Source organism: Helicobacter cynogastricus (genome assembly GCF_900197855.1).
Classification (GTDB): domain Bacteria; phylum Campylobacterota; class Campylobacteria; order Campylobacterales; family Helicobacteraceae; genus Helicobacter; species Helicobacter cynogastricus.
Window position 1 is genome coordinate 427,243 of sequence record NZ_FZMQ01000005.1, and the last position, 57,671, is coordinate 484,913.

Sequence of the window (57,671 nt, forward strand, 5' to 3'; positions counted from 1 at the left end):
CGATCGCCCACATGCACACTCCCCTTGAGTACGATAGAAAGCCAGCCTAACGCGCTCATAAATACATCGCGCATAGCAATGGCAAAACCTGCGCTCGCAAAGCCTAAAAAAGTGATGAGATAGGAGACATTTTCCAAATAGGCAAAAAGAAAAATGAGGATGATTAGGTTAATATTGACAAAGTTAATCGCCTTATTGATCGTGTAGGCGCGCTCATCTCCAGCTAAGTATTTGTGGCTTAAGCGTTTAAGCAACCACGCCAATAAGACGCTCCCTAGCGCAGTGAGCACCACCCAGCCCAACTTAAAGAGCTGGTCTTTGATCTGGGCTTGAACATTGGCACGCGTAGCTTGGATATCTTTGGCATAACTTTCAATGCTAGCACTCAAAAGATTTTGCGCACTCTGAAACTCAAGGATTTTAACCTGTTCTTGGGAAATTTGCGCGTTCAGTTTGAGCTCAGGGTTTAGAGCATTGAGTTGGTCTAAGATTGCGCGTTTTTCTTGAATCAAAGTTACAGCGCGTTTTAAGCTCTCTTGATTGGTTTGCATGCTCTTATAGCGTGCCTGTAGGGTTTTTAGAAAAGAAAGTCCTCCAATGATAGCAAAAGGGTTAGTAATGGTAGGGATATTGAGAATTGGGGGTTTTTCTACCAGCTCTTTAAAGGGGGGGTTTTTATAAGATTCTAAGAGCTTTTTTTGGTGCTGGAGGCTCTGCAGGCTGTGTTCAAGAGCACTCATGTCCAAACCATGTTCTCCTCTAGCCTTTTGAGTTCTAATCTGCTGTTGGAGACGCTGAATTTGTAAAGAGAGTTTTTGATAATACTCAAAATTCTTAAACTTTTGCACCCAAGTGTTGGGTTCAAGCTGTTTGTCCAAATTCTCTAGCTGGGCTTTGAGCGCACGAGGCTCTGGTTGCGTATACAGCCCCGTACACAACAAACATAAAAAAAGTAGGAGTCTTAAGCCCATATTCTAAGCACCTCATACACCACATTTTTAGGCACATCGTCCACCATCTCAAAACTCCCAATGCCTGTAGGCAGAATAAAGCGCACACCAGCACTATTTTTCTTATCTTGTTGCATGGTGGCATAGAACATATCCATGTTTTTAATTTTATAGGACAAATCCAAACCATAGGCACGCAAAAGAGTCTCTACGCGTGTGTGTGCTGTAGGATCTAAAAGTCCCAATTCTAGCGCAAGGGCGTTTGCCATGCGCATGCCTATGCCCACCGCCTCCCCATGTAAAAGTTGGCTATAGTCCCCCTCTTTTTCAATGGCATGAGCAAAAGTGTGTCCATAGTTGAGTCCCATGCGCAAGCCTTTCTCATGCTCATCTGCTTCCACTACCCGTGCCTTGATTTGCACGCTTTTAAAAATGGCTTCTAGCAGATGCGTTTTAATAGGGTGGGTGTGCAACCATTCAAAATAAGACGCGTCCAAACAAATCGCCTTTTTGATCATCTCGGCTACTCCTGCTTTAAAGGCGCGTGCCTCTAAACTCTTTAAAAAGACAGGATCAATGTAAACCCCTTTGGGCGCGTGGAACGCTCCAATGAGGTTTTTGCCATGCGCGTTGTTGATGCCTGTTTTACCCCCTACACTCGCATCTACTTGGGCTAATAGGGTGGTGGGGACATTGTAAAAGTCAATCCCGCGCTTATAAATCGCACTAGCAAAGCCTACCATATCGCTCACTACACCCCCGCCCAAAGCTATCATGCAGTCTTGCCGCCCCAAGCGCGCCCTAAAACCCGCCTCTAAAATGCTCTCCACGCTCTCCCAGTTTTTAAACGCCTCCCCTACGGGCACAAGGTGGGTGCTAATATGGGTTGCTTCTAAGTGGTCTAAAAAAGAGTTTAAATAAAGTTGTCCCACTTGGGTATCACTCACCACCAAAACCCTACAATCTAGCGTAATCTGGGGCAAATCCCCCAAATGCACAAAATAGCTCCCTTGCCGTGTGGTAATCTCTAGGCACATCATTCCACCACAGGAATAAAGAGCTGGGGGTGGGCATCGCTTAAAAAGGCGATCTTTTCTACCCGTGTAGAGAACATCCAAAAGAGTTTACTTTGGGTGATACAGGATTCAAAGGGCAAGAACTGCATGATCGAGGTTTCTAGCTTTCTTAGAAATAAAATAGGGTTTTTCATAGAGGTGCGAATGATCTTAATCTTACGGCTGTAAATGTGGGAGAGGTGTTTGTAATTGTCAATAACTTCCACCTTGTAACGCTTGTCTGGATCAAAGTCGTATAATAGCATGTCTAAGCTCATTTGTGCGCACACATCAAACATCACAGAGGAGATATCCTCACTTTGTTGCATGCTTTCATTGAGCACCACCATGCCTTTTTTGATATGGGTTAACCCCTTAACATTGGTCTTGAAAACAGGCGTAGCGATGTCAAAAAGGGCTTGGCGGTTCTCTTTATGGGCAAAAATTTCGCGCCCCACCACCACCAAGCCGATCTTTTTTTGACTATCCAAATCCAATTTTTTATGAAAAGTGTTTCCGCTAAAATCTAAGTGAACATGGATATCTCCTTTTTCAATAGTGCGCATTTTGGAGGCATCGATTTTTGGATTGAGGATGTGGATATGCAAAGCTAGACTCTTGAGATTTTCATGCAAAAAAAGAGCCTGCTTAAGATCGCGCTCTATGGCTTGAGGACTTTGTAGGTGCATGTCCACATACAAATAAATATCGCGTCCAAAAGGAACTGGAAACTGCCCCACATTGCTTTTTACCTGCAAATAGACATTGTTGAGTACTTCTGGATTACCCGCCACCAAGAGCTGATCGCGCGGTTGGATGATGGTTGAATGGTTGCTTAAAAAAAACTTGTTCTTGCGATAAATCCCCACAATTTTGTAATCTTTTTGGCGCAATGCCCCGATATGGCGGTAGGCAAAAACGCTTCCAAAGGGTACACCAATTTCCATCACTTCTCCCTGTTCTAAGCCAAACCCTTGCGGCACGCTAGGTACATTGGGGATTTTGGCGATGCATTTATTAGCGATGATCTGGGCATTATCCATTAATAAAAGCTTATCATCTTTGCCCCCTTCCCATTTTGCCCCACTCTTCAAAGTTACTACTAAACGCACTTCTTTATTTTTTTGACGGATGATCTCATAGACGGCCTGTTGCTCTTTGGTATCTCCCATGATGAGAAAAACATCGCTCACCTGCGCGTCTAAGAGGGGATGTAAATGATAGGCTGAAGTGGGATCAAAATGATGCACAGAAAAGGTGCTAGGTAAGCTAGCGGGCAAACAACTAGAATCTTTGGTGATGATAAGATAGAAATTATTGCTAAAATATTTGGTCGCAACCACTTCCATAAATTTTTTGGCAACAATCCCTTCCAAAATGAGTACAACCCTTTTCAAGCACTTCCTATCGTTTTTAGCTATTATATAGCAAAAAAGTTAAGGTCATTGATGGATGTCAGATTAGACGCGCAGGACGCACAAGCGCGTGCCTTAAGCCTTGAGCTAGCGCACGGACGCGTGCAAACCCCGATTTTTATGCCTGTAGGCACACAAGCTAGCGTAAAAAGCTTGGATGCCCAAGATTTACACGCCCTGCGTGCCCCCATAATCCTAGCCAACACTTACCACCTTTATTTGCGCCCCACGCATGAGCTCATCGCCAAATTGGGTGGTTTGCATGGTTTTAGCACTTATAAAGGGAATTTCTTGACCGATAGCGGAGGGTTTCAAGCCTATTCTTTGCGCGCTAACACCAAAGAGCATACAGAGGGGATCGTCTTTAAATCCCATATTGATGGGAGTAGCCACCTCTTTACTCCTGCGAAGGTATTAGACATTCAATACGCCCTCAATAGCGACGTTTGCATGGTTTTAGACGATCTAGTAGGGTTGCCCGCCTCTTATGATCGCCTCTTAAAGGCAGTGCAAAAAACCACTGCTTGGGCGCAACAAAGTTTAGAACACCACACTCGCCATGCGCGCCCCAATCACCATATTTTTGCTATTGTGCAGGGGGGCACACATCTGGCCCTGCGAACCCAGAGCGCGAAAGAACTTAGCGCGCTTAATTTTGATGGCTTTGCCATTGGGGGACTAGCAGTAGGGGAGAGCTCTCAAGAAATGTATGAAACGATTGCACACACTGCCCCCCTTTTGCCCGCACACAAACCCCGCTATTTAATGGGGGTGGGCACGCCTCAAGATTTACTAGAAGCCATTGGCTTAGGGGTGGATATGTTTGATTGTGTCATGCCCACACGCAACGCACGCAATGGCACACTCTTCACCATGCAGGGCAAGATCAGCATAAAAAGCGCGCCCTATAAACAGAGCGATACCCCCCTAGACCCTACCTGCACCTGCCCTACTTGTGCGCATTATTCTAAGGCTTACTTGCACCACCTCTTTAAGGCACGGGAGTTAAGCTATTTTCGCTTGGCAAGCATCCACAATCTGCACTTTTACTTAGAGCTTGCACGCAACGCGCGGGAGGCGATTTTGCAAGGACAATACGCCCGCTATAAAGCGGTCATGCTTGAAAAACTAGGTTAATCTTTTTGGTGGCGTAAAAAGGCGGGCTTGTCTAGATCAATTCCTTGATAAGTTTCTCCATTGCCTGCCAACTTAATATCTTCTAGCGCATTTCTAGACAAACTAAAAGAAGGCTCAGATTTGATCTCTTCTTTAGGGGTGGTGGGTTTTTCAAAACCGGTCGCTACGATAGTAACCCTTACATGATCGGTGGGGGTGTTGGTGGAGGTACATGTTCCAAAGATGATATCTGCGTTTTCGTCAACCATGGACTCTATAATACTCACTGCAGCCGTGATTTCTAGGAGAGGATAATCCGGATGGCACTCAAAGTTAATGAGCATTCCCATCGCGCCATTGATGGACACATTGTCAAAAAGGGGCGAAGCGATAGCATTTTCCACTGCTACCGTAGCAGCGTTCACTCCAGTAGCCTCCCCAATACCCATAAGAGCCAACCCGCGGTGATTCATCACGGTTTTAAGATCGGCAAAGTCTACATTGATATCGTTTTCTCCATAGTTGATAATCATCCCTGAAATTCCATTCACCGCCTTAGCCAACACGCTATCAACATGTATAAAGCTAGCTTTAAGACCGGCATCTTTAGGAACAAAACCTGTCAATTTATCATTGGGGATTACCACAATCGAATCGCTTACGGCTTTGAGTTCTTGTAAACCCACTTCAGCAATCTTAGCCCGCTTGCGTCCTTCAAAATTAAAGGGTTTGGTTACCACAGAAATGGTCAGAGCACCAGCATCTTTAGCAATTTGAGCGATCACAGGGGCAGCCCCTGTACCCGTGCCTCCACCAAGTCCAGCGGCAATAAAGACAATATCTGCCCCGGTTACCATTTCCTTAATGATTTCTACGCATTCTTGGGCAGCTTGTTTGCCTACTTCAGGGCGCATGCCAGCTCCCCTGCCTCCAGTTACCTTCTCTCCCAAACGGATCTTATTCTTGGCATTAGAAGACTTGAGATGTTGTCCATCTGTATTGGCGGCAATAAGAGTGATGTCTTTGTAAGTGCCTGTAGCAATGAGGTGGGCAATTGTATTGCACCCTCCCCCCCCTACACCAATGACCGTAATCTTGGCCCCATTGGTTTCAAAGATTTCTTCTACACCTATGCCCGCTTCATTCACCATTGTCACCCATTATCCTTTAAAACAACTTCGATCCCCACACTTTTAGCCGCTCAAAAAAACCTATTTCCTTAGGCGTGTTGCCATAAGGATACATTATATCTTTTTTCCTCTCTTTTGTGCCTTCTTGGGGCTCAGTATGTTTAAGGTTGGTCAAATCTGTTTCAATATAGTTACGCTCTGGAGTGTAAGTAAAAGTGGGTTGCGCGTTATGACGACTCTCTTTATAGCGGATTGTTTTTTCAGAATCTTTTTCATAATTAGTATGTCCACCCGCGCCATAGAGGATCAACCCAATGGCTACCGCATAGGTAGGGTTTTTAAGTTCCTCAAATAGGCCACTAATTTCTATAGGTTTTGCAATGCGCACGGGTATATTTCCAAAGATAGCCCCGGCGACATTTTGGATTCCTTGCATGTGGGTCATTCCTCCAGTGAGTACTACACCTCGCCCCAAGCTATCCTTAAGCTTGCTACTAATGAGTGCATTATTGAGCAGATTAAAGACCTCTAAAACGCGGGTGTTGATGATCTCGTGTACAAATCTTAGCGGAAAGCGGTTTTTTTTGTTCTCTACCCCAACAGCCGGAACCTCGATCTCTTGATCACTCTCTTCGGCGAGCAAATTCCCATACTCGCGTTTGACAAATTCAGCCGCGCCTAGCGGGGTGTGTAAGCCAATGGCTAGATCGTCTCGAATATGCTCAGAGCCCACAGGCACATAGCCATTAAAGCGCATGGAATTGCCCTCATAAACCATGATGTTACAAGTGCTTCCTCCAATATCAATACATGCCACACCTAAAGTCTTTTCATCCTCGCTCAAGACGGCGATAGAAGCTGCATAGGCACTTAGAACAATGTTTTCAATTTTTACTCCAGCAATTTGGATCACACGGCGCAGATTTTCCAAACTGCTATGTTGCACGGTAACAATATGGGTAAAGACCTCCAAGCGCGATCCGCTCATTCCCATCGGGTCTTCAATGCTGTCTTGGTTATCTAGCTTGAACTGGTAGGGCAAGATATGAATCACCTCATGCCCAGCCGGGATTGAGGCGTTGTGCAAGGCCGTGTCTAGCCCGCGATTGATCTCTTTGAGTGTGATTTCATTATTGGGCACATTGATGATTCCTGAGCTATTCACACTCTGGGTATAAGCCCCTGAAATGGAAACGATCGCCTTTTCTACGAAATCAAGTCCTGCCATGCGTTTGGCATCCTCAATGGCTTTTTTAACAATCTCGCCTGCTTGAGAGATATTGCTCACACTCCCTTTGCGCACCCCCTCGGATTTTTGAGTGCTTGCCCCAATAATTTGAGGTATCCCCTCCTTGAGCTCGGCGATGATGGCGCAAATCTTGCTAGATCCAATATCCACGCCAAGTATGATCGGATTCACAACCTACTCCTGCAAGCTCTTCGCATAGATAGTGATGGGATATTTGTCTTTAAGCATGGCCACAAGCACATGATCGAAGTCTTGGGCCTTGAGATTGACTGCCATCTCTGTCAAATAGGATTCATTCCCTAGTTTGTGTTGAAAATCTTGTTGAGAAACTCTATAAAGGATCGCCTTATTTTTGAAGATTACAAAGCCTTCTTTAGTTGGGTGTTTAAAAATATGATCTACCAAAGATCGCGAATCATTCACATCAAGCCCTTGAATAGTCCCATAAAATTCTGGAGATAAAGTACCAATATCGCTACCTTGAAAACTTTTTACTTGCTTTTGGGCTTCTTGTTTGAGCCATTTTTGCTGGGCTTCTGCTCGCAGAGTTGCCATAACCTCATCTTTAGCTTCTTGAAAAGTTTTAAGAATGCCACTAGATTTTCCCACAAGTTTGGCCACCAAATAACCATCTTTATACTCTAAGGGCTTAAGCACTTCGCCCGGTTTCATCGCCGTAATTTTGGTATTAATGTCAACTCCGTAAGGCAAATCTGTAAAACTCTCTTTTTTGGGATTGAGATTGCCTTTTTTAAGGGCTAGGTACTGCTTTAGGGCCTCTTCTTTAGCTTGCGCTTGGCTGTAGTCATGGATAATGCGATCTTTTGCCTGATCAAAGGTCTCTAGCTTTCCTTGAGCGTCTGTATAGTTACTTTTGCGATCTTGGTAATACTTGCGCAACGCGCTCTGATCTAGGGCCGCTGTGCTAGGTTTGATCCATAGGGTCTGTAGAGTGTAACGCGTGGGCTTTTTATAAGTGTTCTTGTGTTTATCATAATAAACCTTCAGAGCGTTCTCTTCAAGTTGAATGGGAGCATCGCTAGCCTCTAAAACCTTAATACTGATACGATCCTGAATTTTGAATGGGTATGTAAATGCCTCTTTTTCCAAAGGAGTGGTTGCATTAGGAAAAAGTCTAGAAACCTTTTGCAAAATCAAGGCGTTTTTGACATTTTCTTCAAAGAGGGCGGGGCGGTAATGATTGTCTTGGAGCACCTTTTTATAGAGATTCACATCAAAATGTCCATCTTTTCGAAAAAGCGGACTTTTCTGTATCTCATTGGCAATTTCAGTATCGCTCACACCCAAACCCAAATCTAGGGCCAAATTTTTAAGATAAGCCTGATCGATGAGCATGCGCAACGCGCTCTTTTCAAACCCCATAGCCGCAAGTTGTTTCTCATCCAAGTCTTTAAAATTAGGAATAGACTGGCTATAAGCATCTACAAGCCTCTTGCGCTCCATCTCCAACTCTTCACTGGTAATCAAGATTCTGCCAACCTTAGCCACACTTCCAGAATTCATCGAGAAGCTATACTGCCCCCAGCCGATCATCCCTGCTGCAATAAAGGCAATAGTACTGATCCAAATGGTGAAAACTAGGTATTTTTTATGCTTTTGCATCCAAGCAATCACGAGAGCCCCACATTTTCAAGACTGATTAATTTTAGAACCGCATTTTAATCAAAGCTGACTAAAATTTGCTTTAAAAATGACGATTTAGGAGGTTTTTATGCAAAAAAACACGGCTTGGCATGCACGCAGTTTGCGCCATATTTGGCATCCCTGTAGCCAAATGCACGATTATCAAGAGCTCCCTTTGCTTCCTATTGCACGCGCAGATGGGATCTATCTTTACGATTTTGAAGGTCATGCTTACCTTGATGCTATTAGTAGTTGGTGGGTAAATCTCTTTGGACATAACCATCCCTACATCAATCAAAAACTTAAGGATCAGATAGACGCGCTAGAACATGTGCTTTTAGCAGGTTGCACTCACCCTCAAGTTGTGCGTCTTTCAGAAAGACTTTGCGCCTTGAGTGGCTTTGAAAAGTGCTTTTATGCAGATAATGGCTCTTCATGCATTGAAGTTGCCATGAAGATGAGCTACCACGCCCATCTTATACAAGGCCAACACAGACCAAAAATTCTCTCTTTGACGAATGCCTATCATGGCGAGACCTTAGGTGCTCTCTCTATTAGCGATCTAGGTCTGTACAAGGAAACTTATCAAGCTTTATTTTTAGAACATCTGCACACACCCGTTCCCAAAGACAATAGCGATATCCCAAATGCCATCGCCAAACTAAAGGCAATCTTAAAACAGCATGCCCCAAAGATCAGTGCCTTTGTGTTAGAGCCGTTGATTCAATGTGCCGGAGGAATGCATTTTTATAGCCCCGAATATATAAAACAGGCCGTGCATTTATGCCAAGAACACGGAATTCATATTATTTTAGATGAAATTGCAGTTGGGTTTGGACGCACCGGGAGCATGTTTGCTTTTGAACAATGCGGTATTAGGGGCGATTTTCTTTGCCTTTCTAAGGGGATTAGTGGGGGGTATTTGCCCTTAGCTGTGGTGCTCACTAACAACGCTATCTATGATCAATTCTACGCTCCCTACGATCAAAATAAAAACTTTTTACACTCCCATAGTTACACAGGTAACGCTTTAGCCTGCGCTTGTGCTAACGCCACCTTAGACCTCTTTGAGCAAGAAGACACTATTAAACGCAACCACGCTCTTAGTCTAAAAATTTATCAGGCTTTGCAGGACAATTTAGAAGATTTACCATATATTATTAATTTGCGGGCTAGGGGGATGATTTTTGCTTTTGAGCTGAATGGATATTCTGGAAATAAGCGCGTTAGTTTGGCTATCTTTGAAAAAGCCTTACAAAAAGGCTTGCTTTTAAGACCTCTGAATAATACTATTTATTTTATGCCTGCTTACATCATCAACGATTCGCAAATTACCTACAGCGTGCGCATGCTTAAGGAAATCATTTTAGAATTGACGCAAACTTAAGTCTTTCTACTATAGAATGATAGCCCTTGATGATGAAGGGAGCGTATGCAAAAAGAATCTAAAAATAAACGGGTTTTGGTCAAATTTTCTGGTGAGGCTTTAGCAGGAGAGAGTCATTTTGGGATTGATATTCAAATTTTAAGTTATATTGCCAAAGAGATTAAGACTCTAGTTACAAATGGCATTGAAGTTGGAATTGTTATTGGTGGAGGGAATATTATTAGAGGTGTGAGTGCGGCTAAAGGAGGGGTTATTCGGCGCACCAGCGGGGATTACATGGGCATGTTGGCCACCGTGATCAACGCTGTCGCGATGCAAGAGGCACTAGAGCATTTGGGCTTGGAAGTGCGGGTACAAAGTGCCATTGAAATCAAAGAAATCTGTGAAACCTATATTTATCGTAAAGCCATCCGCCACTTAGAAAAAGGGCGCATTGTGATTTTTGGGGCGGGCACTGGCAACCCCTTTTTCACCACTGACACGGCCGCCACTTTGCGCGCTATTGAAATTGGGGCAGATGTGATTGTCAAAGCTACTAAAGTAGATGGGATTTATGACAAAGACCCCAATAAGTTTGAAGACGCGCGAAAAATTGATACGATAAGTTATAACGATGCCCTCATTGGGAATATTGAAGTGATGGATGACACCGCTATTTCGCTTGCCAAAGACAACAAGCTCCCTATCGTGGTATGTAATATGTTTAAAAAAGACAATCTTTTACAAGTGGTCAAGCATAACCAAGGCGTGTTTTCTGTGGTAAAATAGAGGATTAAACTTAAAAAGGATGTAATTGAGAACCGAAGAAATTGTCGCCAAAGCGTTGGCCAAAGTAGATAATGATCGCTATGTACTTTCCAATCTGATTTTTACACGGGTTAAGCAACTTGGTGCTGGGGCTAAACCTTTGTTGTCTAAAATAGACATCAAACAATATAAGCCTACAGACATTGCGCTCTTAGAGATCGCTGAAGGAAAAATCAATCTTGAATGCATTGAGACAAGATACTAAGCGTGGCTATGGGGATTTGCTTGAAATCTTAAACGCAATTAGGGAGGTTTGTAGTCCACAAGAAGCCACGCGAATCCTAGAAAATGTTGCCACTCTCACGCCTAAAATTACTCAAGCCTTAGGTGTTGCGCATCACTTTCACCAAGGACAAAAGCGTAAGGGGGGAGGCCCCTATGTAACCCATCCTATTTGTGTGGCTGCTATTGTGGGCTTTTGCGAAGGGGATGAGGCCATGATTTGTGCCGCCCTCTTGCATGATGTTGTGGAGGATACGGAATGTAGCATTGAAGAGGTAGCGCGCGAATTTGGCAACGATGTGGCTAATTTGGTGGACGCGCTCACCAAGATTACAGAAATCCGCAAGGAAGAACTTCCTGTTGATGTCCAAGATACACGCCTGCTCGCCTCAGCACTGACTTTTAGAAAAATTTTAGTGGGTGCAATCGATGACCCTCGTGCCCTGATTGTCAAAATTAGCGATCGCCTGCACAATATTCTAACCCTCGATGCTCTGCCTAGAGACAAACAAATCCGCATTTCTAAAGAAACCCTTGCCGTCTATGCTCCTATTGCTAGCCGTTTGGGCATGGCTTCTATCAAAAACGAATTAGAGGACAAAAGTTTTTATTACATCTATCCCCAAGAGTATCAAAGGATTCAAACCTACTTAGATCAAAGCCGTCAGACTCTCACACTTAAACTTAACCGCTTTGCAGGCAAGCTAGAAAAGCTTTTTATAGAAAATGGTTTTTCAGGAGGAAATTTTAAACTCACTACACGCATCAAACGCCCTTATTCTATTTATCTCAAAATGCAACGCAAAGGGGCGGTGAGCATGGATGAGATCTTAGATCTAATGGCTGTACGGGTTTTAGTGAAAAACCCCCTAGATTGTTACCGCATTTTAGGTATTGTGCATTGGAATTTTAAGCCAATCATCTCGCGTTTTAAAGACTATATCGCCCTACCTAAAGAAAATGGGTATAAAACCATCCATACGACAATTTTTGATCGCTCCTCTATTTATGAAGTCCAAGTGCGCACCTTTGAAATGCACGAAGCAGCCGAATATGGCAATTCGGCACATTGGAAGTATAAGGCTGGAGGCATAGAATCTGATAGTCTTAAGTGGCTGCATAATTTCAAATACCATGGACATGATTCTAAATCTAATCCCAAAGAATTTTACGATCTCGTCAAAAACGATCTCTACCGAGAAGATATTACGATCTTTTCCCCTGAGGGTGATATTTACACTCTCCCGGCTGGTGCCATTGCCCTAGATTTTGCTTACATGATTCATAGTGAATTGGGTGACAAGGCCAAAGAAGCTTTAATCAATAACCAAAAAGCACAGCTTAACCAAGAACTCAAAAGCGGGGATGTGGTCAAGATTATCAAAGGTGAACAACCCATGTTGCGTTATGCTTGGCTAGACCAACTCAAAACCTCGCGTGCTAAAAATCATCTCAAACTCCAGCGTAAAAACCAACTCAAAGAGATTGATGTTAAGAGCACGATCAATATCCTTACTTGCTTTTTTGAAGCCTCGATTTTTGCCCAAGACATCGCTCCCAAAGATCATGTTCTATTTGATCAGAAGCTTGCTGAATGGGGGGTAGAAATCTCTTTGAGTGAAGCGAGCAAGAATTTAGAAAGTCTAAAAAAACTTATTGAGGAAATCCGTGAGAAGGTTAAGGAGATGCCTAGAGCTTTGAAAAAGAAGCCCGCCTATAGAGAATTTGGTTTCCTAATGAAGAATCTAATGCAGTTTCGCCTCACAACTAGAATGATGAATCTTTCAGATTCTCATATTGGGTTGAGCAAATCCTATTTAGATAATTTCATTATCCACACTAACCCCTATTTACAAATCAAGCAAGTCTTGTTTAGTGATTGTTGTCGCCCCAAATATGGAGATGAAATTGTGGCCATCTTGCCAAACTACAAGGATCAAAAAATTGTCGTGCATACCAAACTTTGTAAAGAAGCAGGGGTAGAAATTGATCTAGGTTTGCCTATGGTTCCCATCAGGTGGAGTAAGAGACGCAAAGAAGTTTATAAAGGTCTTTTCTACTTGGGAGACAAACATGGTGCACTCTTACGCATTTTAGAGGTGTTGCATAAGAATCATTGTAGTGTGGTGGGTGTGAATTATTCAGGCTATGGAGATACTTTTTCCTCGCATTGTGAAATCATTTTGGAATGCAATGCTAGAGATGCCAGCGCACTTAAGGAACTACTCACCCGAGTATTTAAGGAAAAACTTGTGAATTTTTCCAACCTCAAAGATGCCTATCAAGCCTAAAGGACACGCATGCAAGTAGAGCAAGCCATGAGCGCAATTTGTAAGGGAATGGGGGAATGTATCGGCTTGGAGTTTCTCCAAAGTCGCGTAGCGCATTTTTACCAAACAGGGCAACGCTTCATTGTGAAAGCGGGTTTTGACCCCACTGCCCCCGATCTGCACTTAGGCCATGCCGTGCTCTTAGAAAAGCTGGCTACTTTGCAAAAACATGGTGCTTTAGTGAAATTCCTCATTGGAGATTTCACCGCGCGTATTGGCGATCCTAGTGGCAAGAGTCAGACACGCAAGCCTCTAAGTGAGGCAGAGGTGCAAGAGAACGCGCGAACCTACGCCAAACAGGTTTTTAAAGCCCTTAATCCCACTCTTACAGAAGTGTGCTTTAACTCTACATGGTTGGATACTTTAGGGACTTCGGGCATGTTGGCCCTTGCGTCTAAATTTTCCGTAGCGCGCATGCTTGAACGCGATGACTTTGAAAAACGCTACTGCAACCACCAACCCATCAGTATTGTAGAGTTTCTCTACCCTCTTTTACAGGGCTATGACTCCGTAGTGTTGGAATGTGATTTGGAACTAGGGGGTAATGATCAAAAATTTAATCTCATGATGGGGCGTTTTTTACAGCGCGCCTACGGACTCAAAAAAGAACAGAGCGTACTTACCATGCCCTTGCTAGAGGGTTTGGATGGGGTACATAAAATGAGCAAGAGTTTAGGTAATTATATTGGAATCACAGAAGAGCCAGCCAGTATGTATGCTAAAATCTTGAGCATAAGCGATACTTTAATGTGGCGCTATTACGAGCTATTGAGCGCTAAGAGTTCTGATCAAATCGCCCAGCTACAGCAAAGTGTGCAGGAGGGCAGAGCACACCCTAAAGCACTCAAAGAGGAGCTAGCTCTAGAGATCACCACCCGTTGGCATTCTACAAAGCAAGCTCAAGAAGCTAAAGCGGAGTTTGATCAAATCTTTAGCCAAAAACAAGCCCCCACAGAGATGCCCGAATGGCATTTTGAGAGCGGAATATGGATTGGTAGCGTGCTCAAAGATTGCCAGCTTTGCCCCTCCAGCTCACAGGCGCGCCGCGACATTCTAGGCGGGGGAGTACGCCTCAATCACGAGGTGATCAAGGATGAAAAATACCAATTTAGCAAAGGGTCTTATATCGTGCAAGTGGGAAAAAGAAAATTTGCTTTGGTGCATATCCACTAAAAGGATACTACATGATTTCCACACTCAAACCCCTTAAAATCGGCAAGCACACCCTCAAATACCCCATTTTTCAAGGGGGTATGGGCGTGGGCATTAGTTGGGATGAATTAGCTGGTAGCGCGGCTAAAGAGGGCATTTTAGGCGTGATCTCGGCTGTGGGCACGGGATATTATAAGAACATGCGTTTTGTAGAAAAAATGGTCGCTAAAAAGCCCTTTGAAGCGCTGAATTTTTATTCCAAGCAGGCCCTCCAAGAGATTTTTAAAAATGCGCGCAAGATTTGTGGCAATAACCCCTTAGGCGCGAATATTCTGCACGCTATCAATGAATACGGACGGGTGGTGCGCGATGCCTGTGAAGCGGGTGCAAATGTGATTATCACGGGCGCAGGCCTGCCCACCAACATGCCCGAGTTTACCAAAGATTTTCCTAATGTCGCCCTTGTACCCATTATCTCCTCAGTCAAAGCCTTGCATATCATCTGCAAACGCTGGAGCGCGCGTTATAAACGCGTCCCCGATGCAATCATTGTAGAGGGACCCTTAAGCGGAGGGCATCAAGGCTTTAAATACGAGGATTGTTTCAAAGAAGAGTTTCAGCTAGAAAACTTGGTCCCGGGTATTGTAGAAGCCTCCAAAGAGTGGGGCAATATCCCCATTATTGCTGCTGGGGGTATTTGGGATCGCAAAGACATTGATACCATGTTAGCTTTAGGGGCTAGCGGGGTGCAAATGGCGACTCGCTTTTTAGGCACAAAAGAATGCGATGCGAAAGTTTATGCGGAAATTTTACCTTCTTTACAAAAAGAGGATATTTTGCTCATTAAATCTCCCGTGGGTTATCCTGCGCGCGCGATCAACACGGGAGTACTCCAGCGCATTAAAGAGGGCAACGCGCCCAAGATCGCCTGCGTGAGCAACTGCGTTGCGCCCTGCCATCGGGGCGAAGAGGCTAAAAAGGTGGGTTATTGTATCGCCGATGGCTTGGGGCGCAGTTATTTGGGCAATAGAGAGGAAGGGCTTTATTTTACGGGTGCAAATGGGTATCGCATTGAACGCATTTTGAGCGTACATGAACTGGTGCAAGAACTCATCAGGGGTTGAATGAGTGCGTTTTATACTTTGTTTGCTCATCGGGATTTATGCCCATGCCCTGAGTATCACGCAGGTTGTGCCCTTTGGCAGTAGTAGCGTGCGCATCAGTTTTGATCACAATCTTGGTAAACACCATGTTAAGCAGACTCGTTTAGGAAAATTTGAAAGTGTCTTAGACATTAAGGCGCATTTTAAATTCCCTACAAAGTACTACCACTTTGATAACCAAACTTCTATTAGCGTGGCTCAGGGAAAAGTGGGAAGCACTAAGGTGATTTTGCTTTACCCAGAGGGTGCTTATCAAATCAGACGCGCAGACAATCACCTCTACATTATCATCACCACGCCTCATGCAACATCACCTGCTCCTACCCCTTCGTCCCCTCTACAACCCAGCCTATCCAAACACTTCAAGGTAGTTTTGGATGCCGGACATGGAGGACATGATTGCGGGGCTAGAGGGGTGAATGGCGTATGTGAGAAATGGATTGTGCTGGCTGTGGCTAAGTTTCTAAAACAGGAGCTTCTTAAAAGGGGGTATATTGTTTTTATGACTCGCAGTAATGACACTTACATCAGCCTCAAGGATCGCACTGACTTTGCTAATAACAAGAGTGCCGACCTTTTTATTTCCATCCATGCCAACTCAATCCCTCATCATTCTCCCACCAACCCCCAAGGGGTAGAAACCTATTTCCTCTCCACTGCCCGATCTGAGCGCGCGCGCAAAGTGGCAGAACAGGAAAACCAAGACGATGTTAAAGTGATGGACTACTTTTCCAAACTCTCTTTTTTAAATTCGCTCAATTCCCAAAGACTTATCACTTCTAATAAACTGGCGATCGATATTCAATTTGGTATTTTAAGCCAATTACGCCACACCTATAAGCATGTGATAGATGGGGGGGTTAGAGAGGGGCCTTTTTGGGTGCTAGCTGGAGCACTCATGCCCTCTGTACTCATTGAAATTGGCTATAATTCCAACCCTTTTGAAGCAAAGCGGATTCAAAATAAGCGTTACCAACAAGGCCTAGCTAAGGGAATTGCAAATGGCGTTGATAGTTTCGTGAGTAAAAACTTTTAATGCATTCTAAAAAAGCCACTCCTTACAAAGTTTTTGCCGCTTCTATCTTTTTTATACTGGTCGTGTGCAACTCCTTAGCACTTCTTTTCTCTAGTTTCAGCCACAATTTTTCTCAGCTTTCCAACATTCTCAATGCGCATTTCTACCCCTCTTGGCTTCATTTCATTTATCTTTGTGGACTTCTAGGGTCGCTCTTTTATTTTCTGCGCGCAACTCGTTACAATGTCTTTCTCCCTAAAGTGGGTGCGCTTGGCGTGAGCGTGTTTTGTACCTATTGCCTTTTCTTCCCCCCTTCTCTTCGGTTTGAAGTTTTCTATGTCTTCCCCCTAGCCTCTTTAGCAGGCCTGCATATAGGTTACAAAAAAATCCCTATTTTGTTCACTTTTGCCCCTTCAATTAGTACTTGCATTCTTTGGGTTTATGCCTGTGGGTTACAAAGTGCTCTTCCACATTGGCAATTTTCAACACTATTTGATTTTTCTTTATTTCTTGTTGTATTGGCTGGATTGGTAAGCTTGGTTTCAAGACATAAGGAATATTTAGGGGTTTATGAATACGCAAATTTGTTGGTACTCTGTGCAGGGTTAGTGGTTTGTCTTCTTTGCCCTAAAGCATTAGAAGGGCAAGAAAATGCTAGGGCGTTTTTTTTCTGGTTAGGAATGCTTTCTTGGGTGGGGGAGTGGATGCATGAGAGTTTGCGTTTGAAGACTTAGAGGAGAGTAAGCTAGCTTGAAAATTTTTATTTGCAATCAAAAAGTCGTAAAATGGGTAAGTACATTTCATTTGATAAAGGTATTCAAACTTTGAAAAAAGCGCACAAAGAGCGACTATTTTTGCTAGAGGATGATGTGCCTTTACATGCCGTGATCGTTGATTTTTTAACACGGGTAGGCTTTGAGGTACAGGGGGCTTATGAGAGCACTCAAGCCCTCTCAATTCTCTCTTGTGAATCTTTTAATCTGCTTCTTTTAGATGTGCAAGTTCCTGGCATAAATAGCTTTGAAACGCTTCAAGCACTCCGCCAGTCTCATATTACCACTCCTACTATCTTCATCAGTGTTTTAAGCGATATGGCTTCTTTAAAGAAAGCTTTTGACTTAGGAGCGAGCGATTATCTTAAAAAACCTTTCGACTTAGAAGAGTTGCAAATTAGGATTGAACGGCTTTTAATCGCGCAAAAAATTCAAATTGGCGCGCATGGTTTTTATGAAAGTGGGGTATTAAATGTGTGCGGTCAAAGCTTTTTTTTAACCTCTAAGGAAAAACAACTTTTAGAATTTTTTTTGCGCAATCAAAATAGAATTCTTTCTAGCGATCAGATCATTGCTAATGTGTGGAATTATGAAAGTGGCGTAGACGATTCGACTTTGCGTACTTATATTAAGAATTTGCGCAAACTTCTTGGTAAAGAAATTATTCAAAATGTCAAGGGTTTGGGGTATTGTTTTAAAAATTGATGCGCTTAGGTACTTATGAAAAACAATCTTTACGCCGTTTTTTGACCCTTTACTTGGGCTCATTTTTTGCGCTTATGGTCGCTATTGCGCTTCTTTTTTTTATCCATGAGAAAAATGCGTTACTAGAGAATATCCAACTGCAAATGCAATTACAAGTCAACCATCTTGCTCAAGACATCGTTTTAGAACACATGGAGGACACACCCAACCCTTTCAAACGCCTTGCACATAAATATGTGAATTTAGCCTTTGTGCTCTTAGATACGCACAATAGAATTCTTTATCGCCATAATTTGTTGGGGGGGACAAGTTTTGTTTTTTTTGGCCATCCTAAGAACTTGCCCTTGTTTTTACAAAAGGATGAAGATTTTTATCTTGTAGATAACAAAGCATTTGGACATCTAGGCGTGGCCACCATCATTTTGCAACGGCCAAAACCCGCAAATCTTTTTACGGCATTATACCGATCTATCTTGTTAGTATTGTTGGGGGTTTTTGTTTGTGTGGGATTGATGGCATATTTTTTAACTAAACTTTTTTTGAAGCCTATTAATGATGAAATAAAGCGACTCGATCGTTTTAGTAAAGATATAGCCCACGAACTCAACACACCCATAGCCACTCTGTTGATAAGTGCTAAAGAATTGGCGCGCCACAATCCCAAAGCCTTGGGAATCTTAGTGAGCACAAGGCGCATTTTTTATTTGCATAACCAACTATCTTACCTTTTTATGCAAGATTTGCGCCATGAACAACCCGGATTGATAGATTTACAAAATCTTGTTGCCCAGCAAATAAGTGCTTTTTGTGATATGGCTAATTTTTATCAAATTCAACTGACTCAACATCTCCAACCTACCATATTTAAAGCTTTAGAAGAGGATATGATCACGCTAGTCAGCAATCTTTTAATGAATGCCATTAAATACACACCGCCTAAGGGTTATGTACATGTCAGTTTAGATGGCGCACTGAGTGTGAGCAATACAGGACCCCTATTAAACTCGGCATTGATCGCCCATCTGAGCGCGCGCTATGTGCGTGGCACACAGACACAAAAAGGCTATGGAATTGGCTTAGACTTAGTTAAAAATATTTGTGTGCGCTATGGTCTTGAACTAGAAATCAACACTCAAGAAAAATGCAATGTCTTTAAGATTAATTTTAGCCAGCTTCAGGGCGCGTGAAGCTAAAATAAAGATTTTCTAGGCTAGAATGGCGGTTTTGGAAAGAAATTTAGCAAAAGGATGAGTGTGCCCACTATCAACCAGTTGATCAGAAAAGAAAGGAAGAAGATCCTCAAGAAAACCAAATCTCCGGCTTTGGTGGAATGCCCTCAAAGAAGAGGGGTTTGCACGAGGGTTTATACCACCACCCCTAAAAAACCTAACTCTGCGCTAAGAAAAGTTGCTAAAGTGCGCTTGACAAGTAAATTTGAGGTCATTAGTTATATCCCTGGTGAGGGGCATAACTTGCAAGAGCACTCTATCGTGCTCGTGCGTGGAGGTAGGGTAAAAGATCTGCCCGGGGTGAAATACCACATCGTGCGCGGTGCGTTGGACACTGCTGGGGTAAATAAGCGCTCGGTTTCTCGCAGTAAGTACGGAGCTAAAAAAGCCAAAGCCGGGGCTGAAAAGAAAAAATAAAGGGAAGAGATGAGAAGAAAAAAAGCACCCGTTCGGGAGGTTTTAGGCGACCCTGTCTATAACAGCAAGGTAATCACTAAGTTTATTAACAAGATGATGTATGATGGCAAGCGAAGCGTAGCAGAAAAGATTATCTACGCTGCTCTTAATAAAATCGAGGAGAAAAGCGGAGAAAAGGGTATTGAGGTTTTTGAAAAAGCCTTAGAAAATGTAAAACCTTTGCTAGAGGTGCGATCTAGGCGTGTAGGTGGAGCAACTTACCAAGTGCCTGTAGAGGTGCGCCCAGCCCGCCAGCAGTCTCTCTCTATTCGCTGGATATTAGAAGCCACTCGCAAACGCAATGAACGCATGATGATTGACAAATTAGCCAATGAGCTGTTAGATGCGGCTAGCGATAAGGGAGCGGCTTTTAGGAAGAAAGAAGAAATTCATAAAATGGCAGAGGCCAATAAAGCCTTTGCCCACTATCGTTGGTAGGAGAACGATATGGCACGCAAAACTCCTTTAGAAAAAATTAGAAATATCGGGATTGCCGCCCATATTGATGCAGGCAAAACCACTACCTCTGAGCGCATTTTATTTTACACTGGGGTCAGCCATAAGATCGGTGAGGTACACGATGGTGCGGCCACAATGGACTGGATGGAACAAGAAAAAGAAAGAGGAATCACCATCACTTCAGCCGCTACCACCTGCTTTTGGCAGGATCACCAAATCAATTTGATCGACACTCCCGGGCATGTGGATTTCACTATTGAAGTAGAGCGCTCCATGCGTGTGCTCGATGGTGCGGTGGCGGTGTTTTGTTCAGTAGGGGGGGTACAACCCCAAAGTGAGACCGTGTGGCGGCAAGCGAATAAATATGGCGTGCCTCGTATCGTGTTTGTCAACAAGATGGATCGCATTGGGGCAAATTTTTACAATGTAGAAAATCAGATTAAAGAACGCCTAAAAGCTAACCCCATACCTATCAATATTCCCATTGGCGCGGAAGACACTTTTCAAGGCGTGATTGATTTGGTTGCCATGAAAGCTATCGTGTGGAATAACGAAGCAATGGGAGCTAAATACGATGTGCAAGATATCCCCTCAGACTTACAGGCCAAGGCTCAAGAATACCGCGACAAACTCTTAGAAGCAGTAGCTGAACAGGATGAAGCTCTGATGGAAAAATATTTGGGTGGGGAACCTTTAAGCGTAGAAGAGATTAAGCATGGGATTAAGGTCGGATGCTTGAACATGGCTCTTATTCCTATGCTCTGTGGTTCTTCTTTTAAAAACAAAGGCGTGCAAACCCTGCTAGATGCCGTCATTGACTATTTGCCTGCCCCTACAGAAGTGGCAGACATCAAGGGCGTAGATCCCAAAAACGAAGAAGAGCTCAAGGTACAATCTAGTGATGATGGTGATTTTGCCGGATTGGCTTTCAAAATCATGACCGACCCTTTTGTTGGACAACTCACTTTTGTGCGAGTGTATCGTGGAAAGCTCGAATCGGGGAGCTATATCTATAACTCCACTAAGGATAAAAAAGAGCGAGTAGGTCGTTTACTCAAAATGCACTCTAATAAACGCGAGGATATTAAGGAAGTCTACGCAGGCGAAATTTGCGCCTTTGTGGGACTCAAAGATACCTTAACGGGGGATACGCTCTGTCATGAAAAAAGCCCTGTGGTGTTGGAGCGCATGGAATTTCCAGAACCTGTGATTCACATCGCTGTTGAGCCCAAAACTAAGGCTGATCAAGAGAAAATGGGCGTGGCTTTGGGCAAGCTCGCCGAAGAAGACCCCAGCTTTAGAGTGATGACCCAAGAGGAAACCGGGCAGACTTTGATTGGGGGCATGGGCGAATTGCACTTAGAAATCATTGTAGATCGCCTCAAAAGAGAGTTCAAAGTCGAGGCAGAAGTGGGACAGCCTCAGGTGGCTTTCAGAGAAACCATTAGAAGCGAGGTGCAAAAAGAACACAAATACGCCAAACAATCTGGTGGGCGCGGGCAGTATGGACATGTCTTTATCAAGCTTGAGCCTAAAGAACCGGGCACTGGCTATGAATTTGTCAACCAAATTAGCGGAGGTGTGATCCCCAAAGAATATATTCCTGCAGTAGATAAGGGTATCCAAGAAGCAATGCAAAGCGGGGTATTGGCAGGTTATCCTGTGGTGGATTTTAAAGTTACTCTATATGATGGAAGTTACCACGAAGTGGACTCGTCAGAAATGGCCTTTAAAATTGCGGGTTCTATGGCCTTTAAGGAAGCCTGCAGGGCGGCTAACCCCGTGCTTTTAGAGCCGATGATGAAAGTTGAAGTCGAAGTGCCTGAAGAGTATATGGGTGATGTGATTGGGGATTTAAATCGCCGCAGAGGGCAAATTAATGCGATGGAAGATCGTCTAGGACTTAAGATCGTGAATGCCTTTGTGCCTCTAGTAGAAATGTTTGGTTACTCTACCGATCTGCGTTCAGCTACACAAGGGCGCGGGACTTATTCGATGGAATTTGACCACTATGGCGAAGTCCCTGCCAATATCGCTAAGGAAATTGTAGAAAAACGCAAGGGCTAGCAATGGTCTAGTCGCGCTTGTATGCGATCGCGTGCAGAATAGCGATCCGCTCAAGCTAACAAAACTAAGGAATACTTTATGCATTTTGGAGTAACGAGCAAAGAGAATCAAAGAGAATCAAAGAGAATCAAAGAGAATCAAAGAGAATCAAAGAGAATCAAAGAGAATCAAAGAGAATCAAAGAGAATCAAAGAGAATCAAAGAGAATCAAAGAGAATCAAAGAGAATCAAATTTAGCTCGCCCTGCGTCTTTCATGTGAGGGGGTTTTAATGCAAGCTACTCATCTCTTAGAGTGCATTGCACTTAAAAATCCCGTGCATGCTAAATATCTAGCTAAACTTAAGTTTGACTCTGAAGATATGCAAGAATTTAATGCCTTGTTAAGTTGCTATGCCCAAGAGGGTGTGAGTGAAGAGGATTTATGCGCTTCTTACTTGCTTTTACTAGAAGATGCATTAAAACAAACCCGTTATTTTCTGAAATATGGCACTTACCGCTACAGCCACCTAAAAGATGTAAAGGCACATGTCTATGATAATCCCCAATACATGCAAAAATATGTGCGAGGGATAGCGATCTCGAGCTATCTATGGCAACAACATATTGGAATTAGAAAGCATTTCAGTGCTTATATCGATCAAATATATGGGGGGGGGGGGGGGACTTACTTAGAAATTGGTCCCGGTCATGGTAGCCACTTTTTAAAAGCTCTTAAAAGCGGAAAGTTTGCTAAACTCACTGGAATCGATCTTTCCCCCACAAGCCTAGATTTAAGCCAAAGAATGGTCGCTTCTCAAGCTCCAGATTTGGTTAATCGTTGTGCATTTGTACATGCTGATTTTCTCAGCACAAATTTTAATCAAAAGGCCGATCTTATTGTAATGGGTGAGGTGCTCGAACATGTAGAAACTCCTCTGCTCTTCTTGGAACGCGCCAAAGATCTTTTAAACCCCCACGGGGAAGTATATGCAACCATCCCCATCAATGCACCCATGATCGATCATATCTATCTTTTTAAACATCCTCAAGAAGTTTTTGAACTGATTGCACAGGCAGGGCTACATGTGAAGGAGCATACCTATTTTATGGCCAATGATTACAGCTTAGAGAAAGCCCTACGATTCAAGAACGCTATTTTAATGGTGCTTGTGTTGAGAGCTTAGGCTAAATTCAAGCGCATGATGTTAAAATGCATCTATGCGTATTGACAAATTTTTAAATGCCACTAATATCACTAAGAGACGCGCGATCGCGCTGGACATGCTCAAGGAGGGCGTGGTTTCCTTAAATGGAACACCGGTTAAGCCTAGCAAAGAGGTTAAGATAGGGGATGTGATCGCGCTCACCTATTTAGATCATGTTAAATCTTATCGCGTGCTGGCTATCCCCACACTTAAAACCATTCCTAAAGCCCAAAGCCATTTGTTCGTGCAAGAACTAGAATAATCTCCCCTTGAAAGGTTTGTTATGCAAGATTATAAAGATAGTCTCATTCTCCCCCAAACTTCTTTTCCCATGAAAGCCAATGCCATTGCCAACGCCCCTAAGCTTTATGCGCGTTGGCGTGAACAAGGTGTTTATGATCATATGCTCCAAGCGCGCGCTAATGCACCCCAAAGTTTCATCTTGCATGATGGCCCGCCCTATGCTAACGGGCATTTGCACATTGGGCACGCGCTCAATAAAATCTTAAAAGATGTCATTGTCAAGCACCAATATTTTTTAGGTAAAAAAGTTGAATATGTGCCCGGGTGGGATTGCCATGGCTTGCCCATCGAACAGCAAGTAGAAAAGGACTATAAAGCCTCGCAGCATAAACTCCCTGCAGGAAAACGCCATAATTTAAGCCCGTTAGAATTTCGGGATCGTTGTTATGATCATGCCCAAAAATTCATCGGGGTACAAAGAGAGGAGTTTTTGCGCTTGGGGGTGGTGGGGGATTATGAAAAGCCCTATGAAACCTACAAATACGAGTTTGAGGCGAGCATTTATGAAATGCTCTGCATTGCCGCACAAAAGGGCTTACTCAAACAACGCTTTAAGCCCGTTTATTGGAGCTGGGCGTGCCAGAGCGCGCTGGCTGAAGCCGAAGTAGAGTATAAGGACAAGCAATCTGATTCGATCTTTGTGAGTTTCCCTCTGCAGGAAAAAAGTGTACAAAAGATCATTCAAGAGGCGCATTTTAGCACGCAGGAGAATCCTCAAGAATTTTCCTTAGTGATCTGGACGACCACCCCTTGGACTTTGGCTGCCAATGTAGGCATCGCGCTCAAGCCCAAAACCACTTATGCGATCACCTCTAAGGGGCATATCATCGCGCTAGAATTAGCCCAAAAACTGCTTGAACAGGGTATTTTAGAGGGGGAAATTGTGGGGAGCTGTCAGAGCGAGCTTTTAGAAAAAACCCTAGCGACCAACCCTTTAAACCAACGCGATTCGGTGGTGTTGCTAGGCGAGCATGTCAGCTTAGAAGAGGGGAGTGGGGCTGTGCACACCGCCCCCGGGCATGGTGAGGAAGACTATCATCTATGCCTACAATATGATTTAGAGGTCTTAGTGCCTGTAGATGATTATGGGCGTTACAATGAGGAAATCTTGCATAAAAAACTCTTGCCAGAGGAATTTTTAGGCCAGCATGTGCTCAAAATCCAGCCCAAAATTATCGAACTCTTGGGCGATTCTGTGTTGCACCATAGCACCATCACCCACTCCTACCCGCATTGTTGGCGCACGCATGAGCCCATTTTATACCGCGCCACCACGCAATGGTTTATCATGATGGATGTGCCCTTTTTACAACCTGATGGCAGTTCTAAAACCCTGCGCCAAGTCGCCCTAGAAGCGATTGAGGATGTCGCCTTTTACCCCAAACAAGGGAAAAACCGCCTTAGAGCTATGCTAGAGCAACGCCCGGATTGGTGCGTGAGCAGACAGCGCAACTGGGGCGTGCCTATGGCGTTTTTCTTAAATAAGCAAACCCAAGAGCCCCTACTAGAGGAAGTGCTCTTAAAGCATATCTATCACATCTTTAAAGAAAAGGGCTGTAATGCGTGGTGGGAGCAGAGTGTAGAGGAACTTTTGCCCGCACAGCTCAAACACCTAGCCCCCAATTTGGAGAAAAACACCCATATCTTAGATGTGTGGTTTGATAGCGGGAGCACCTTTAAGGCAGTGTGTGAGGAACGCTTGGGAGTCTATCCTAGCGATTTAGTCCTAGAGGGGAGCGATCAACACCGCGGGTGGTTTCAAAGCTCTCTGCTCTTGAGCTGTATCAAGCACTCCCGCGCGCCCTTTAAAGGCGTGCTAACCCATGGCTTTACTGTGGATGCTAAGGGGCATAAGATGAGCAAATCTAAGGGGAATGTCTTTTCTTTAGATGAGGTGCTCAACACTTATGGGAGTGATATTTTGCGCCTGTGGGTGGTGATGAATGATTATCAAGATAATTTGAGCGTTTCGCATGCCTTCTTTGCCCAAACCGCTGAAGGGTATAAAAAAGTGCGCAACACCCTACGCTTTTTGTTAGCCAACACAGCCGGGCTAGAGAGCTTAACCCCTCTGCAAGATTTAGGGCTAGTGGATCGCTGGATTTTAGCCCTAAGCTCTAAGGTCTTTGCCCAAGTGCAAGAACACTTTAAAGAATACGACTTTGTTAAGGGCTTGCAAAAACTCTTTGCCTTTATTGCCAATGATCTAAGCGGAATTTACATGGATATTTGCAAAGATAGCCTCTATTGCGATGCCAAAAATGACCCCTCTAGACGCGCCATTCAAACAACTATGTTGCACTTGGCCCATCATTTGAGCTTTGCGCTCGCCCCCATTCTCACCTACACCATTGAAGAGGTGTTAGAACATGCTAGTCCTCTCTTTAAAGAGGTGGCTTTAGCAGGGGGTGGGGTCTTTGATCTCAAAATGCCTTTCTTGTTAGAAGGAGCGCAAGCTCAAAGCGTGCTTGATCAATTTGAACGCCCCTTAGAGTTGCGCGCGCGCTTTAGTGAGGCGTTGGATGGGCTTAAAAAAGACAAGAGCGTAAAAACCTCTTTGGAAGTGCAAATCTACTTGAAAGACCCTAAGGATTTGGAGTTTACCCATTACGATCAATGGCTCATGGTGAGCGCGCTCAACGCATGGGAGGGGAGCGCATCAGAGGTGTTATTTGAAAATCAAGATTTTGTTTTAGCGCGCGCCTCTTTAGAGAAATGCCCGCGTTGTTGGCGCTTTTTAGCCCCTAAAGAGGGTCTTTGTGGGCGTTGTAAAGAAGTCTTGCATGCTTGAAAATTTAAGCCATTTGGGGAGCAAAACCAGTTACCCCACCACCTACAGCCCCCATCTGCTAGAAGCCTTTGACAACCCCCACCCGGGGCAGGACATTTTTACCGCCCTAGAGAGTGTAGAATTTACCAGCCTGTGCCCCATCACCGCCCAGCCGGATTTTGCGCGCGTGCGTATCGCCTATATCGCGCATTTGAAAATGGTAGAGAGTAAATCACTCAAGCTCTATCTCTTTAGTTTCCGCAATGAAGGGGTTTTTGGGGAGGATTGCGTGGGCAAGATTTTAAACGATTTAGTCGCCCTCCTAGAGCCCAAATATCTAGAAGTGCAAGCCCATTTTAGCGCGCGCGGAGGAATCACGATCACCCCCTTTGCCAACTACGCCACTCCTGATTATGCGGACTTCAAGCACCAAAGGTTGCTCAAAATTTAAAAGAGTGCTCAAAGAGATATTTAGAATTTGTGGGCGCGCTTTGGGCGCGCTTTTTTGGGTGGTGAGCGTTGCCTTTGCCCAACCTTCTAAAGAGTTGGTCCAAGGTATGCAAGCCGTGCGCGCGCTTACGGTGCGCATGTATGAGGAGGATTTGATCAAGGATTTTACAGGATTTGAGGATTGCAAAGACCCTTATTTTTACAGAGATGCGATGGAGAGGCATGCCGCCTTGTTTTTCTCCTTGAGTTTGGATTTTATGGATAAGATTCCCTTGCTCCAAGCCCTCCAGCCAAAAACTCCCCAAGATAGAGAGTTTTTAAGGGTTTTTAAAGCCTATGAGTCCTTTCAACTCTTTGCGATCCTGCGTAGCTATATTCCCTCCGATTTTGATTGCTCTGATGTCTCACCTCCCCTTGCCTTTGATGCCACCCAAGTAACCCAAGACTTTTTAGAGGTCTTAAATTTGTTGTTTGCTCCCCTGCTCCAAGCCCGCAAGGAAAATTCAAATCTATGGGATACCCTAAAAAGCCAAACGATGGGCGTGGAAAAAGACGATTTAAACGCGCTCACCGGGCGCATTAACGCAACCCTAGAGGACATGCCAGACGAGCAAAAGCATGATCCTAGCATCCAACTCTTTTTGCACACCTTTAAATAGCTAAACTGGTATGAGGGGACACTTGCAGATTATGAAGAAGAGTCCTCTAAGAAGTTTGTTAAAGCATTTTTGGCGTGGATTTAGAGCAACAACCTGCCACGCTTTTAAATGCCTATTATAACTCAAGGCTTAAGGTCCTTTGGCAAGACACACGAGTGCATTTGCCCTAAGGAGTTTTGATGCGTTCTTTAATGTGGATTTGTTTATTGTGCTTTAGTTGGGTTGGCTTGGCGGATGCAAAGCCTTCAAAAAAGTCAGATAAGTCCTTTGAGGCGTGGTATAAATCCTTTTTCCCCCCGCAGGCATGGCAAGATCAGATGCAAGCCTTGAAATTGGAGATGATTGATAAAGATGTTGTCTATACGCGCCTGCTTTTGGATCGCAGTGTAGCTAAGGAAACACGCCAAAAACGCCTCCAAGCTTTTGAAAAGCAAAGGGCGCAAGATTTTTACACCAAAGCTTGGCCTCTGTTGGATATTTTCCCTATTTTTAAAGATCACAAGCTCCCCGCACACATCCATAAGATCTTTAAAAACATCGCTCTGCTCTTGTTTTGGGAGTATTTGGAGGACACCCGCTTAACTAACCTAGACTACGATCCGGACGACTCTGTATATCCCAACCCACTTGACCCCTACTTTTTCCTCAAAAACACCCTCCTTCCCTTTTTCTTCTCCCCTCTGCTTGCCTCTCAACTAGACCCCCTAGCCTATGTCCAAAGTCTGCCCTCTCTTGAGCAAACTTGCGCACAGGGCAAATGCGCCTATGTCAAGGATTTAACAAGCGCGATGGGGGTTTTTCACTGGCTTTATTTTATCGATGCTTATAATGAATTTGCGACTTCTCCTATCTCAAGGGAGGTTTGGGGTCTTGTGCATTCCGTTCCTCTGCGCGATAATCTCAAGAGCGCGTGGTATCTAGTTCAGATCTCTAAAAAGCACAATCCCTTTTTAGAAGAGATTTTAAAGCGCGATCTCAACACCTTCTTAGAAGCGTTTAAAAATTATGCTCTGCTTAGGGGTTTGTTCTACCTACACAACACCCAGTTTTATATCCAAGGGTCATTTCAGGATTACTACCCGAATTTTGCCCAATATCTTGGCGGTCATGGGAATATCAAAGCCTATAAAAGCGCGCGCACACGCATTTTAAATCAACCCCAACTCTGTTTGCTCCCCAAATATCTAAGTAGAAAAGCTAAACAGGCTTGTTTGGTGGTTTTGAAAAGTCCGCCTAAAAGCGTGCTTGACTCTTTGCGCACTCTCTTGAAACAAATGCGTCTTTTGAGTGTGGATGATGTCCCCTGTTTGTATTTAAACCCACAAGGTGGAATCCAACATTTCAAATCCAAAAGCGCGATTTGTAGGGCTTTGAGCGCGCTGAAACTCCATTAAAGTGCCACATAGTCTACTTCTCTGGGGCGTTGGTGTTGGAGCACGAGATTTTTAGACTTGGTAACCCCCTCAGAAGTGCCAATAACCAATAATTTAGCCTCGCTAGCCACAATGGTATCGCCCTCTGGCATGGGAATATAACGCCCATCCTTTTGAATAATTCCAATGACAAAGATTTTAGCAATCTCTCTGAAATGCGCTTCTTTGAGTTTGCGTTGCACGAGCCAACTCTCTTTGGGCACAATCACCTCTTCTAAGTCTAGCAAGGTGTCTTTCTTGTAAATGAAGTTTTCTAGGATATTTTCCATATCCGGGCGAATTGCCATCGCGCTCACCCGTTGCGCCATTAATTTAGTGGGCGAAACCACGCTATCTGCGCCTAATTTTTTGAGTTTTTCCAAATCCTCATCATTATGTGCACTAGCAATGATGTAATAAGGTTTGCGCCCCAATTCTTTTTCTAGCAGACGCACATTAGCGATTAGGGCAATATTAACAGAAAAGGTTTTAGAAAAAGTAACCACGCCTTTAGCACTGCTCAAATTGGTTTTAAGCATGCTCAAATTGGTATGGGGATCGCCTACAATGTAATAAGGGTATTTGTGTTTGATTGCTTGCTCTTCAAATTCCGGATCGTCATCTACCACCACAAAGGGAATCTGAGCGTTTCTAAACTGCTTGGCAAGCTCAATTGTGTATTCGTTATGATAACAGATCACATAGTGCTTTGTGAGGCGTGCAATTTTATAAATCATCTTTTTCTCCCGTATGAGTTTGGCTAAGACTCCCTTATTGATCACCCCAATAAGTACAGCGACCGTGAAAGTCATCAACGCTTCCCCACAAAACATAATAAGGACGCTTAAAAAAATACTCCAAGTACCAAATTTGCTTTCGTTTAATGCCCCAAAACCCGTAGCTGTAAATGTGTAAGATGTCTGGAAAAAAGCCTGCATAAGAGAATAATTTTCCAGAAATAAATAGCCCAAAGTGCCCAAGAGAATAAAAAGCTGAATGAGCACCAAAGGCAAGGCGAAAAGTTTAAAATGAGAGTAAATCTCCGCGTTGATTTGGCGGGTGGCACTCTCCTTAGGGGGAGTTTTTTTGAAGAATGCCTTAAAGTTAAACATTGTCCTTGCGGACTATTGACTCTTGCGCATAGTCCTTAAAGTAGAAGCAGCTACACGGATTTTTTGTTTAGTGCCATCTTCTAGGGTGATGCGAATCGTGCGTAAATTGGGCAACAAACGCCTCTTATTCTTGTTGTTGGCATGACTAACATGATTGCCTACCATAGGGCCTTTTAAGGTAAGATCGCATTTACGCGCCATAGGTTCTCCTTTCAGATAAAAGCGCACATTATAGCTTAATATGCGCTTTTTTGGCTTAAATTAGTGAGTGCTAGACTTAGTGGGCTTGCTAGACTTAGCTTCTGTATCTTTCTCCATAATGCCCTCAGGTTTGGGGGTGTTGTTGGTAATGATGGGTAATTGGGGGTAAGTGATGCTAGGTTTTTTGCCTGTGAGAGCACCAAAGAATATAGCAATTTTTTGCGCATCGCTATCACTGATTTGGATTCCTAGCTGTACTGCACCCATCTCTTTGATCGCATCTTTAACATCCCAATATTGCCCATTGTGGAAATAAGGCATGGTTTCTAAAATATTACGCAAAGTAGGTACCTTGACCATGCCATTCTCATCACCCTTGAAATCCCCCACATTGGCAAACTTATAAGGAGCAGCCACTTGGAAGGGTTGCATCGTGCCTCCCAAATTAATTCCATTATGACAACCCGAACATCCTTTATCTAAAAAGAGGGCCAAACCTTCTTGTTCTTTAGGACTCAATGCCTTGACATTACCGCGTAAAAAGTCATCAAAACGGCTAGGGGTGTTGAGCGTGGCTTCAAACATGGCAATAGTATCTGTGATCAAGTTAAGATCGATCTTGACATTGTTGCCATAAGCGCGCTTAAAGGCTTTGACATAACCGGGCATGGAATTAATCTTAGCTTCTACAACCTTAGGATCGGCATTCATCTCTACTGGGTTGCTAATTGGACCCTTAGCCTGATCATCTAGGTGTGCTGCACGCCCATCCCAAAACTGCACCGCGTTAAACACGGAGTTATACACCGTGGGAGAATTTAAGAAATGTGGGTTAGGCTTCCAACCCTCTCCTACAGCTCGCGATACCATGTCTACACCCGCCATACCTAAATTGTGGCATGTATTACAAGAAATGAGATAAGAAGTAGAGATTCTAGGATCTAAATAGAGCATCTTCCCTAATTCAATTTGAGCCTTAGTGAGCACAGGACCTTTATAAGAGAGACCCAAGTCGCGCACTCTATCTTTGAGATACTTGTCTAAAACCTTGCCTGTTGGCATGGGCATAAGATTAGCATCAAGAGCTTTTTTAATCAATTCCTGCGCAGTCATGGTATGATGGGTTTGTTTGGCATAAAGGGTAGCGCACAAGCTAATAGACACCAAAGATACCTTCAACAAACTTTTTATGGTGATTGACAAGACATATTCCTTATAAAATGGTTTAGATGAGAAAATTATACGCCAAGAATCTTAAAATAGTTCAATGCGTATCAAAATAGCGTTGGATTCTTTGAGGATCATGGGTTTGACTCAAAGCGAGCATCAAGAGCACCCTAGCCTTTTGTGGATTGAGATTATCGCTAGTTACAAAGCCGTATTTAGAATCATTGATCTCTCCGGGGTTGGTAACAAACCCACTTCCCACACGGCTAGATCGCACCACCACCACGCCCTTTTTAACCGCATTAGCCAGTGCTTCCAACACCGAGGGGTAAAGATTGCCATTGCCCATCCCAGCACTCACAATGCCTTTAGCCCCATGTTCAAGCGCGTTTTGTACGAAGTCTGCGTGATCATTGGCATGGCTATAAACAATATCCACGCGAGGCAAGCTATGAATTTGGGCAATATCAAACGCACTCTCTAGAGTATGTTTGCGTAAAGGTTGCATGTAAAAACGCACATGCCCATAGAGCACTTGGCCTAGGGGTCCGCTATTGAGCGATTTAAAAGTGCTCACTCCTGTCGTGTGGGTTTTGCTCACTTCTCTAGCAGCATGAATGCTATCATCCATCAAAACCAATACTCCCTTGCCTTTAGATTGCGGATTGCTAGCTAGCGCGATAGCGTTGTAAAGATTAAGCGGTCCATCTGCGCTTAAAGAATCCGCGTTGCGCATAGCACCCACCATCACAATAGGTTTATGACTTTTGATCACGAGATTCAGAAAATAGGCAGTTTCTTCCATCGTGTCCGTGCCATGTGTGATCACCACTCCATCTACCTCTTTTTTAGAAAGGAGGGCTTGCACGCGCTTAGCCAGCTTAAGCCAAACCTCATTATTCATCTCTTGAGATCCGATGTTGCTTATCTGTTCAGCTTTAAGGTTGGCTAACTCTTTAGCCTGTGGGATAGTACCAACAAGAGTATCCACACCTAACGATCCAGACTTATAGGCACTACTAAGCGCGCTAGAAGCACTTCCAGCGATTGTCCCCCCTGTAGCCAGTACATACAAATTAGGTTTAGCGACCATCCAACACACTCCAAAAATAATTAAAAATAAAAATCTATCTAACATATCAGAAAAGATTCAATCCTTCAGTAATAGAAGGGTGTGTGTAAATCATATCTTTGAGCGCGCTAAAGCTTAAATGGTGATTTATGGCTAGACTAAAGAGGTTGATCACCTCATAAGAGAGAGCGCAATGCAAGCTAGCTCCAAGCACTCTCTGCTGTGCATTGTCCTCTACAAGCACCTGCAAACGCCCCGTAGTATTCTCTATCACTCTAGCTCCTGGCATAGCAGCACTCTCTAGGGTTTTAACCAACACTTTTTTGCCTGATTTCTCAATATCTTTAGCACGCATACCCACATGGCTATAGGGGGTTTCTATGTAGAGCACTTCGGGTAGAACGCCGCGATTTTTTGTAGAGCGAGATTTATCTCCATAAAGATGTTGAGAAACAATCCTAAAATCATCCAAGCTAACATAGGTGGTAAACATGTCTCCCCCCTTTACATCTCCGACTGCATAGATATTACCCTCATGTTCAGCATTAGCGACAAGAAATTCATTGGTCAAAATTTCCTTATGTGTGCCTAATTTTAAGCCTGCTTTTTCTAGTTGCAACCCTGCTGTATCAGGCACACGCCCTATGGCTAATAAAAAAGCGTCCGCCTCCAAAGAAAGTTTTTCTTGTGTCTTAGTGTCTGTGTAGTGGACTTGGTGCTCAACAATGCTATCCACGCTAGCGTTATAGATGACTTGAATCCCCTTGCTTGTCAGAGAATCTAAGATACTCTTTTGAAAAAGAGTGTCCTCCTTGGGCAAAAAGGTATCTCCGCGCAGTAAAACACTCACTTGGGTAATATTTTTCTGTCCCATGCGCCCAAAAAGATTAAACATACTTGCAAATTCTAGGCCAATATAACCCCCACCCACTACGACCAAATGCGAAGGCAATTTGTCAAGTTGCATCAAAGAAGTGCTATCATAGACGCATTTAGACTCGATAGGAATAGATGGAGTGGTAGGGATAGAACCGGTGTTGATTACGATTGTGCGTGCACTCACCTCTTTACAGCTATCCTCATGATAAATCATCAATGTATGAGAGTCTTTAAAACTTGCTTGGCCTTCTAATAGCGTAACTCCTGCTCCAACAAGGGCTTGATAGTTTTTTTCTCGCAATAAGGTTACTAGCTTATTTTTTTCTTCGATGCTTTCTTTGTAGCCTGAGGTACCTTTCTTGTGCGTTGCCAAGCTTAAAAGAGCTTTAGAGGGAATACAACCAATATTAATGCAAGTCCCCCCATACATGTCTTTAGATTGTTCGATAAGCGCAACTTTCTGACCCTTTTTAGCTGCCATAGCCGCTAAAGTTTTCCCTGCCTTGCCAAAACCAATGACTGCCAAATCATACTCATAACTCATATGTATCCTCCATTAAATTAGAATTGTCGATGCGAATTATAGCAAATAGCTAACCCTCTCCAAAAGCAATCTTTAAAATTGTGAATAAATATTAAATAATAACATCCAAAACATGAGGTTCTAAGAACCCTTCAAGCTCTTCTGTATTCTCCAGCGCGCGATCCAACGCGCTGTCGCTATAATAATGGCCATGATAGCAGTGGCGTTTATCCCCATTGAGACAACGGCGATCTGCTTGAGATTGTTCTTGCTGAAATTGCTGTTGTTGAGAGGGAGACTCCTCTTTGTCTCTATGTACCGCCTTATTCTTTTCAAGGGCTCGTGTTTCTTGTATAGCTTGCAATCTCTCAATAAATTCCTTTTGACTCTCTTGATCGAGTTTTGGTAGGGCATTTTGATAGACAATCGACCCAAAGGGCGCGTTCTGATTAATATGAGTAAGATTGCCCGTAAAAGAAGACATGCTGCCTCCTTGCTTTTACCCATATAGATCGGCCTTTTGGTCATTTTCTTGCGCGCACTACATTCCAAAAAAGACTTCAAGCGGATAAGTTTTATCTATAGCTTTAAGTTCCAAATAAGCATTGATGACCATAAATTCATCTTTAGGGTGGCTATTCAAGCGTTCTCTAGCCTGTTCAATCATTTCCAAATCAAGCAGGATATAGAGAAAGCTTTTTTCAGCACGCTCATCTTTAGTTGCCAATGCTTCAAAGAATTTAAAACGCGCATCGGGAGCAAGAATGGCCTTAGATTGTTTGGCTAGTTGCAGATAATCCTTTCCTTCATAGCCTACCAAAGTGCACAGATGTACCATCTCCTCTTGGTTCAGTGTAGTTTTGTCGTGCCAATAGGCATCCAGTAAATGATTTAAAACTTCTTTATCTAAGAGATGTTGCGCGCCTTTGAGTGCTTTGGATAAATCCTTGCTCGATCCTCGCTGAATAATGGCAATAAGCGCGGTGCGCTTGATTTCAGGACCTAAATCTTCTCTTTTGAGAAAATCCTGAGCGCATTTGAGGTCTTGATGGATTTGATTTTGTAAATTATGAAAATAGAAGGGATTTTGGCGAGCAAAGTCATATTTATGTAGGTCCACAGCCCGATCCTCGTTAATATCTTGGTAGTAGGTAAAGAGGCGATCGACTTTCTCATACCCGCTCTCAGGGCTACCAGGATCTGCATGGAGATTAAAACGACTAAGAATCTTAGATAAAGTCGCAAAAGTAGGGTTATGGTAGTGAGACTTAGTAAAAGTGTCTTTAGTGTCCTGCTCTATAATCTGTTGCACCAACTTGTCCATATCGCGCCGCTCATGGTAACGGGTAAATAAACCCATCATATTGCCATAAAGAACAAAAAGCAAAGTAAACCCAAAAAAAAGCAACACTACCCCCACAACCCAAAAAGCAATGGGCAAATCCAAAGTGCTTGTAGAGATAGAGATAGTAAAATAGCCCGGGGCGATGCCATGCACATACCAACCCAGCACAATGAAGAATAGTATCGAGAAGGCCGTATAATAGCGTAATTTCATAACTTCCTCCAAAATGTCCATTATAGCTTAAAGTAGCTAATAGCCCTATTTATGGTAAGGGTGATTGTGTAAAAGAGAAAGCCCTCTAAAGATTTGTTCACACAGCACCAGTTTAGCAATCTCATGGCTTAGAGTGAGCGCGCTCAAACTCAGGGGTTGACAATGCCTTAAAAACGCCTCTTCAAAGCCAAAAGCCCCGCCGATGAAAAAATGAATGCGTGCATGTGTACTTAATAACTGGCTAAACTTTTGGCTACTACAGCTCTTGCCCGCAGGGTGCAAGGCTAAAAGTAGAGCAGAGGGCTTAAGATAGGGGCTTAGGGTTTTGGTGTAACTGGCTGGGTTGTTGTGCTTGCTAGGGTTAAGATCGGTAAGATTGAGTTGTGCACCAAATTGCTGGCATTGGCGTTGGTAATGCGCCACAAGCGGGGCGATTTGGGGATTGGGCTTAGCAATAGCATAAATGTGGTAGGTCATGCATGCGTGAGCATACCCACCAGATCGCTAATGCTCTTTTTAAGGTCTTTGCGTTGGATAATCATATCAATCAAGCCATGTTCTAGGAGGAATTCTGCGCTCTGAAAGCCTTGTGGGAGTTCTGTACCAATGGTTTGCTTGATCACGCGCGCGCCAGCAAAACCGATCATAGCCCCGGGTTCAGCGATGATAAGATCGCCTAAAAAAGCAAAAGAGGCACTCACACCCCCAAAGGTGGGGTCTGTAAGCAAAGAAATAAAGGGCAATTTGGCTTCTGAAAGCTTGTTAAGTGCAGCACTGGTTTTGGCCATTTGCATGAGTGAATAGGTGGATTCTTGCATGCGTGCCCCCCCACTAGCTGAAACGATTAACAAAGCTTGGCGTTTTTGCACGGCGCGATTGATCGCACGCACAATCTTTTCTCCCTCCACAGAGCCCAAAGAGCCCCCCATAAAGGCAAAATCAAAGATCACAATTTGCATTCTAATTTCGTTGACTTCACCTTCTCCGCTAATAACCGAGCTGGGCCGCCCTGTTTTAGCCTGGTATTTCTTAACGCGTTGTTTATAACTCTCCTTGTCTACAAAGTTGAGTGGGTCTACTGGTTGTAATTCTTTATCAAACTCCACAAAGGTCCCTGGGTCGCAGAGAAAATCAATGCGATCCTCAGCACTCATGCGGAAATGATAATGACATTTCAAGCAAACATGGTGCTTGGCAAACACTTCTTTATAGTACATAAGTGCGTTGCACTGCGGGCATTTGATCCAATGACTGGGCATGTCTTTTTCAGAAGATTGCACTCTGTTCTTCTTAAGACTCTTGAGGAAATCGGCAAATCCCATGCAACAACCTTTTTGAAAAATTGATTTGATGAAAATAACCGGGTGATTTTAGCACATTTAGTCTTGACAAAGACTTGTAAATAGTGTAGTATTTGCTTTTTTGCAAATGACCCGTTAGCTCAGCAGGTAGAGCAATTCCCTTTTAAGGAATGGGCCGCTGGTTCGAATCCAGCACGGGTCACCAAAAGGCTCCTTCATCTAGCGGTTAGGATACCACCCTTTCACGGTGGTTACAGGGGTTCAAATCCCCTAGGAGTCACCACCGGTCGCTTAGCTCAGTTGGTAGAGCGCCACCCTTACAAGGTGGATGTCATAAGTTCGAGTCTTATAGCGACCACCATGGAGCGGTAGTTCAGCTGGTTAGAATACCTGCCTGTCACGCAGGGGGTCGCGGGTTCAAGTCCCGTCCGTTCCGCCACTTCCCCAAACTTTTAATTTTGTTTTCATCGACCCCTTCATCTAGTGGCCAAGGATACCACTCTTTCAAGGTGGAAACGGAAGTTCAAATCCTCCAGGGGTCGCCATTAGCGCGGACATTCTAAATAGAGTTCAAAGGTTGCCTTATTGCGCAACTCGCGTTTAAAGTCTAAGTTAATGCTGATCTCCTTGCTATGCGCAAAGGTGTCAATCAGTTGCTTGCTAATTACAATGCGACAATCTGTTGTATTGAATTTGTAGGGAATTTTTTGAATGCCCTCAATCTCAAAACGAGTCGGCGTATAAGGCTTAAGAGAATAGCGTTGGTAGGCCGTGTTGATCTTGGCCTCTTTTTCTGGCTTTTGGGTGTATTTATAGGTTTTAAGTTTCCCTTCTACATTGGTGATTTGTGTAGAAGAATTGTTCAAGGCAAAAATTTGCGTTTGTCTCTTAGTCAAAAAATCTTCACCCTGCATGAATTTTTGCAATTTAAACGAATAAATTTCTAGGAAAAGATGATTATTAGATTCGCTCACACCAACTTCCTGTCCATTCAAAGGATAGTAATTTTCTTGCGAAAAAATCACTTTTTTAGGGGCTTCTTTTTTGATACTGACGAGTTGAATATGGGGTTGCGGACTGGGAGTCGCATTGTATTGGGAGGCTTGGTTTTGGGAATTTTGGTTATTGTCGGGTTGTTCCCAACACCCGGCTACACCCAGTGTCAAGGCAATATAGGCTATGGAAATTGTATAGAACTTGCACGCACAAAATGCCCTCAACACTTCTCTCATTAAAAAACCCTTCTTAAGTTTTAAAGTTTATAATAGGCTATGATGTCTTAATTATAGAGGGTTTAGTAAAACTTCATGCTTAAAGAGAAATTTAGGGATATAGGCTTGGAATGCGTGTAATCGCCCTTATGGGTCGCCCTAATGTGGGCAAAAGCTCCCTCTTTAATTGCTTAGTTAGAGGTAGGCAGGCTATCACTTCCACAATCGCTGGCACGACTAGAGACATTAGGCAGGGTATAGTTTCCTTAGGGGGACGCTATGTACAGCTATTGGATACTGGAGGCCTTGATCCCGGTCATGTTTTGGGGACACAAATTACCAAACATAGCCTAGAGATCGTTCAAAAATGCGATCTTGTGCTCTATGTGGTAGATGGTAAACAAATCCCTTTAGATGAAGACAAAAACTATTTTTATCAGATATGCCAAAGGGTACAAAACTGCTTTCTCATCGTTAATAAAATAGACAATGATCAAGAGGCAAGGGAAGCTTATAGTTTTGCAAATTTTGGGGCCAAAGCAATGTTCTTTGTTTCTGCAAGCCATCAAAAAGGCCTTCAACCCCTCATACAGACCATTATCTCTAAGTTAGGTCTCCAAGAGAGTTCTACACAAGAGATACCTCCCTCTGTATCTGCGATTCAAGTGGGTATTATTGGGCGTGTAAATGTGGGCAAGAGTTCGTTATTAAACGCGTTAGTGCAACAGGAACGCGCTTTAGTTTCAGAAGTAGCCGGTACAACTATAGACCCCGTAGATCAATACATTACACATCATAGTCAAGAAATTTGTTTTGTGGACACAGCAGGTTTACGCCAAAGAAGCAAAATTCAGGGGCTAGAAAAATACGCTCTAGATCGCACAACTAAGGTGCTTGAACAATCTCAAATTGCGATCTTGGTCTTAGATGTGAGTGCCCCCTTTGTAGACCTAGATGAAAAGATCGCTGCTTTAGTGGATAAACATCGCTTGGGTGTCGTGGTTGTATTCAATAAGTGGGACATCAGACATGCTAATTTTGAGGCAATCATGGAGAATTTTAAACACAAGTTTAAGTTTTTACACTATGCACCCACGATCACAGCTAGTGCGTTAGACAAGCGGCATATTGAGAAAATTAAGGACAAAATCCTAGAAGTGTACGCACATTTTTGCAAACGCATCCCCACCAGCACACTTAATCAAGTCATTGCAGAGGCTACTCAAAAACACCCTTTGCCTAGCGATCACGGCAAGATTGTGCGCATTTACTATGGTACACAATTTGCCTCCTGCCCACCTCAAATCGCTTTAGTGATGAATCGTCCAAAAGCATTGCACTTTAGCTATAAACGCTATTTGATAAATGTGTTACGCCAAAAATTTGGATTTTTAGGCACACCAATTATCCTAAGTACACGGGACAAGAAAAGTCAATGAGTTTAATGCCTCATTTTCAGGATTTTTTAACCGCTAGCCATGTTGATGAGACGCATATTTTCCCTGCCCTTGCGTGCAACAAAGAAGAGGCGCAGATATTGCGCCATTTGCTTAAAGAATACCTCAAGGGACAGGTTGAGGTAGAAGTTAGGCAAATTTTAGAAAAAAATGTAGCCTCTATGTCTGAAATCTTAGAGGGCAAGGTTACAGACTCTTTAAATGCTATGTTGATCTCTCTTGAACATATCAAGCGACTCGTAAGTTTAGAATGGGTACAAGAAAAGCGAATCAGAACTCAAGAGTTCTCGTTGTTGGAGCTTGTAGATAGTTGCTTAAGCCTCAGCCCTGCTTTTTTTAAACTCCTTGAAAAAGGGCATAATGAGGAAGTGCCTGTAAATACAAATCCCTATGAAGATCATTTAGAGTATCTAAACGATTGGTTTTCTCTTATCGATCTTTTATATAAATTTCAACGGCAAAAAGATTCTTGTGTAAAAAAACATGTCCATGCACAAATCCAGTGTTTAAACCAACAAATAAGCACCCGCCTAGAGAGCACACCCCACCCTTTTGAAATACAAAAGTTCTTGCACAAATACCATCTTAAACATGCCGAGCAGATTCTCTTTTTTGCCTTGCTCAAGAATGCCTATACAGAAGATTATACACGGATTGATGAGGGTTGCGACTTTAAAAGTCTTATCAATTTGCCATGTGTGGATACGCCGATAGACACCTCTCTTTTAAGTCCCAAAGCCCCTCTGCTTCAAAAAGGAATTATAGATTTTGAAGAAGTACTAGACCCTTTTAGTCAGAGTGTAGTGAGACAAATGGTGAGACAATATTTTTTACAAGATTGGGTTTTAGACGCGATCTCAGTGCCTAATTCTCACCCCAAAAGTGGAAATACTTTAAAAAATATTCTTAAAGACAGCGACATTTTTGAGGCCTTAGAACCTAAATTAGGTTTAGAGGATGTGGTCCTAAGTCAAAAAACTAGGGAGACATTGGAGATTTTATGTAGGCAAATCGATCCCAAACTGCAAGCACGGCTACGGAGTTGGGGAATCATTAAAGAAGCGCGTGTAGATGCTAGAATTATCTTTTATGGCCCTCCGGGGACGGGTAAAACCATAAGCGCGCTCGCTTTAGCCAAAAGTCTTAAAAAAGAAGTGCTCTGCTTTGACTGCTCTAAAATTCTCTCCATGTATGTAGGCGAATCTGAAAAGAATGTACGCAGAATTTTTGATGATTACTATAAAATTGCCAAACAATGCAAAACCCCTCCCATTTTGTTTTTAGATGAAGCTGATCAATTCTTGAGTAGCCGTACCACAGCGACTAGCGGGGCAGATAAAATGCACAACCAAATGCAAAATATTTTTTTGCACCAGATTGAAAAATTTGAAGGGGTTTTAATCGCTACCACAAATTTATTAGAGACCCTAGACACCGCTTTTTCACGCCGCTTCAACCACAAAATCGAATTTAAACCCCCTACTTTTGCACAGCGAGTCCAGCTTTGGCAACAATATTTACCCGCGCATGCCCCTTATGCGGGAGGACATACTCCAGAAAGCCTAGCCAATACCCTAGCACGCCATTCTCTAAGCGGGGGGCAAATTGCCCTTGTGGTTAAAAACACTGCTTGCAAAGTAGCAACTTATCCACATCCGACTTTCACCCTAGAGGATTTTTTAGCAGAAATCCACAAAGAGAGACAGGGGAATTTTGAGGGGGCTAAAAATATCGGATTTGGTGTTTAACACTCTTCAAAAACTTTTAAAGGATTATTGTGAAGTTCACTATTGCTAAAACAGAATTAGAGACTGCGCTCAAAGACCTCATCGCCTTCACCAACAAAAAAGACATGGCTAATATCACCTCTCATGTCTGCATTGAAGCTAAATCAGACATCCTAGTTTTTCAGGCCAATGATTTGGAAATGGGGCTATGCTTGACTTTAAATATTCCCGCCCAAGAACCCGGTAGCGCGGTTCTTAACGCCAAATATTTGTTAGATATCATTTCTAAGCTGGAAAAGGGGGATTTGCTCTTGGAGAGTCAAGAAAACTTTATACATGTCCACTTTAAACGATCTAAATTTAAATTGCCTCTCTTAGATAAGGAACATTTTCCTTCATTCCCCGCTTACAATCAACTTCGCGCTATACATTTTGAGGATTCCACTCTGAGCGACTACTTCAAAAAGCTCTCTCAAGTTATTACAACGAATGCCTCTAAATATGAATTCTCGGGCGTGCTTTTAGCCCTCCAAGAAAATTTGGAGCTTGTGGCTACAGATACTAGAAGGCTCTCTGTCGTGCAGATGGAGATTGAGGGAGAGATTAGCACAGATAGACAAGAATTAATTCTCCCAAAACGAGCAATGCTTGAAGTTGCCAAACTTTTTAGAGGGGATTTTGAAATGTGCTATGATGAAAATGTAATCTTCTTTAAAAACGCTTCTATGGTATTGTTTGCCAAACTCATCAGTGGCAAATATCCGCATTACCAAAATATTATACCCTCTACATTTGCCCACCAATTGGAATGTAATACTCAAGATTTCAAAGACGCGATCAACATCACACAGGCACTAGGAGCTACAACTAAAATTATTTTCCGTCCCGACAAGATTGAATTTGAAACCTTGCAGACAGAAAGCCCTAGTTTCGCTTCTACTTTTATAGAAGCGACCACCCCCCTAGATGGCTTTGTCATCCATGCTCAAGCACGCCACCTATTAGATGCTCTGAGTGCCCTCTCCACCCCTACTTTTGATTTTTGTCTTGGCGTTGAGAATCAACCTTTTGTGATTCAAAAGGACGGCTTCATCACCGTGGTCATGCCCGTAGCAGTGTAATTTCCCCTCCTTTTCCCCTCCATTTTGTGCCTACTTCAAAGTTAACACCTTGATAGTGTTGGCTACTGGGAAAGCGCGCACAAAGATAATGTTATTTGTATCGCTACAAACTTGATTAGCACTTGGCGCGCTTTTACCCGCACAAGTTACAAATTTAAAGGGCTTGGATGCGCCATCGATCACAAGACTAAAATCAGTACCATTATTCACGCGTCCAGCGTAAATAGTGTTGGGAAAGACATTTGAGCTACGAGTATCCGCCGCCGTAGTGGCTTTATTAAGCATGGCTAGACCAACCCCTGCAGCTTGCATGGCTAAACCAGCACTTCCACCCACAGCTGCACCTCCACCTACCAAGCCTGCTTCTGCGCCAGTTTTTAAGATCGCCGAAGTGATAGCGCGAGCTTTAATAGCAGGTAAAGTGGTTTGATACTCTTTCTGCACTATGGCGTTAAAGTGGGAGAGAACTTCCAAATTTTCCGCCTTGCCACTAGCACTAATTTGAAAAGTTTTATGGAAATCTTTACCCGGCTTTAAGAGAGGTAGGGCGAAATTAAATTCTGTAATCTTATACTCTTCTAAAGTGGGTTGCATTCCATCTTCAACAATCACCCAAGTCATCTTTTTGGGCGAGTGGCTTTCAAAATGTTTAATGTCTTGGGCAAGGAGCGGGATTTGGCTTATTCCATAGGCTTCTTTGAGATCGTCAATTCCCTTATTATCTCCATTGGTGGCGTAAAATAATCCAGCGACATAGCTCACCATAGGATTAATAAAGCCATCATAGGCCTTAAATTTCTCAAGACTAGAGTATCTTTTACTCAACTCCTGATCTAAACCTTTCATAGAATTTTCCATGCCTTTTGCCTTATTGCCATCTTTCTTTTTAGCCTTTTCCATATCGGCATTGACCTTGGCAATTTGCTTCGCATAGGCTTCTTTGATACGGCGTTGGCGATCTACAGCGCGGTTAAACTCTACACGAGCTTCATTAAATTTATCCATAAAAGCATAATCTAGTGCCATGTAGTAGTTGGTGAGAGTCCACTCATACATATGCCCCTCATAAGGCACATTGGTCGCGCTCCCAAAGGTCGCCGCACCCACTTTTGCTAAACCTTTTTCCATGTTCTTCCAACTCGTATCAAAGGTTTTATTTGCCTTATCTAAGGCATTCAACGAATCTTTATAATTACCTGCCATAAAGGCATTGACCCCATTTTCTAAATTCCACAAAGAGGCATCCCTTTGCTTCTTGTCTTTGGCGACCAATTCCTTAGACAATACATCGGCTTTTTGGTGCTGTTGTGCATAATAGTTTTGGCGGAATTTGTCCAAATCCGCCCCACTCTTATGGGCACAACCCAAAAACACCAAGCCACAGGTAGATACAAACAACAGACTTTTACAGCTATAGCGCATTCACAACTTCCTAAAACTAAAAGATTAGAATCGAATTCTACAGCATACCAACCTGCATTTTCGCTTAATACCTAAATCTCAACGACTCGAGCAACTTAAGCTAAAAACTTAAATTATCTTGCTAGAATGTTAGGTTTACAAGATCGACTTTTAAGGATACAGATGTCTAGGACACTTTCCATCATCAAGCCCGATGGGGTGCAAAAGCGCATCATCGGCAAAATCATCACGCGTTTTGAAGAGGCAGGTTTAGAGGTGGTGCGCATCAAACGCCTCAAACTAACTCCAGAGCAAGCGCATGACTTTTACGCTGTGCACAAAGAACGCCCGTTTTTCAAGGACTTAATGGCTTTTATGACCAGCGGAGAGGTGGTTGTGATGGTGTTAGAGGGCGAGAACGCAGTAGAAAAGAATCGTGAGTTAATGGGGGCTACAGATCCAAAAGTGGCTAAACCGGGCACTATCCGCGCTGATTTTGCAGATAATATTGATGCCAATGTTGTGCATGGAAGTGATAGTACTGAAAACGCCCAAAAAGAGATTGCCTTTTTCTTCGCCTAGGTCATGAAGCTAGAAATGCGCAAAATTAGTGCTAGCCCTAAACCCATCCGCGTAGAAGCGGAGGGTTTGTGCTTGGAGGGGGAGTTGTGGCGCGTGGATAGCAAATTGTTTTTGTTGGAAGGAAAATTGTGTGGAGAGATGGAGGTGGCATGCGCTTCTAGTGGAGTGCTTTTTAATAAAACCATCTCTCAAAAAATTCTCTTTTGCTTTTCAGATGGTATTTATCAAGGCACGCAAAGACAGCAATACATTGGTGGGCGGCTTGTGGATACTATGGACATTGTAGAAAGCTTGGATGGTTGCATTGATTTGAATGCTTTGTTGCTTGCAGAAGCGCAATCCATCCATAGCGATTACCATTACAAAGATCAAATAAATTCATAAAGGATAAATTATGGCAGTTCCTGATAGACGCGTGAGCAAAACAAGAGGCAGAAAAAGACGCACGCATTACAGCGTGAAGTTGGCTATGCCCGTTAAAACTAAAGATGGAAGTTGGAAGTTGCCTCATTTTACCAATAAATTCACGGGCACTTACAAATAACGCTAGGTTGGCGCGATGAAAATTGTTATTGATATGATGGGAGCAGACCAGGGGGTTTTGCCCATCATTGAAGGGGTTTCTCAGGCACTCAGCACCAAAACCTTTAAAGCGGTCATGGTAGGTGATGCACAAAAAGCTAAGACTTTTATTTCCAAAGACCTCGCTCCCAAAGTTGAGATCATTGACTGCCCGGATTATATCCGCATGGAAGAACATGCCACCGATGCACTCAAACGCAAGAAGTCCTCTATTTTTGTGGGAATGGATATTCTTAAAAATGGGGCGGATGCATTGGTTTCAGCCGGACATAGCGGGGCAACAATGGGGTTAGCCACCCTTAAAATTGGACGCATTAAAGGGGTTAGTCGCCCTGCACTCTGCACTCTAATGCCTTCCATTAAAGACCGAGCAAGCTTGTGCCTAGATGTGGGCGCAAATACGGATTGTCGGGCAGAATATCTCTTAGACTTTGCCATCATGGGTTACCAGTACGCTAAAAGTGTGTTAGGGTATGAAAATCCCACTATCGGACTTCTCTCCAATGGCGAAGAGGATAGTAAGGGAAACCTCATTACTAAAGAGGCTTTTAGGCTCATTAGTGAATACCCTCTTTTTGGCGATCACTCGACCAGCACGCCTATTTTTAAGGGTAATGTGGAGGGTAATGATATTTTTGATAATACCGTGGATGTTGTTGTCTGTGATGGCTTTGTAGGTAATGTGGTGTTAAAAACTATTGAGGGAACAGCTAGTGCGATTGGCTCTGTGTTCAAAAATGAAATCCGCCATAGCTTTGGGGCAAAGCTAGGGGCTATGCTCCTTAAAGGTGCTTTTGACACTCTCAAGCAAAAGACAGACTATGCTGAATATGGGGGCGCGCCCCTCTTGGGTGTAAGCAAGGCTGTGATTATTAGTCATGGCAAGAGCAATGCCCGCGCCATTGAATGCGCTATTTATCAAGCCATTAAGGCTAAAGAAAGTGGCGTGTGTGAGAAAATGATGCAAGCTTTTGATTACAAGGGCGCGCCATCATCTTAAAAGGAGAAACATGCCTTATGCAGCGTTAAAATCTGTGGCATCTTATGTGCCTAAGGCTTGTGTGGAAAATAGCGCGTTTGAACCCCTTTTGGATACTAGTGATGAGTGGATTCAGAAGCGGACAGGTATAAAGACTCGCTATTTTGCCACCTCTGAGGAAAAGAGTAGTGATTTGGGCGTGCTGGCTGCTAAAGAGGCGATTGTGCGCGCAAGAATCAGTAAAGAGGACATCGATTTAGTTTTGGTGGGCACTTTGAGCCCGGATTACATGTGCATGCCTTCTACTGCCTGTGTGTTGGCAGCAAAATTGGGGCTGGATAGCACGCCTAGCATGGACATCATTGCCGCTTGTAGCGGTTTTATTTATCTCTTAGCCACAGCTAAAGCTTTCATAGAGAGTGGCATGTATAAACACATTCTCATCGTAGGAGCGGAGTGTTGTAGTAGTGTTTTAGATTTTGAGGATCGGAGCACTTGTGTGCTCTTTGGAGATGGAGCTGGGGCGTGTGTGGTGGGGAGCACAGAGAACATTAAAGAGAGTATTTTAGATGTCAAGATTGCAGCTAATGGTCATCACGCAAATTATCTCTACACCCCGCGTACGCTTAAATCCAGCGTGTTTATCCCAGAAGAAGGCCCCCCTAAGCAAACCTTGCACATGAAGGGCAACGAAGTTTTTAAACTGGCTATCAAAACCCTTTTAAAGGATGTAGAAGACATTTTGGAAGCCAATGCTATCCGCCCTGAAGAGATCGCTTATTTCATCCCCCATCAAGCAAATCTGCGCATCATTCAAGCGGTGCAAAGTCATCTGTCTTTTAGTGAAGAACAGGTAGTTCTCACGGTGCAAAAATACGGCAATACTTCAGCTGCTAGTATTCCTATGGCTATTGATGAAGTTTACAAACAAGGGCGACTTAAAAAAGGCGATCTGATGTTATTGGATGCTTTTGGTGGGGGGCTCACTTGGGGTTCAGCTTTGGTATATTATGGTGGCGATCAAGCTTAGTTTTAGCCAGAGGGCGTTAAAATTGAAACTTTTGAAAGGATAACATGACAGTTGTAAGACTTACACGCACAGGGCGCAAAAAAAAGCCTTTTTACCGGGTAGTTGTAACGGATTCTAGAAAAAAACGCGATGGAGGTTGGATTGAATCCATCGGGTATTATAACCCTTTAAGCCATCCAAAAGTGGTACAAATTGACCATGCGCGCCTAGATTACTGGAAAAGTGTAGGAGCTAAAATGAGTGAAAGAGTTGCCAAACTTGCAGAGGTTTCTAAGGCGTAGATGTCTGAAGAGGTCTGTGTAGAAAATTTTCTTTTGGAGTATTGCAAGAAGATTGTAACTTATCCACAAATTGTGGAAGTGCGTTCAAGATTGCTTGAGGATGACCCTCATACTAAGGAAATTGCCATCTACACAAGCCCTGTGGATATGGGAAGAGTGATTGGCAAGGAAGGCAAGATGGTGAGCGCGCTCAAGGCCTTTATCTCTGGCATGAAAGCCAAGAATGGCTTGAGCTATAAACTCGTTGTGCTCGCCTCTGAGAACCCTTATGTACTTTAAAAGATCCATCTTTAAGATTTGATGTTTGCGATAGAGGATTTGGTTGTCATAGGGCGTTTGGGAAGAGCTGTGGGTTTGTCTGGGGGTTTGAAGTTTATCCTAGAGGGTGATTTTGTAGAGACTCTAGCGTGTGGTGCTTGCGTACACCTTTATCAAGAGAGTGCATTGGGGCAACTGACCATGTCTTTGCATGTCGCTCGTTTTGAGCCAAAGAAGAGTTTGATTTTCTTTGAAGAAGTCCAAACCCTAGAAAAAGCTAAAGAGTTGACTAATCTTGTGGTAGCTATGACTCAAGAGGAAAGTTTGAAGCGTTGTGCCCTGCAAGAGGGTGAATTTCTCTACTTTCAACTGCTAGGTTTAGAGGTTGTCGAGGGAGGGGTTAGCTTGGGACAGGTGGTGCGTATCGAGCGTTTAGCCAATACAGACTATCTTTTTGTCCAAAACCCACAAAAACTCTTTTTGATTCCCTATATTCCACATTATATCCAACAAACTGACCTGCAAACCAAACGCATTTATACACACAATGCGAGCGGTCTTCTTGAAGAGAGTTGATGCGCTTTAGCTTTTTGACTCTTTTTCCTCATTTGGTGAGCTTTTATTTTGAAGACTCCATCTTGAAGCGGGCCCTAGATAAGGGAGTTTTCAGCGTAGACATCCACAACATGCGGGATTTTTCTCCTCATAAGTTTCAAAGAGCAGATTTTGCACTGATAGGTGGAGGTGCAGGCCAAATTTTGGATCCCTACATGGTAGAAAATGCCCTTAATGCCGTGCGCTCCAAAACAACACGGACAATCTTTTTAAGCCCCAGTGGTAAACGCTTTTGTCAACAGGATGCAAAGCGTTTAGCCCATGAACAACACTTGGCTTTAGTTTGTGGCCGTTACGATGGCTTTGATGAGCGACTCATTGAGATACATGCCGATGAAGTCTTAAGTATTGGGGATTTCGTACTCACAGGGGGGGAGCTTGCGAGTTTATGTTTGTGCGATAGCGTGGCGCGTCAACTAGAGGGCACTTTGGGTAATGCTACCTCTTTAGAGCAAGAAAGTTTTGAGGATTATCTCTTAGAAGCACCTAATTTTGCCCGCACCCCTTTGCTTAAAACTCCTAGTTGTGCGCATATCCCTAGTATTTCAGAGTATTCAAAGGGAGATCATGGCAGAATCAAGAATCTTATGTGCGATTTATCCATGGACAAGACGCAGTTTCACGCTCCTAGTTTCTATGCTTTGAATCGTTCGTTGCGAAATTTTAGCCATTGAAAGGGCATATTATGAAAAACCGCTACATCCAACATTTTGAGGATTCCCAAATCAAGAATCAACCTCCTGTTTTTAAGGCTGGCGATACTATTAGGTTAGGTATTCGTATTCAAGAGGGTGATAAAGTGCGTACACAAAATTTTGAAGGTGTGTGTATCAGCTTGCGAGGGGCGGGTGTGGATAGGACTTTTTGCGTGCGCAAAATCGGCGCAAATGGTGTAGGTGTAGAAAGGATTTTCCCCCTTTATTCAGAAAGCCTAGCGAGCATCGAGGTTTTGCGCATTGGGCGTGTGCGCCGCGCTAAACTTTACTATCTACGCCACCGCAAGGGCAAGGCCGCTAGAATTAAGGAAGTGCGTAAAAAAGAGCTCGCCTAGTTCTTACTTTTTCAGAGCTTTGGTGGGTTTTGGAAATGTTGCAAGAGGGGGATATTAAAGCTCTAGTTTCTGCTAAGTGATTGGGGTAGAGCAAGAGAGGTTGTTGATGCGCGCTATTTGAGGGGTGAGGTGTGTCCGTACAGACTATTCTGTCTTTCTTCATGATTTAAAAAATTCGTGTATTTGATTTGCAGAGATATGCACGCAACCACCAATAACTTTTAGAGGTCTGAAGTTGATTTCAGTTGCGTCTTGAGAAGATATTCTTGTTTCAATTTTTTTAGCTTTGGGACTTGGATAGAGATAATAGTTGTAAAAACAGACGCTGTCTGATATGTCTTTTTGATAATAATCATGGTAGCACGCTATGAGATAGGCAACAAAAAGTTTTGAGGCTTTAAATTGTTGTTTAGCTTTTGAAGGTGTTCTTTATGGCAACTTGATTTGATTTCGCACAAATACGCAGAAATGCTACCCTCTTTTTGGTTAAATTTAAAGAGAACACTATCACAACAACAATCTGTTGCGTAATTTTCCCCTGTAAAGAATTTAATGCTATGTTTTATCTCATCCTGTTTCAAGATAAACACAGAATCATTACGCCCAAAATAAAAATGTATCTGTTTAATACAACTTTCTGTGTGTTTTTCACATATTCTAAAACAATCTCCCCTGCGTGTAATTTTTAAATCCTGATGAATAGTCTGTTCTATTTCTTTAAACTCCTTAGCGGTCATGGAAGCTTCTCGTATTTTTGACAACATGCGCATAGATCAAGCTTTCATTCTCATTTTGCCTTGTGGTAGGAGCATCAAAGGTTTGTATGAAAATTCCCTGTTCTTGGGTAATATCCACAGCCTCGAGAGTGTTTTGCTTCTTAATGGTCTTAGTAACATAGGCCTTAACACGATGGGCATCTAGGCCGTATTCTTGGGTATAGCCTTGCTTTTCCAAGCTTTCTATTTGTGTCTCATTGAGATTTTTTAGCATGATACAATTGCTCAATTCGCGCACAATATAATCGCTGTGCGTGGTGATAAACACCTTAATCCCTGCATTTACTAACAAGGCTAGCAAACGCGCCACTAAAATTTGGTTATTGGGGTGGAGGTTGAGCTCTGGTTCATCGATCATCAAAATATCATTTTTTTGCGCCATATGCAAAATATAGTAATGGAGCATGAGTAAAGAGCGCGCAGAACTAGAGACGACTTCAAGAGCATAGGCAGATTTAGAGCTTTTGGGTTGGAAAAGCAATCCAAAATCCGTTATTTTATACTTACCCCCTACAAGTTTGCCCAAAATATCTAAGATAGGTTTATAGCATTCCTTATGTTGTTTGAAGAAACTATCTTGTTTGCTAATTTGTTTCAGCTCCCTAATGAAGTTAATGTTATCTCTAACGGGCTTAGGGTAAATTTGTTTTCTCTGATCGGTTTTTCGATGTATTTCAAATAAATCAAGAATATCTAATTTATCACCCTTGAGTATTTGTTGCACAGCCTCGAGCTTATTGATTTTGACAAAATCTAACTCCTCTTGAAAAATTGAAGCCCCCGTTCTTTCTACACTGAGAATAAAGGGGTTGGGCATGAGAATAGCGATGAGGCCATCCACTAAATAATCCCGATATTTTGCGCCATCTAAATGCTTTGGAATGCTGATTTTAAAACCCTCATCATTAAGTTCATATTCTATTCCATACAGATTTTCATCCCTATCTTTCAAGCGTTGCACTGCCTTTTTAATTTCCTCTAAAGAGACATTGTAAGAAACATGAAACTCTGTTGTTGCAAAATCTCCGCTACTGCCTGCCATCACTTGACTAAGCACATCTTGAGCATAAAAGCAAGTTTTCTGATACAAATGTTTTTGAAATTCTGCGTTCATTTCTGCATAACTATATTGTTGATAACTATTAGTTATCTCAAAAATACCCCTTCGTCCCCCTCTAGTTCTGCCTAAAAAATTATTACTGAGGAAATGCATAAAATCCAAATATCCATAAAGACCATAGGCTGCATAGGTTTTTCCGGTGTTGTTTTCTCCACAAATTAAAGTCAAATCTCCTATTTCTAAATCCGCCCTATGAAGAGTTCCGATATTTTTTAGCTCGATTTTCACACATGCCCTTTTTAGATATGATATTCTAAGATTTAGAACTCTTTACATTATAGCAAAGCGTGCAAAGTGGTAAAAAGATCGTGCATGTGCGTCCCTATATAAACAAGACGGAACGTAGCTTAGAGGGCATGGGCGCTCTACTCCTAATAAGTAGGAGTCTAGGGCTGTAACTGGGGTTTTAATATCTTAAATGCTCCAGAGGCGGGCATTGAGCTTTAGCAAGGGTCAAGTGTAGCTTGTCTGCTTAGTCAATTGGGCTTTAACGCTCCCCTAAAATTATGACGCTTTAAATCCTATCATCTAAACTTTGCGCCCCAGCGAGGCCGACTGCAACTCACTAAATATCCTCTTTTTAAAAAGCTTGATTCGTTCCTAACTTAGGGTGCTCGTGATCAAACGCCAACTATTCACACCACCATTTAAAAAGGTCTTAATATCAAAGACTCCGTAATCATTCCAAAAATGCCAGTTTTTGGGACCTAAACTTATAGCAAGGTTGCGATAGGTGCGGTAATCCCGCTCATATTGATTTAAGCGTTTTTGTTCTTTGTCTTCAAAGCCATACTCTTTTGCTAAATAAGGCTGGGTGGCTAGGTATTCCAACAGATCGGGCAAGGCTTGATAATGCCGATAAGACACTGCCATTTTAAGCCATTTGATGTTTTGGTCGAAGGCATTAAAGTAAAGTTGCATGATTTCTGGCTTAGATTTGCCCTCCATAAGAGAGAGTATAAGTGGATTAAATCCATGTGTATCATGCTCAAGCACAAGTTGCCTTGCACAAAGCCCACTCCCTAGAGCAATTCCATTTTTATAGGCTTGGATAGACTTTTTTTCATCTTCTTCGCTCTCATGTCCATCGAAAAATTTGATCCAATTATAAAATCTCCCCAAATAATAGCACCCCATGTAGCAATCTAAATCAATAGCTTTTTGAAACGCCTCTATGGCTTTTTCGACCAAATTTTCATCTCTATAATCTGAATCGCCCTCACTTGCCAACCAGAGCCGATTGACAAATGCCTGCCCTATTTCTGCGTGCGCCTCTATGTCGCCTTGTTTGGCTTGGCGTTTTAATAATTCCACCGCCTTTTTGTAATACTCGTAAGACTTGGCTTTAGAACCCTCAGAGGTCTCGCCAAAATTATTATATTGGCGGTATAATTCGCCCAAATGGCGGTAAGCGCGCCCCTCTCCTAACTCCCCTGCTTTTTCAAAAAGTTCTTTTGCCTTTTGTTGGCAATCTTGCACCTTTTTATTGGCAAACACATGGCAGTGCTCTAAAAATTCCTCATAGCTACCCACATCAGCATCGATTTCATCATCGCAATTTGCAAGTCCTTTTTCTACAGCCACCCCCTCTAAAACTTCCCCGCTATTATACTCCAACACCTGAGTACCCCCATTTTCCATGTAGAGTTTTCCTAGCTCCACCATCGCCTGCACTGAGCCTAACTCAATGGCTTTTTCAAAACAACGCATCGCCACATTATTATCAGGGACAAGCACAATGCCTTCTGCGCTCATCTTGCCTAATTCTAACCACGCGCTGGCACTCCCCAAGTCTTTAGCTTTCATGTAATCTTGAAAAGCTTGCAGAGTGTTAGACCCGTATTTCCATAGGGGTTTGACTTGTGGGGTGTCGTCATTAGTGGACATAGTGTTTTGAGCTTGTGCTTTGGGGGTTTCTTGGGTAGAGTTTTGCTCTGCTTTGTTTTCAAACCAAGCTTGGTGGTTGGCTTGGAGCACTTCTAGCAACACCTCTAAATCCTCCAAAGGTTTAGCTAGTCCTTTAATATGCTCTAAAGTTGGTGCACTTTCTTGAGGATTATTTAATGCGCCAAGATGGGTGTTGATTTTAACCTTGACTTTTTTAAATTGCATAAGAGAATCCTCTAAGTCTGGATCGTCCTCTGCATTTTGGTGGTAAGCCTCCTCTAGGACTTTGTTAAAGGCGTTGAGCGTGTCTAAGAGTTGGTTAAACTTGGTGCCAAGATCGTTAATTTCCTCTTGGAGGGCATTTATACCCCCCCCCCCCGCAACATCCTCTACTAGAGAAGAAAACAAGCGGTGTGCGCGTTTGGTGGCTTTAAGTTGTTGGCTTAACTGGCTGTGGGCGTGCTGCATAAAAACTCCTTGTGATTGAATAAAGGGGTATGATAACATGCAAATATAAATTTTAAAGTGATGTTTGGTGTGATTTTAGGAATCGATGAGGCGGGGCGGGGGTGCTGGTGCGGCTCTTTGTTTGTAGCAGGAGTGAGCTGTGATCAGAATGTAGCGAGCGCGTTTGTGCGCTTAGGACTTAAAGAGAGTAAACAGCTAAGTAGGACTAAACGCTTTGAATTTGCCACACAAATTAGCCAAGATACACGCATTACTAGCGTGGTGGTGAGCAAAAGCGCGCCAGAGATCGATCACAAGGGTTTGAGCGTGTGCATGCAAGAGGCGATCACAGAGATTGTTTCAAAATTGCCCACCATCAAGCATGTACGCCTAGATGGGAACACTCTTTTTAAATTAGAGTTTGCGCATTTAGAGAGCTTTGAAGCCATTATTAAGGGAGATGATAAAATCCCTCAAATTGCGATGGCCTCCATCTTGGCTAAGGTACATAAAGATCGAGAGATGTTAGTCTTGGATGAACGCTACCCAGAGTATGGCTTTGCTAAACATTGTGGCTATGGCACGCGCACGCACGCCCTAGCCATTGCCAAATACGGACTAATTCAAGAACACCGCAAAAGCTTCAAGATTCCTAATCAGAACCGCTTATATTGAAACTCTCTCTACTGCCAAGGCTTGTTCTACTTCTAGCTTGGCTTTTTCTAGCGTTTTTATGGCTTGGGCGCGCAAGGTGAAGCTAGCTTTTAACTTTTGGGCGATGTGTTCTTGCATGTTTAAGGGCAAAAGGGGGATGATCACATTTGCAATTTTTTGGGTGCTCCAATGGGCGATGATCGAGCCTATGCTATCTCTTTGGGCTTGTAGCTGTGTGCTCTGGTGATTGAGAATGAGGGCGAGATAATGCGGGTTGATTTTTATCTTATCCTTGATGGCAAGGCGCAAAATTGCCCCGCTTAGCACCACTTCTAGGTTATGGGGCATGCAGTAAGCAATCCCAAGACTCCCATCTTTGCTTAAGAGCACTTCCTCTTTTTGGGGGTAGAGGGGTTCTAAATCTGGGCTAGGGCTTAAGAACACTTCCACAGGGCTAATCCCAAAGGGGCTAAGATTGCTCACCCGCACAAAGGGCACGCCTTTATCTTTATAAGCCCCACTGCCCGGCTCAATAGATTTTTTGATCTCCACCAACTCTTTGAGCCGCGCATGGGGGTGCTCTTTGATGAGAGCTTCATTGTGTTCGTACTTTTCTTGGTAATACTCTGCATCCAGCCGCCCAGTGGTTTTTAAACTCTCTTTGAGAGTCTTAATGCTGTAGTTTTTAGGCGCGCTTAGGGCTTCTATCAGCGCATTTTGCGCGCATTGATACGCCAACTTGGCGCGTTTTAACAGGGCTTTAATGCGGGTTAAATCAAGGGTTACCCCCCCCCCCCCCCAGTTAGGGCGTGCTCGAGCTTGGCTTTGGCTTTTTGGAGCTCTTCTTTGGCTTGGGCGCGCAAGGTGAAGCTAGTTTGAAGCTGTTTAGCGATGTGTTCTTGAGTGGGGGTGGGGATTTTGGGAACAAGAATATTTTGCATATCCGCATAGGATAAATTGGTTTGCACGCCTCCCGTGCCTATGCGCTCAAATTGCAATCTCCCCATCACAGAATTAAGGTAAAGGGCTAAAACTTCAGGGATAAAGTTTTTAACTCTAATTTTTAAAATCCTTTGGTTAAGCATGGCTTCGATTTCTGTATGCACCACACAAGCCAAGCCAATACTGCCTGACATCGATATGAGTAAGTCCCCTTCCTTTAGTTTGTCTTTTGGGCTCAACTCCTTAGCTTGAGCGGGTAAGTAGATCACATTTTGGGTATCTAGGGCGTTTCTCTTAATATTGTTGATTCGGATTAGCATTATGGCGTTGGGTTGCTGTTGCTCTAAATAATCCGTGCTTTTAAAGGCAAAACCACTAGAATACTCACGCACTAAATCCTTAAGGGGGACAACCCCATAAGAATAGCTCTTTAAACAAACTTCTAGCCTCCCATACTTTTCTTGGTAATACTCTGCATCCAGCCGCCCGGTAGTGCCTAAACTTTGTTTGAGGGTTTTAATGCTATGGGTCTTTTGGTTTAAAAGCAAGGTTTCTAGCAAGAGCCACTGGGCTAAACGCTCTAAATGGCGGGCGTGTTTTAGATGGGCTCTGACTTTGTTAAAGACCTCCCTTTGGAGTTGTTTGGAGGTTACCCCCCCCCCCCCCCAGTTAGGGCGTGCTCAGTTGTTGCGCGCGCTTGGGTGAGCAGGTCTTTAGCTTCTTGGCGGTGCTTTAAGCTCTCTTGTAAAAGCGTGGCGATGTGTTCTTGAGTGGGGGTGGGGATTTTGGGGATCAACACGCTTTGTAAGGCACTCTTGGAGATGGCGCATAGGATTGTTCCGCTGGAGAATTTGGCTAAGTAGGTTTGGAACAGCGGGGATTTAAAGAGGGTTAAAAGGGTTTCAGGGTTAAAGTGCCTTGAGCGCAGGATAAAAAAGCCCGTAGAAACCACGCAGGGGCTTAAGTTAGGTGGAATAAGGGCGCAAGCGCTCAAGCTCCCAGCCACACTAGAAAGCAAGACATCCCCACTTTGAGCAAGCCGCCTTGCCCGGGTGGGCAGGTGTGCGCCTAGTGCCTCTGTGTGGGTTGCAATATTGCCATAGTTGCCAATATGGGCGAGTTCAACATAGCGGTAGGTTGTATTGGGCTGGGGTTCAAAGGGGGCATCGCAAATTTCGCTCTCTGTCAGGGTGCAAACCCCGCCCGAATAATTTTTAATCAAGTCCTCTATTTGGGCGTATTTGTGTTGGTAAAACTCCGCATCGAGTCGCCCTGTGCTTAAAAAACTCTCTTTGAGGGTTTTAATGCTGTGTTCTGTAAGCGGGGCACTGGGCAGCGCGCCTAATTCTTGCTCTAATAGCCCTTGGGCTTCTTTATAAAGGCTCTTGCTCTGTTCTAGGGCGTGGTGGGCACTCTGCACTAGCTGGGCGATGTGTTCTTGGAAGGGGAGGGGGAGAAGGGGGATTTTACAATTAAGCACATCTCTATCTAAAATGGCAGGATACATAGACGCTGTGTTTGCCCGCACCATTTGAGTAATAAAAAAATTTGTTTTGCAAAAGACATATAAAAACTCAGGGATAAGCTCTTGACTCGCCACTCTTAAGACACAAAACCCACTTGTTCCTACAAGCCTTTTTGGTCGTGTAATCAACGCCACAGCATTACGATTAGGACGCACCAAAGACACGCATACATCGTTTTTTTGCAAAACATAGGTAGCCCTATCTGGGATTTGCTTAAAGTCAATTTCCATTGTGGGGTAGGTAAGCCCATTACTCAAATCAATGTCGCTAATTTGCAAGTAGTGAAAATTCTTATTAAGTTTAAAGCTTTTAATGTTGGCAATTTTGGGGCTGACAAAATCGCCGATAGTGTAGGGGCTTTGCACTTTCTCGCCATTCTCCACCCACTCCCCCTTAAAATATTCCGCGTCCATGCGCTTGGTGGGGTTGTCGTGTAAAACATCGCTTAACTTTAAAACACTGATCTCCAAATGGGGGTATTTTTGGGCTAGGGACATTTGCTTCCTTAAAAATTTAAATTTTGTCTTGACTCTATCTGATTTATATTTGTATTTTACATTTGACTTGTATTTATTAAATATTTTTGTGTTAAAATGCAGGTCATTTATAGGCGGGCCTTTACCGCCACAACTCCAACTTGGCATTTTGACATTTCTAGGTAGATCCTTTTCCACCACCCGCATAATTTACAAGCTCAGGCGCAAAACTTCTTAGCAGATCATCTAAAAACAATACGATTTTATCAGGTTGCAGGGCAATATACAGCTCTTGGGGTTTTTCTTTTTACTCAGTTTGGTTGTGCTTATCTGTGTGTTTGTCGGCTGTGATTTTGGCAGTTAGTCTAGGGTCGCCTTTGGGGGTGCATTTATAAAGGTTTTCAAAGTGAAACGCCCGGTTTCTTAGATTGCGTAAGAGTTGTAAGAGTAAGTCAGCTTTTTCATAGCGTCTTGGATGGGCGTTTTCGCGGAGGATATGGTCTGTGTGGCTAAAACGATTTTTATTCTTGCGGTAATACTTTTTAAAGTCTAGGTCATCTAAAAAACTTGGATTAAAAATTTGGTCATAAATTCTAAAATACTCCACCACTTTAAGCCAAAAGCCCATGCTT

The 57,671-nt window shown here is 43.3% G+C and carries 58 protein-coding genes and 5 tRNA genes (2 of these 63 only partly in view); 39 read left to right on the top strand and 24 right to left on the bottom strand.

What is annotated here, in order from left to right:
* The 3 genes in view from C6H00_RS03460 to C6H00_RS03470 are tightly spaced (each overlapping or abutting the next) and all read right to left on the bottom strand, a layout consistent with a single transcriptional unit that may run on beyond the window.
* A protein-coding gene (locus tag C6H00_RS03460) for a mechanosensitive ion channel family protein (protein WP_104749625.1) crosses the window boundary here: on the bottom strand, positions 1-971 show its 5' portion. 532 nt of this gene lie to the left of the window's left edge; only the first 971 of its 1,503 coding nucleotides appear in the window; its start codon is at positions 969-971; the stop codon falls past the left edge of the window.
* The gene (gene aroB / locus C6H00_RS03465; protein WP_104749626.1) at positions 962-1,990 is read right to left on the bottom strand and encodes a 3-dehydroquinate synthase; all 1,029 of its coding nucleotides are present in this window, start codon (positions 1,988-1,990) and stop codon (positions 962-964) included. Before aroB ends, C6H00_RS03460 begins: the two co-directional genes overlap by 10 nt.
* Entirely contained in the window at positions 1,987-3,354 is a 1,368-nt protein-coding gene (locus C6H00_RS03470; RefSeq protein WP_199769178.1) for a COG3400 family protein, read from the bottom strand. Before C6H00_RS03470 ends, aroB begins: the two co-directional genes overlap by 4 nt.
* A gap of 99 nt (positions 3,355-3,453) precedes the next feature.
* On the opposite strand from C6H00_RS03470, the gene tgt reads away from it, so the two are divergent.
* Positions 3,454-4,557, top strand: a complete 1,104-nt coding sequence (tgt, locus tag C6H00_RS03475; RefSeq protein WP_104749628.1) for a tRNA guanosine(34) transglycosylase Tgt — start codon at positions 3,454-3,456, stop codon at positions 4,555-4,557.
* On the opposite strand, the gene ftsZ is transcribed toward tgt, so the two are convergent.
* Genes ftsZ through C6H00_RS03490 form a run of 3 tightly spaced genes read right to left on the bottom strand, consistent with a single transcriptional unit; the run spans position 4,554 to position 8,550 of the window.
* Positions 4,554-5,687 (bottom strand): cell division protein FtsZ, encoded by a 1,134-nt coding sequence (gene ftsZ / locus C6H00_RS03480; RefSeq protein ID WP_104749629.1) that lies wholly within the window; start codon positions 5,685-5,687, stop codon positions 4,554-4,556. The genes tgt and ftsZ overlap by 4 nt on opposite strands.
* Positions 5,688-5,703: 16 nt before the next feature.
* On the bottom strand, positions 5,704-7,086 hold the full coding sequence (ftsA, locus tag C6H00_RS03485) for a cell division protein FtsA (protein WP_104749630.1): 1,383 nt from the start codon (positions 7,084-7,086) through the stop codon (positions 5,704-5,706).
* A gap of 3 nt (positions 7,087-7,089) precedes the next feature.
* Positions 7,090-8,550: a peptidylprolyl isomerase gene (locus C6H00_RS03490; RefSeq protein WP_104749631.1), complete on the bottom strand. Its 1,461-nt coding sequence runs from the start codon at positions 8,548-8,550 to the stop codon at positions 7,090-7,092.
* A 97-nt stretch (positions 8,551-8,647) separates the two neighbouring features.
* Here C6H00_RS03490 and C6H00_RS03495 point away from each other — a divergent pair, with 97 nt between their 5' ends.
* From C6H00_RS03495 to C6H00_RS03585, 19 genes are all read left to right on the top strand, one after another.
* Complete coding sequence (locus C6H00_RS03495; protein ID WP_104749632.1) at positions 8,648-9,946, top strand: adenosylmethionine--8-amino-7-oxononanoate transaminase; 1,299 nt, start codon at positions 8,648-8,650, stop codon at positions 9,944-9,946.
* A 45-nt stretch (positions 9,947-9,991) separates the two neighbouring features.
* Entirely contained in the window at positions 9,992-10,714 is a 723-nt protein-coding gene (gene pyrH, locus C6H00_RS03500) for a UMP kinase (RefSeq protein ID WP_104749633.1), read from the top strand.
* A 25-nt stretch (positions 10,715-10,739) separates the two neighbouring features.
* Entirely contained in the window at positions 10,740-10,958 is a 219-nt protein-coding gene (locus tag C6H00_RS03505; protein ID WP_104749634.1) for a DNA-directed RNA polymerase subunit omega, read from the top strand.
* Positions 10,933-13,266, top strand: coding sequence for a RelA/SpoT family protein (locus C6H00_RS03510; protein ID WP_104749635.1), 2,334 nt, complete (start codon positions 10,933-10,935; stop codon positions 13,264-13,266). Before C6H00_RS03505 ends, C6H00_RS03510 begins: the two co-directional genes overlap by 26 nt.
* 9 nt (positions 13,267-13,275) lie before the next feature.
* Positions 13,276-14,478 carry a tyrosine--tRNA ligase gene (gene tyrS, locus C6H00_RS03515; protein ID WP_104749636.1) on the top strand — a complete coding sequence of 401 codons (1,203 nt, stop codon included), beginning with the start codon at positions 13,276-13,278 and terminating at the stop codon, positions 14,476-14,478.
* A gap of 11 nt (positions 14,479-14,489) precedes the next feature.
* Entirely contained in the window at positions 14,490-15,581 is a 1,092-nt protein-coding gene (locus C6H00_RS03520; protein ID WP_104749637.1) for a nitronate monooxygenase, read from the top strand.
* Between the two features lie 4 nt (positions 15,582-15,585).
* A complete protein-coding gene (locus C6H00_RS03525; protein WP_104749638.1) occupies positions 15,586-16,656 on the top strand; it encodes an N-acetylmuramoyl-L-alanine amidase family protein in 1,071 nt (356 codons plus the stop codon).
* Positions 16,656-17,369 (top strand): hypothetical protein, encoded by a 714-nt coding sequence (locus tag C6H00_RS03530; RefSeq protein ID WP_104749639.1) that lies wholly within the window; start codon positions 16,656-16,658, stop codon positions 17,367-17,369. Before C6H00_RS03525 ends, C6H00_RS03530 begins: the two co-directional genes overlap by 1 nt.
* 51 nt (positions 17,370-17,420) lie before the next feature.
* Positions 17,421-18,113: a copper response regulator transcription factor CrdR gene (crdR, locus tag C6H00_RS03535; RefSeq protein WP_158655718.1), complete on the top strand. Its 693-nt coding sequence runs from the start codon at positions 17,421-17,423 to the stop codon at positions 18,111-18,113.
* Positions 18,113-19,300 (top strand): sensor histidine kinase, encoded by a 1,188-nt coding sequence (locus C6H00_RS03540; protein ID WP_104749640.1) that lies wholly within the window; start codon positions 18,113-18,115, stop codon positions 19,298-19,300. Before crdR ends, C6H00_RS03540 begins: the two co-directional genes overlap by 1 nt.
* Positions 19,301-19,366: 66 nt before the next feature.
* Positions 19,367-19,759 (top strand): 30S ribosomal protein S12, encoded by a 393-nt coding sequence (rpsL, locus tag C6H00_RS03545; protein WP_013468810.1) that lies wholly within the window; start codon positions 19,367-19,369, stop codon positions 19,757-19,759.
* Between the two features lie 9 nt (positions 19,760-19,768).
* A complete protein-coding gene (gene rpsG, locus C6H00_RS03550) occupies positions 19,769-20,236 on the top strand; it encodes a 30S ribosomal protein S7 (protein WP_104749641.1) in 468 nt (155 codons plus the stop codon).
* Between the two features lie 9 nt (positions 20,237-20,245).
* On the top strand, positions 20,246-22,324 hold the full coding sequence (gene fusA / locus C6H00_RS03555; protein WP_104749642.1) for an elongation factor G: 2,079 nt from the start codon (positions 20,246-20,248) through the stop codon (positions 22,322-22,324).
* 270 nt (positions 22,325-22,594) lie between these two features.
* On the top strand, positions 22,595-23,488 hold the full coding sequence (locus C6H00_RS03560; protein WP_104749643.1) for a class I SAM-dependent methyltransferase: 894 nt from the start codon (positions 22,595-22,597) through the stop codon (positions 23,486-23,488).
* A gap of 34 nt (positions 23,489-23,522) precedes the next feature.
* Positions 23,523-23,771: an RNA-binding S4 domain-containing protein gene (locus tag C6H00_RS03565; protein WP_104749644.1), complete on the top strand. Its 249-nt coding sequence runs from the start codon at positions 23,523-23,525 to the stop codon at positions 23,769-23,771.
* A 21-nt stretch (positions 23,772-23,792) separates the two neighbouring features.
* A complete protein-coding gene (ileS, locus tag C6H00_RS03570) occupies positions 23,793-26,603 on the top strand; it encodes an isoleucine--tRNA ligase (protein ID WP_104749645.1) in 2,811 nt (936 codons plus the stop codon).
* Positions 26,596-27,033: a preQ(1) synthase gene (gene queF, locus C6H00_RS03575; RefSeq protein WP_199769158.1), complete on the top strand. Its 438-nt coding sequence runs from the start codon at positions 26,596-26,598 to the stop codon at positions 27,031-27,033. Before ileS ends, queF begins: the two co-directional genes overlap by 8 nt.
* Positions 27,034-27,037: 4 nt before the next feature.
* Entirely contained in the window at positions 27,038-27,691 is a 654-nt protein-coding gene (locus tag C6H00_RS03580; protein ID WP_104749646.1) for a hypothetical protein, read from the top strand.
* Between the two features lie 179 nt (positions 27,692-27,870).
* Positions 27,871-29,085, top strand: a complete 1,215-nt coding sequence (locus C6H00_RS03585) for a hypothetical protein (protein ID WP_104749647.1) — start codon at positions 27,871-27,873, stop codon at positions 29,083-29,085.
* On the opposite strand, the gene C6H00_RS03590 is transcribed toward C6H00_RS03585, so the two are convergent.
* The 9 genes from C6H00_RS03590 to accD all read right to left on the bottom strand — a co-directional run bounded on the left by C6H00_RS03590 (position 29,082) and on the right by accD (position 36,937).
* The gene (locus tag C6H00_RS03590; RefSeq protein WP_104749648.1) at positions 29,082-30,215 is read right to left on the bottom strand and encodes a potassium channel family protein; all 1,134 of its coding nucleotides are present in this window, start codon (positions 30,213-30,215) and stop codon (positions 29,082-29,084) included. The two genes, C6H00_RS03585 and C6H00_RS03590, sit on opposite strands and share 4 nt — an antisense overlap.
* 12 nt (positions 30,216-30,227) lie before the next feature.
* Positions 30,228-30,416 (bottom strand): 50S ribosomal protein L28, encoded by a 189-nt coding sequence (rpmB, locus tag C6H00_RS03595; RefSeq protein WP_104749649.1) that lies wholly within the window; start codon positions 30,414-30,416, stop codon positions 30,228-30,230.
* Positions 30,417-30,476: 60 nt separating this feature from the next.
* A complete protein-coding gene (locus tag C6H00_RS03600) occupies positions 30,477-31,529 on the bottom strand; it encodes a cytochrome-c peroxidase (RefSeq protein WP_233704407.1) in 1,053 nt (350 codons plus the stop codon).
* A 151-nt stretch (positions 31,530-31,680) separates the two neighbouring features.
* The gene (locus C6H00_RS03605) at positions 31,681-32,676 is read right to left on the bottom strand and encodes a type II asparaginase (protein WP_199769181.1); all 996 of its coding nucleotides are present in this window, start codon (positions 32,674-32,676) and stop codon (positions 31,681-31,683) included.
* Positions 32,677-32,722: 46 nt separating this feature from the next.
* Positions 32,723-34,078 carry an FAD-dependent oxidoreductase gene (locus tag C6H00_RS03610; RefSeq protein ID WP_104749651.1) on the bottom strand — a complete coding sequence of 452 codons (1,356 nt, stop codon included), beginning with the start codon at positions 34,076-34,078 and terminating at the stop codon, positions 32,723-32,725.
* Between the two features lie 91 nt (positions 34,079-34,169).
* On the bottom strand, positions 34,170-34,541 hold the full coding sequence (locus C6H00_RS03615) for a hypothetical protein (RefSeq protein ID WP_104749652.1): 372 nt from the start codon (positions 34,539-34,541) through the stop codon (positions 34,170-34,172).
* Positions 34,542-34,598: 57 nt separating this feature from the next.
* Entirely contained in the window at positions 34,599-35,636 is a 1,038-nt protein-coding gene (locus C6H00_RS03620) for a hypothetical protein (RefSeq protein ID WP_233704392.1), read from the bottom strand.
* Positions 35,637-35,660: 24 nt separating this feature from the next.
* Complete coding sequence (locus C6H00_RS03625; RefSeq protein ID WP_104749654.1) at positions 35,661-36,092, bottom strand: 23S rRNA (pseudouridine(1915)-N(3))-methyltransferase RlmH; 432 nt, start codon at positions 36,090-36,092, stop codon at positions 35,661-35,663.
* The gene (gene accD / locus C6H00_RS03630; protein ID WP_104749655.1) at positions 36,089-36,937 is read right to left on the bottom strand and encodes an acetyl-CoA carboxylase, carboxyltransferase subunit beta; all 849 of its coding nucleotides are present in this window, start codon (positions 36,935-36,937) and stop codon (positions 36,089-36,091) included. Before accD ends, C6H00_RS03625 begins: the two co-directional genes overlap by 4 nt.
* 108 nt (positions 36,938-37,045) lie before the next feature.
* On the opposite strand from accD, the gene C6H00_RS03635 reads away from it, so the two are divergent.
* The 5 genes from C6H00_RS03635 (at position 37,046) to C6H00_RS03655 (ending at position 37,461) form a co-directional block, all read left to right on the top strand.
* Positions 37,046-37,121 (top strand) — tRNA-Lys (locus C6H00_RS03635).
* 3 nt (positions 37,122-37,124) lie between these two features.
* Positions 37,125-37,199: transfer RNA gene (locus C6H00_RS03640), tRNA-Glu, on the top strand.
* A gap of 2 nt (positions 37,200-37,201) precedes the next feature.
* A tRNA-Val gene (locus C6H00_RS03645) sits at positions 37,202-37,277 on the top strand.
* Between the two features lies 1 nt (position 37,278).
* Positions 37,279-37,355 (top strand) — tRNA-Asp (locus tag C6H00_RS03650).
* A gap of 30 nt (positions 37,356-37,385) precedes the next feature.
* A tRNA-Glu gene (locus C6H00_RS03655) sits at positions 37,386-37,461 on the top strand.
* On the opposite strand, the gene C6H00_RS03660 is transcribed toward C6H00_RS03655, so the two are convergent.
* Positions 37,462-38,148: a cell surface protein gene (locus C6H00_RS03660; protein WP_104749656.1), complete on the bottom strand. Its 687-nt coding sequence runs from the start codon at positions 38,146-38,148 to the stop codon at positions 37,462-37,464.
* A 110-nt stretch (positions 38,149-38,258) separates the two neighbouring features.
* On the opposite strand from C6H00_RS03660, the gene der reads away from it, so the two are divergent.
* The 3 genes from der to dnaN are packed head-to-tail and all read left to right on the top strand — an operon-like array spanning position 38,259 to position 42,432.
* On the top strand, positions 38,259-39,566 hold the full coding sequence (gene der, locus C6H00_RS03665; RefSeq protein ID WP_104749657.1) for a ribosome biogenesis GTPase Der: 1,308 nt from the start codon (positions 38,259-38,261) through the stop codon (positions 39,564-39,566).
* Positions 39,563-41,332, top strand: coding sequence for an ATP-binding protein (locus C6H00_RS03670; protein ID WP_104749658.1), 1,770 nt, complete (start codon positions 39,563-39,565; stop codon positions 41,330-41,332). Before der ends, C6H00_RS03670 begins: the two co-directional genes overlap by 4 nt.
* Before the next feature lie 29 nt (positions 41,333-41,361).
* The gene (gene dnaN, locus C6H00_RS03675; RefSeq protein WP_104749659.1) at positions 41,362-42,432 is read left to right on the top strand and encodes a DNA polymerase III subunit beta; all 1,071 of its coding nucleotides are present in this window, start codon (positions 41,362-41,364) and stop codon (positions 42,430-42,432) included.
* A gap of 30 nt (positions 42,433-42,462) precedes the next feature.
* Here the strand turns inward: dnaN and C6H00_RS08755 are convergent, their stop codons facing one another.
* Entirely contained in the window at positions 42,463-43,854 is a 1,392-nt protein-coding gene (locus tag C6H00_RS08755) for a hypothetical protein (RefSeq protein ID WP_233704393.1), read from the bottom strand.
* Positions 43,855-44,016: 162 nt separating this feature from the next.
* Between C6H00_RS08755 and ndk the strand changes: the two genes are divergently transcribed.
* The 10 genes from ndk to rplS are packed head-to-tail and all read left to right on the top strand — an operon-like array spanning position 44,017 to position 49,211.
* Complete coding sequence (gene ndk, locus C6H00_RS03685; RefSeq protein WP_104749660.1) at positions 44,017-44,415, top strand: nucleoside-diphosphate kinase; 399 nt, start codon at positions 44,017-44,019, stop codon at positions 44,413-44,415.
* A 15-nt stretch (positions 44,416-44,430) separates the two neighbouring features.
* Positions 44,431-44,799 carry a hypothetical protein gene (locus tag C6H00_RS03690; RefSeq protein WP_233704394.1) on the top strand — a complete coding sequence of 123 codons (369 nt, stop codon included), beginning with the start codon at positions 44,431-44,433 and terminating at the stop codon, positions 44,797-44,799.
* A 10-nt stretch (positions 44,800-44,809) separates the two neighbouring features.
* Positions 44,810-44,959 carry a 50S ribosomal protein L32 gene (rpmF, locus tag C6H00_RS03695; RefSeq protein ID WP_013468782.1) on the top strand — a complete coding sequence of 50 codons (150 nt, stop codon included), beginning with the start codon at positions 44,810-44,812 and terminating at the stop codon, positions 44,957-44,959.
* 15 nt (positions 44,960-44,974) lie between these two features.
* A complete protein-coding gene (gene plsX, locus C6H00_RS03700; protein WP_104749662.1) occupies positions 44,975-45,997 on the top strand; it encodes a phosphate acyltransferase PlsX in 1,023 nt (340 codons plus the stop codon).
* Between the two features lie 10 nt (positions 45,998-46,007).
* Positions 46,008-47,006: a beta-ketoacyl-ACP synthase III gene (locus C6H00_RS03705; RefSeq protein ID WP_104749663.1), complete on the top strand. Its 999-nt coding sequence runs from the start codon at positions 46,008-46,010 to the stop codon at positions 47,004-47,006.
* A 44-nt stretch (positions 47,007-47,050) separates the two neighbouring features.
* Positions 47,051-47,287: a 30S ribosomal protein S16 gene (gene rpsP / locus C6H00_RS03710; RefSeq protein ID WP_013468779.1), complete on the top strand. Its 237-nt coding sequence runs from the start codon at positions 47,051-47,053 to the stop codon at positions 47,285-47,287.
* The gene (locus C6H00_RS03715) at positions 47,288-47,566 is read left to right on the top strand and encodes a KH domain-containing protein (protein WP_104749664.1); all 279 of its coding nucleotides are present in this window, start codon (positions 47,288-47,290) and stop codon (positions 47,564-47,566) included.
* 21 nt (positions 47,567-47,587) lie between these two features.
* Positions 47,588-48,121 (top strand): ribosome maturation factor RimM, encoded by a 534-nt coding sequence (gene rimM / locus C6H00_RS03720; RefSeq protein ID WP_104749665.1) that lies wholly within the window; start codon positions 47,588-47,590, stop codon positions 48,119-48,121.
* Entirely contained in the window at positions 48,121-48,834 is a 714-nt protein-coding gene (gene trmD, locus C6H00_RS03725) for a tRNA (guanosine(37)-N1)-methyltransferase TrmD (RefSeq protein WP_104749666.1), read from the top strand. Before rimM ends, trmD begins: the two co-directional genes overlap by 1 nt.
* A gap of 11 nt (positions 48,835-48,845) precedes the next feature.
* Complete coding sequence (rplS, locus tag C6H00_RS03730; protein WP_104749667.1) at positions 48,846-49,211, top strand: 50S ribosomal protein L19; 366 nt, start codon at positions 48,846-48,848, stop codon at positions 49,209-49,211.
* 365 nt (positions 49,212-49,576) lie between these two features.
* Here rplS and C6H00_RS03735 read toward each other — a convergent pair whose 3' ends face one another.
* The 3 genes from C6H00_RS03735 to C6H00_RS03745 all read right to left on the bottom strand — a co-directional run bounded on the left by C6H00_RS03735 (position 49,577) and on the right by C6H00_RS03745 (position 53,462).
* Complete coding sequence (locus tag C6H00_RS03735; protein WP_104749668.1) at positions 49,577-49,948, bottom strand: hypothetical protein; 372 nt, start codon at positions 49,946-49,948, stop codon at positions 49,577-49,579.
* Entirely contained in the window at positions 49,938-51,335 is a 1,398-nt protein-coding gene (locus C6H00_RS03740; RefSeq protein ID WP_158655720.1) for an AAA family ATPase, read from the bottom strand. The genes C6H00_RS03735 and C6H00_RS03740 overlap by 11 nt, the downstream gene beginning before the upstream one ends.
* Positions 51,336-51,707: 372 nt before the next feature.
* The gene (locus tag C6H00_RS03745; RefSeq protein ID WP_199769159.1) at positions 51,708-53,462 is read right to left on the bottom strand and encodes a tetratricopeptide repeat protein; all 1,755 of its coding nucleotides are present in this window, start codon (positions 53,460-53,462) and stop codon (positions 51,708-51,710) included.
* 69 nt (positions 53,463-53,531) lie between these two features.
* Between C6H00_RS03745 and C6H00_RS03750 the strand changes: the two genes are divergently transcribed.
* On the top strand, positions 53,532-54,116 hold the full coding sequence (locus C6H00_RS03750; RefSeq protein ID WP_104749754.1) for a ribonuclease HII: 585 nt from the start codon (positions 53,532-53,534) through the stop codon (positions 54,114-54,116).
* Here the strand turns inward: C6H00_RS03750 and C6H00_RS03755 are convergent.
* The 4 genes from C6H00_RS03755 to C6H00_RS08760 form a co-directional block, all read right to left on the bottom strand.
* Entirely contained in the window at positions 54,108-54,833 is a 726-nt protein-coding gene (locus tag C6H00_RS03755; protein ID WP_158655721.1) for a restriction endonuclease subunit S, read from the bottom strand. The two genes, C6H00_RS03750 and C6H00_RS03755, sit on opposite strands and share 9 nt — an antisense overlap.
* A 44-nt stretch (positions 54,834-54,877) precedes the next feature.
* On the bottom strand, positions 54,878-55,585 hold the full coding sequence (locus tag C6H00_RS03760) for a restriction endonuclease subunit S (RefSeq protein WP_233704395.1): 708 nt from the start codon (positions 55,583-55,585) through the stop codon (positions 54,878-54,880).
* 101 nt (positions 55,586-55,686) lie between these two features.
* Complete coding sequence (locus C6H00_RS03765) at positions 55,687-57,060, bottom strand: restriction endonuclease subunit S (protein WP_104749672.1); 1,374 nt, start codon at positions 57,058-57,060, stop codon at positions 55,687-55,689.
* Between the two features lie 286 nt (positions 57,061-57,346).
* Positions 57,347-57,671: the 3' portion of a hypothetical protein gene (locus tag C6H00_RS08760; RefSeq protein ID WP_233704396.1), read on the bottom strand. The gene runs 65 nt beyond the window's last position; 325 of the gene's 390 nt are visible here — the last part of the coding sequence; its start codon lies off the right edge, out of view — the gene reads right to left on this strand; the stop codon is at positions 57,347-57,349.

Bases quoted from the DNA above. Each gene is read 5' to 3' on its own strand.
- aroB (WP_104749626.1), bottom strand. From the start codon at position 1,990: ATGATGTGCCTAGAGATTACCACACGGCAAGGGAGCTATTTTGTGCAT.
- C6H00_RS03470 (WP_199769178.1), bottom strand. From the start codon at position 3,354: ATGGAAGTGGTTGCGACCAAATATTTTAGCAATAATTTCTATCTTATC.
- tgt (WP_104749628.1), top strand. From the start codon at position 3,454: ATGGATGTCAGATTAGACGCGCAGGACGCACAAGCGCGTGCCTTAAGC.
- ftsZ (WP_104749629.1), bottom strand. From the start codon at position 5,687: ATGGTGAATGAAGCGGGCATAGGTGTAGAAGAAATCTTTGAAACCAAT.
- C6H00_RS03495 (WP_104749632.1), top strand. From the start codon at position 8,648: ATGCAAAAAAACACGGCTTGGCATGCACGCAGTTTGCGCCATATTTGG.
- pyrH (WP_104749633.1), top strand. From the start codon at position 9,992: ATGCAAAAAGAATCTAAAAATAAACGGGTTTTGGTCAAATTTTCTGGT.
- tyrS (WP_104749636.1), top strand. From the start codon at position 13,276: ATGCAAGTAGAGCAAGCCATGAGCGCAATTTGTAAGGGAATGGGGGAA.
- C6H00_RS03520 (WP_104749637.1), top strand. From the start codon at position 14,490: ATGATTTCCACACTCAAACCCCTTAAAATCGGCAAGCACACCCTCAAA.
- C6H00_RS03530 (WP_104749639.1), top strand. From the start codon at position 16,656: ATGCATTCTAAAAAAGCCACTCCTTACAAAGTTTTTGCCGCTTCTATC.
- crdR (WP_158655718.1), top strand. From the start codon at position 17,421: ATGGGTAAGTACATTTCATTTGATAAAGGTATTCAAACTTTGAAAAAA.
- C6H00_RS03540 (WP_104749640.1), top strand. From the start codon at position 18,113: ATGCGCTTAGGTACTTATGAAAAACAATCTTTACGCCGTTTTTTGACC.
- rpsG (WP_104749641.1), top strand. From the start codon at position 19,769: ATGAGAAGAAAAAAAGCACCCGTTCGGGAGGTTTTAGGCGACCCTGTC.
- fusA (WP_104749642.1), top strand. From the start codon at position 20,246: ATGGCACGCAAAACTCCTTTAGAAAAAATTAGAAATATCGGGATTGCC.
- C6H00_RS03560 (WP_104749643.1), top strand. From the start codon at position 22,595: ATGCAAGCTACTCATCTCTTAGAGTGCATTGCACTTAAAAATCCCGTG.
- C6H00_RS03565 (WP_104749644.1), top strand. From the start codon at position 23,523: ATGCGTATTGACAAATTTTTAAATGCCACTAATATCACTAAGAGACGC.
- ileS (WP_104749645.1), top strand. From the start codon at position 23,793: ATGCAAGATTATAAAGATAGTCTCATTCTCCCCCAAACTTCTTTTCCC.
- queF (WP_199769158.1), top strand. From the start codon at position 26,596: ATGCTTGAAAATTTAAGCCATTTGGGGAGCAAAACCAGTTACCCCACC.
- C6H00_RS03585 (WP_104749647.1), top strand. From the start codon at position 27,871: ATGCGTTCTTTAATGTGGATTTGTTTATTGTGCTTTAGTTGGGTTGGC.
- C6H00_RS03590 (WP_104749648.1), bottom strand. From the start codon at position 30,215: ATGTTTAACTTTAAGGCATTCTTCAAAAAAACTCCCCCTAAGGAGAGT.
- rpmB (WP_104749649.1), bottom strand. From the start codon at position 30,416: ATGGCGCGTAAATGCGATCTTACCTTAAAAGGCCCTATGGTAGGCAAT.
- C6H00_RS03600 (WP_233704407.1), bottom strand. From the start codon at position 31,529: ATGACTGCGCAGGAATTGATTAAAAAAGCTCTTGATGCTAATCTTATG.
- C6H00_RS03605 (WP_199769181.1), bottom strand. From the start codon at position 32,676: ATGGTCGCTAAACCTAATTTGTATGTACTGGCTACAGGGGGGACAATC.
- C6H00_RS03610 (WP_104749651.1), bottom strand. From the start codon at position 34,078: ATGAGTTATGAGTATGATTTGGCAGTCATTGGTTTTGGCAAGGCAGGG.
- C6H00_RS03615 (WP_104749652.1), bottom strand. From the start codon at position 34,541: ATGTCTTCTTTTACGGGCAATCTTACTCATATTAATCAGAACGCGCCC.
- C6H00_RS03620 (WP_233704392.1), bottom strand. From the start codon at position 35,636: ATGGACATTTTGGAGGAAGTTATGAAATTACGCTATTATACGGCCTTC.
- C6H00_RS03625 (WP_104749654.1), bottom strand. From the start codon at position 36,092: ATGACCTACCACATTTATGCTATTGCTAAGCCCAATCCCCAAATCGCC.
- accD (WP_104749655.1), bottom strand. From the start codon at position 36,937: ATGGGATTTGCCGATTTCCTCAAGAGTCTTAAGAAGAACAGAGTGCAA.
- C6H00_RS03660 (WP_104749656.1), bottom strand. From the start codon at position 38,148: ATGAGAGAAGTGTTGAGGGCATTTTGTGCGTGCAAGTTCTATACAATT.
- der (WP_104749657.1), top strand. From the start codon at position 38,259: ATGCGTGTAATCGCCCTTATGGGTCGCCCTAATGTGGGCAAAAGCTCC.
- C6H00_RS03670 (WP_104749658.1), top strand. From the start codon at position 39,563: ATGAGTTTAATGCCTCATTTTCAGGATTTTTTAACCGCTAGCCATGTT.
- C6H00_RS08755 (WP_233704393.1), bottom strand. From the start codon at position 43,854: ATGCGCTATAGCTGTAAAAGTCTGTTGTTTGTATCTACCTGTGGCTTG.
- ndk (WP_104749660.1), top strand. From the start codon at position 44,017: ATGTCTAGGACACTTTCCATCATCAAGCCCGATGGGGTGCAAAAGCGC.
- C6H00_RS03690 (WP_233704394.1), top strand. From the start codon at position 44,431: ATGCGCAAAATTAGTGCTAGCCCTAAACCCATCCGCGTAGAAGCGGAG.
- rpmF (WP_013468782.1), top strand. From the start codon at position 44,810: ATGGCAGTTCCTGATAGACGCGTGAGCAAAACAAGAGGCAGAAAAAGA.
- plsX (WP_104749662.1), top strand. From the start codon at position 44,975: ATGAAAATTGTTATTGATATGATGGGAGCAGACCAGGGGGTTTTGCCC.
- C6H00_RS03705 (WP_104749663.1), top strand. From the start codon at position 46,008: ATGCCTTATGCAGCGTTAAAATCTGTGGCATCTTATGTGCCTAAGGCT.
- rpsP (WP_013468779.1), top strand. From the start codon at position 47,051: ATGACAGTTGTAAGACTTACACGCACAGGGCGCAAAAAAAAGCCTTTT.
- C6H00_RS03715 (WP_104749664.1), top strand. From the start codon at position 47,288: ATGTCTGAAGAGGTCTGTGTAGAAAATTTTCTTTTGGAGTATTGCAAG.
- rimM (WP_104749665.1), top strand. From the start codon at position 47,588: ATGTTTGCGATAGAGGATTTGGTTGTCATAGGGCGTTTGGGAAGAGCT.
- trmD (WP_104749666.1), top strand. From the start codon at position 48,121: ATGCGCTTTAGCTTTTTGACTCTTTTTCCTCATTTGGTGAGCTTTTAT.
- rplS (WP_104749667.1), top strand. From the start codon at position 48,846: ATGAAAAACCGCTACATCCAACATTTTGAGGATTCCCAAATCAAGAAT.
- C6H00_RS03735 (WP_104749668.1), bottom strand. From the start codon at position 49,948: ATGACCGCTAAGGAGTTTAAAGAAATAGAACAGACTATTCATCAGGAT.
- C6H00_RS03745 (WP_199769159.1), bottom strand. From the start codon at position 53,462: ATGCAGCACGCCCACAGCCAGTTAAGCCAACAACTTAAAGCCACCAAA.
- C6H00_RS03765 (WP_104749672.1), bottom strand. From the start codon at position 57,060: ATGTCCCTAGCCCAAAAATACCCCCATTTGGAGATCAGTGTTTTAAAG.